46 protein-coding genes and 2 tRNA genes (2 of these 48 only partly in view) are annotated in these 57,671 nt (G+C 55.5%); 32 read left to right on the top strand and 16 right to left on the bottom strand.

Features of this window, described 5'->3' with window-relative positions; all coding sequences use genetic code 11:
- From WJU22_RS07645 to rlmN, 4 genes are all read right to left on the bottom strand, one after another.
- Positions 1-467 carry the beginning of a S41 family peptidase gene (locus tag WJU22_RS07645; RefSeq protein ID WP_341842649.1) on the bottom strand. 1,117 nt of this gene lie to the left of the window's left edge, so 467 of the gene's 1,584 nt are visible here — the first part of the coding sequence; the start codon lies at positions 465-467; the stop codon falls past the left edge of the window.
- Positions 468-559: 92 nt separating this feature from the next.
- Positions 560-1,294, bottom strand: a complete 735-nt coding sequence (locus WJU22_RS07650) for an RluA family pseudouridine synthase (RefSeq protein ID WP_341842650.1) — start codon at positions 1,292-1,294, stop codon at positions 560-562.
- 11 nt (positions 1,295-1,305) lie between these two features.
- Positions 1,306-2,853 carry a pseudouridine synthase gene (locus WJU22_RS07655; protein ID WP_341842651.1) on the bottom strand — a complete coding sequence of 516 codons (1,548 nt, stop codon included), beginning with the start codon at positions 2,851-2,853 and terminating at the stop codon, positions 1,306-1,308.
- A gap of 35 nt (positions 2,854-2,888) precedes the next feature.
- Positions 2,889-3,929 carry a 23S rRNA (adenine(2503)-C(2))-methyltransferase RlmN gene (gene rlmN / locus WJU22_RS07660; protein WP_341842652.1) on the bottom strand — a complete coding sequence of 347 codons (1,041 nt, stop codon included), beginning with the start codon at positions 3,927-3,929 and terminating at the stop codon, positions 2,889-2,891.
- 163 nt (positions 3,930-4,092) lie between these two features.
- On the opposite strand from rlmN, the gene WJU22_RS07665 reads away from it, so the two are divergent.
- Positions 4,093-5,292: an acetyl-CoA C-acyltransferase gene (locus tag WJU22_RS07665; RefSeq protein ID WP_341842653.1), complete on the top strand. Its 1,200-nt coding sequence runs from the start codon at positions 4,093-4,095 to the stop codon at positions 5,290-5,292.
- Between the two features lie 72 nt (positions 5,293-5,364).
- Positions 5,365-6,261, top strand: a complete 897-nt coding sequence (locus WJU22_RS07670) for a DMT family transporter (RefSeq protein WP_341842654.1) — start codon at positions 5,365-5,367, stop codon at positions 6,259-6,261.
- A gap of 59 nt (positions 6,262-6,320) precedes the next feature.
- On the opposite strand, the gene WJU22_RS07675 is transcribed toward WJU22_RS07670, so the two are convergent.
- Positions 6,321-6,902 carry an RNA polymerase sigma factor gene (locus tag WJU22_RS07675; RefSeq protein ID WP_341842655.1) on the bottom strand — a complete coding sequence of 194 codons (582 nt, stop codon included), beginning with the start codon at positions 6,900-6,902 and terminating at the stop codon, positions 6,321-6,323.
- A gap of 198 nt (positions 6,903-7,100) precedes the next feature.
- Between WJU22_RS07675 and uvrA (WJU22_RS07680) the strand changes: the two genes are divergently transcribed.
- Positions 7,101-9,926 carry an excinuclease ABC subunit UvrA gene (gene uvrA, locus WJU22_RS07680; RefSeq protein ID WP_341842656.1) on the top strand — a complete coding sequence of 942 codons (2,826 nt, stop codon included), beginning with the start codon at positions 7,101-7,103 and terminating at the stop codon, positions 9,924-9,926.
- Between the two features lie 262 nt (positions 9,927-10,188).
- Here uvrA (WJU22_RS07680) and WJU22_RS07685 read toward each other — a convergent pair whose 3' ends face one another.
- Positions 10,189-10,638 carry a DUF4293 domain-containing protein gene (locus WJU22_RS07685; protein ID WP_126244821.1) on the bottom strand — a complete coding sequence of 150 codons (450 nt, stop codon included), beginning with the start codon at positions 10,636-10,638 and terminating at the stop codon, positions 10,189-10,191.
- Positions 10,639-10,753: 115 nt separating this feature from the next.
- Between WJU22_RS07685 and WJU22_RS07690 the strand changes: the two genes are divergently transcribed.
- From WJU22_RS07690 to WJU22_RS07775, 18 genes are all read left to right on the top strand, one after another.
- Positions 10,754-13,057 (top strand): NADP-dependent malic enzyme, encoded by a 2,304-nt coding sequence (locus WJU22_RS07690; protein ID WP_341842657.1) that lies wholly within the window; start codon positions 10,754-10,756, stop codon positions 13,055-13,057.
- 145 nt (positions 13,058-13,202) lie between these two features.
- On the top strand, positions 13,203-13,712 hold the full coding sequence (locus tag WJU22_RS07695) for a DUF2059 domain-containing protein (protein WP_341842658.1): 510 nt from the start codon (positions 13,203-13,205) through the stop codon (positions 13,710-13,712).
- Positions 13,713-13,901: 189 nt separating this feature from the next.
- Positions 13,902-14,342: a hypothetical protein gene (locus WJU22_RS07700; protein ID WP_341842659.1), complete on the top strand. Its 441-nt coding sequence runs from the start codon at positions 13,902-13,904 to the stop codon at positions 14,340-14,342.
- A gap of 82 nt (positions 14,343-14,424) precedes the next feature.
- On the top strand, positions 14,425-14,856 hold the full coding sequence (locus WJU22_RS07705; RefSeq protein WP_341842660.1) for a DUF2059 domain-containing protein: 432 nt from the start codon (positions 14,425-14,427) through the stop codon (positions 14,854-14,856).
- Between the two features lie 597 nt (positions 14,857-15,453).
- Positions 15,454-15,921: a hypothetical protein gene (locus WJU22_RS07710; RefSeq protein ID WP_341842661.1), complete on the top strand. Its 468-nt coding sequence runs from the start codon at positions 15,454-15,456 to the stop codon at positions 15,919-15,921.
- Positions 15,922-15,963: 42 nt separating this feature from the next.
- Positions 15,964-16,707 (top strand): MlaE family ABC transporter permease, encoded by a 744-nt coding sequence (locus WJU22_RS07715; RefSeq protein WP_126244828.1) that lies wholly within the window; start codon positions 15,964-15,966, stop codon positions 16,705-16,707.
- Positions 16,708-16,731: 24 nt separating this feature from the next.
- The gene (locus WJU22_RS07720) at positions 16,732-17,256 is read left to right on the top strand and encodes an ABC transporter ATP-binding protein (RefSeq protein ID WP_341842662.1); all 525 of its coding nucleotides are present in this window, start codon (positions 16,732-16,734) and stop codon (positions 17,254-17,256) included.
- Positions 17,211-17,543, top strand: a complete 333-nt coding sequence (locus WJU22_RS07725) for a hypothetical protein (RefSeq protein WP_341842663.1) — start codon at positions 17,211-17,213, stop codon at positions 17,541-17,543. The genes WJU22_RS07720 and WJU22_RS07725 overlap by 46 nt, the downstream gene beginning before the upstream one ends.
- Positions 17,544-17,639: 96 nt before the next feature.
- On the top strand, positions 17,640-18,521 hold the full coding sequence (gene sucD / locus WJU22_RS07730; protein WP_126244831.1) for a succinate--CoA ligase subunit alpha: 882 nt from the start codon (positions 17,640-17,642) through the stop codon (positions 18,519-18,521).
- Between the two features lie 84 nt (positions 18,522-18,605).
- Positions 18,606-19,631 (top strand): FAD-dependent oxidoreductase, encoded by a 1,026-nt coding sequence (locus WJU22_RS07735; RefSeq protein WP_341842664.1) that lies wholly within the window; start codon positions 18,606-18,608, stop codon positions 19,629-19,631.
- Between the two features lie 55 nt (positions 19,632-19,686).
- Entirely contained in the window at positions 19,687-21,441 is a 1,755-nt protein-coding gene (gene aspS, locus WJU22_RS07740; protein ID WP_341842665.1) for an aspartate--tRNA ligase, read from the top strand.
- 75 nt (positions 21,442-21,516) lie between these two features.
- The gene (locus tag WJU22_RS07745; RefSeq protein ID WP_341842666.1) at positions 21,517-21,867 is read left to right on the top strand and encodes a hypothetical protein; all 351 of its coding nucleotides are present in this window, start codon (positions 21,517-21,519) and stop codon (positions 21,865-21,867) included.
- Between the two features lie 160 nt (positions 21,868-22,027).
- Positions 22,028-22,537, top strand: a complete 510-nt coding sequence (locus WJU22_RS07750) for a glucosaminidase domain-containing protein (protein WP_341842667.1) — start codon at positions 22,028-22,030, stop codon at positions 22,535-22,537.
- A 51-nt stretch (positions 22,538-22,588) separates the two neighbouring features.
- Complete coding sequence (locus WJU22_RS07755; protein ID WP_341842668.1) at positions 22,589-23,968, top strand: hypothetical protein; 1,380 nt, start codon at positions 22,589-22,591, stop codon at positions 23,966-23,968.
- Positions 23,943-25,118 (top strand): GDSL-type esterase/lipase family protein, encoded by a 1,176-nt coding sequence (locus WJU22_RS07760; RefSeq protein ID WP_341842669.1) that lies wholly within the window; start codon positions 23,943-23,945, stop codon positions 25,116-25,118. The genes WJU22_RS07755 and WJU22_RS07760 overlap by 26 nt, the downstream gene beginning before the upstream one ends.
- Positions 25,119-25,121: 3 nt before the next feature.
- Positions 25,122-26,606, top strand: a complete 1,485-nt coding sequence (locus tag WJU22_RS07765) for an MBOAT family O-acyltransferase (protein WP_341842670.1) — start codon at positions 25,122-25,124, stop codon at positions 26,604-26,606.
- A 125-nt stretch (positions 26,607-26,731) separates the two neighbouring features.
- Positions 26,732-27,994 carry a beta-ketoacyl-ACP synthase II gene (fabF, locus tag WJU22_RS07770; RefSeq protein ID WP_341842671.1) on the top strand — a complete coding sequence of 421 codons (1,263 nt, stop codon included), beginning with the start codon at positions 26,732-26,734 and terminating at the stop codon, positions 27,992-27,994.
- A 608-nt stretch (positions 27,995-28,602) separates the two neighbouring features.
- Positions 28,603-29,541 (top strand): hypothetical protein, encoded by a 939-nt coding sequence (locus WJU22_RS07775; protein WP_341842672.1) that lies wholly within the window; start codon positions 28,603-28,605, stop codon positions 29,539-29,541.
- Positions 29,542-29,794: 253 nt separating this feature from the next.
- On the opposite strand, the gene WJU22_RS07780 is transcribed toward WJU22_RS07775, so the two are convergent.
- From WJU22_RS07780 to WJU22_RS07790, 3 genes are all read right to left on the bottom strand, one after another.
- The gene (locus WJU22_RS07780; protein ID WP_341842673.1) at positions 29,795-30,553 is read right to left on the bottom strand and encodes a hypothetical protein; all 759 of its coding nucleotides are present in this window, start codon (positions 30,551-30,553) and stop codon (positions 29,795-29,797) included.
- A gap of 236 nt (positions 30,554-30,789) precedes the next feature.
- The gene (locus tag WJU22_RS07785; protein WP_341842674.1) at positions 30,790-31,653 is read right to left on the bottom strand and encodes a hypothetical protein; all 864 of its coding nucleotides are present in this window, start codon (positions 31,651-31,653) and stop codon (positions 30,790-30,792) included.
- A 146-nt stretch (positions 31,654-31,799) separates the two neighbouring features.
- On the bottom strand, positions 31,800-32,675 hold the full coding sequence (locus WJU22_RS07790; RefSeq protein ID WP_341842675.1) for a hypothetical protein: 876 nt from the start codon (positions 32,673-32,675) through the stop codon (positions 31,800-31,802).
- A gap of 457 nt (positions 32,676-33,132) precedes the next feature.
- Here WJU22_RS07790 and uvrA (WJU22_RS07795) point away from each other — a divergent pair, with 457 nt between their 5' ends.
- The 3 genes from uvrA (WJU22_RS07795) to WJU22_RS07805 are packed head-to-tail and all read left to right on the top strand — an operon-like array spanning position 33,133 to position 37,213.
- Positions 33,133-36,009, top strand: coding sequence for an excinuclease ABC subunit UvrA (uvrA, locus tag WJU22_RS07795; protein WP_341842676.1), 2,877 nt, complete (start codon positions 33,133-33,135; stop codon positions 36,007-36,009).
- A 24-nt stretch (positions 36,010-36,033) separates the two neighbouring features.
- Positions 36,034-36,504, top strand: a complete 471-nt coding sequence (locus WJU22_RS07800) for a DUF6452 family protein (protein WP_341842677.1) — start codon at positions 36,034-36,036, stop codon at positions 36,502-36,504.
- Entirely contained in the window at positions 36,476-37,213 is a 738-nt protein-coding gene (locus WJU22_RS07805) for a DUF6048 family protein (RefSeq protein WP_341842678.1), read from the top strand. Before WJU22_RS07800 ends, WJU22_RS07805 begins: the two co-directional genes overlap by 29 nt.
- A 111-nt stretch (positions 37,214-37,324) precedes the next feature.
- Here the strand turns inward: WJU22_RS07805 and WJU22_RS07810 are convergent, their stop codons facing one another.
- Both WJU22_RS07810 and WJU22_RS07815 read right to left on the bottom strand, forming a co-directional pair.
- Positions 37,325-38,491: an SMI1/KNR4 family protein gene (locus tag WJU22_RS07810; protein ID WP_341842679.1), complete on the bottom strand. Its 1,167-nt coding sequence runs from the start codon at positions 38,489-38,491 to the stop codon at positions 37,325-37,327.
- A gap of 19 nt (positions 38,492-38,510) precedes the next feature.
- Positions 38,511-38,957 carry a GNAT family N-acetyltransferase gene (locus WJU22_RS07815; protein ID WP_341842680.1) on the bottom strand — a complete coding sequence of 149 codons (447 nt, stop codon included), beginning with the start codon at positions 38,955-38,957 and terminating at the stop codon, positions 38,511-38,513.
- 97 nt (positions 38,958-39,054) lie between these two features.
- On the opposite strand from WJU22_RS07815, the gene WJU22_RS07820 reads away from it, so the two are divergent.
- The 3 genes from WJU22_RS07820 to pbpC are packed head-to-tail and all read left to right on the top strand — an operon-like array spanning position 39,055 to position 48,590.
- On the top strand, positions 39,055-40,542 hold the full coding sequence (locus WJU22_RS07820) for an ATP-binding cassette domain-containing protein (RefSeq protein WP_341842681.1): 1,488 nt from the start codon (positions 39,055-39,057) through the stop codon (positions 40,540-40,542).
- Between the two features lie 38 nt (positions 40,543-40,580).
- Positions 40,581-46,142 (top strand): alpha-2-macroglobulin family protein, encoded by a 5,562-nt coding sequence (locus WJU22_RS07825; RefSeq protein WP_341842682.1) that lies wholly within the window; start codon positions 40,581-40,583, stop codon positions 46,140-46,142.
- Positions 46,143-46,199: 57 nt separating this feature from the next.
- Positions 46,200-48,590, top strand: a complete 2,391-nt coding sequence (pbpC, locus tag WJU22_RS07830; protein ID WP_341842683.1) for a penicillin-binding protein 1C — start codon at positions 46,200-46,202, stop codon at positions 48,588-48,590.
- On the opposite strand, the gene WJU22_RS07835 is transcribed toward pbpC, so the two are convergent.
- Positions 48,584-49,843 (bottom strand): replication-associated recombination protein A, encoded by a 1,260-nt coding sequence (locus WJU22_RS07835; RefSeq protein WP_341842684.1) that lies wholly within the window; start codon positions 49,841-49,843, stop codon positions 48,584-48,586. The genes pbpC and WJU22_RS07835 overlap by 7 nt on opposite strands.
- Positions 49,844-49,855: 12 nt before the next feature.
- Positions 49,856-50,383, bottom strand: coding sequence for a hypothetical protein (locus tag WJU22_RS07840; RefSeq protein WP_341842685.1), 528 nt, complete (start codon positions 50,381-50,383; stop codon positions 49,856-49,858).
- A 112-nt stretch (positions 50,384-50,495) separates the two neighbouring features.
- Between WJU22_RS07840 and WJU22_RS07845 the strand changes: the two genes are divergently transcribed.
- Positions 50,496-52,532, top strand: a complete 2,037-nt coding sequence (locus WJU22_RS07845) for a M13 family metallopeptidase (RefSeq protein WP_341842686.1) — start codon at positions 50,496-50,498, stop codon at positions 52,530-52,532.
- Positions 52,533-53,034: 502 nt separating this feature from the next.
- Positions 53,035-54,840: an alpha-L-fucosidase gene (locus WJU22_RS07850; protein WP_341842687.1), complete on the top strand. Its 1,806-nt coding sequence runs from the start codon at positions 53,035-53,037 to the stop codon at positions 54,838-54,840.
- A gap of 126 nt (positions 54,841-54,966) precedes the next feature.
- Here the strand turns inward: WJU22_RS07850 and WJU22_RS07855 are convergent, their stop codons facing one another.
- Entirely contained in the window at positions 54,967-55,611 is a 645-nt protein-coding gene (locus tag WJU22_RS07855; protein ID WP_341842688.1) for a LysE family translocator, read from the bottom strand.
- A gap of 91 nt (positions 55,612-55,702) precedes the next feature.
- Between WJU22_RS07855 and WJU22_RS07860 the strand changes: the two genes are divergently transcribed.
- The 3 genes from WJU22_RS07860 to WJU22_RS07870 all read left to right on the top strand — a co-directional run bounded on the left by WJU22_RS07860 (position 55,703) and on the right by WJU22_RS07870 (position 56,601).
- A tRNA-Ser gene (locus tag WJU22_RS07860) sits at positions 55,703-55,791 on the top strand.
- Positions 55,792-55,830: 39 nt separating this feature from the next.
- Positions 55,831-55,905 (top strand) — tRNA-Pro (locus WJU22_RS07865).
- 135 nt (positions 55,906-56,040) lie between these two features.
- Positions 56,041-56,601 carry an NADAR family protein gene (locus WJU22_RS07870; RefSeq protein WP_341842689.1) on the top strand — a complete coding sequence of 187 codons (561 nt, stop codon included), beginning with the start codon at positions 56,041-56,043 and terminating at the stop codon, positions 56,599-56,601.
- A 63-nt stretch (positions 56,602-56,664) separates the two neighbouring features.
- Here WJU22_RS07870 and WJU22_RS07875 read toward each other — a convergent pair whose 3' ends face one another.
- Positions 56,665-57,078 (bottom strand): VOC family protein, encoded by a 414-nt coding sequence (locus WJU22_RS07875; RefSeq protein ID WP_341842690.1) that lies wholly within the window; start codon positions 57,076-57,078, stop codon positions 56,665-56,667.
- Between the two features lie 135 nt (positions 57,079-57,213).
- On the bottom strand, positions 57,214-57,671 hold the 3' portion of the coding sequence (locus tag WJU22_RS07880) for a hypothetical protein (RefSeq protein ID WP_341842691.1). Its footprint extends 151 nt past the window's final position; only the last 458 of its 609 coding nucleotides appear in the window; its start codon lies beyond the right edge, outside the window; it ends in the stop codon at positions 57,214-57,216.

A 57,671-nucleotide genomic window follows, 5' to 3' on the forward strand; every position in this document is an offset into this window, starting at 1 on the left:
GTGGGGTCGGAGCCAAACGTAACAACGGCAAGGATGAGGCCGAGGTCGTTCCCGTCACCTTCCAGATCTACCGATGCTTTGATCCCTCTTGCCAGGTTCCCTTTTTCCACATACGAAAACTTCGACCTGCTGGGGGCGGGCGTGTAGTATTCGAATGGTTTGCTGGTAGCCGGGTCGTTTTTCAGCTGGGTGATTTTGTACAGCTCTTCGGTGAGACTGTTGAAATCGTCGGACCCGGCGTACTGGCGCGGATTAAAGGATTCGTAAGTGGGGATGGCGTCGTACCACAGGTAAGTCTCTTTTGCGTAGAGGTACAGGGAATCGAGGCTAAGTTGCAAACGCGTGCCGGTTGTGGGGGTTGTGGGCGGGGGATTGCCACCGCCTGGACTGGGGTTTCCGCTTTTTTTACAGGAAGCCAAAGCCGCGATACCCACGAAGGCGGCTGCTGCGATCCGGAGCTTGATCATAAATGCAAAGCAGTTTGACGGTAATTTACGCGAAAACACCCAAATGTAGCTACATCCGGGTGTTAACGTATTGAAAACGGAAAATCGTTGAATTAGTTGTGCTGCGGCTTCTTGTGCTTGCGGAGCTGTTGCAGAACTGCTTGAATATCTTTGGGTAAGGGGGCTTCCAACTCGACGGTTTCCCCTTTTTCATCGACGAATTTCAGCTTCCAGGCATGCAGGGCGAGCCTTTGCAGGAGGGGGCGCTCTTCTTCGGTGAATTTCCCCAGCCTGAATTTCTTCTTGATGGCGGAAAGCAGCACCGGCGTGGCGGTGCCATACAGCTCGTCTACCGCGATGGGATGCCCCAAATGTTTCATATGGACGCGGATCTGGTGCGTACGGCCCGTATGGATCCGGAAGCGCACGAGGCTATACAGCCCGAAAGCCTCCTCCACCTTGTAATCCGTCAAAGACGGGCGGCCCTTGGCGTTGGTGACCATCTTGCCGCGCTGTACCGGATGTTCCATGATGCCCGCGTTCACACTGCCTTCCGGAAGGGCCAGTTCCCCGTTCACCAGTCCCAGGTAATACTTTTCCACTTCCCGCGATTCGAAGAGCTGGGACAGGAATTTATGCGTGGTTTCGTTTTTGGCGAAAAGCACCAGGCCGCTCGTATCCCGGTCGAGGCGGTGAACGATGAAAATTTGACCGTATTTCTTTTTCAGTAATCCCGAAAGCGAAGCCAGCTCGTTATCGTGCCGGTCGGGGATGGTCAGCAATCCCGAAGGTTTGCTGACCGCCACAAAATCGTCGTTCTCGAATATGATCAGGGAATCGATGTGCATATCCGCAGCCGTTATTTGAAATGTTTGAGGAGGATCACTTCTTTCTCGGAAAGGAAGCGCCATTTGCCGCGATTGAGGTTCTTTTTGGTGAGGCCCGCGTACATCACACGGTCGAGCTTCTCTACTTTATAGTCGAGATGTTCGAAAATGCGGCGTACGATGCGGTTTTTACCGCTGTGGATCTCGATCCCGATCTGGGCACGGTCTTTCGTGTCTACCCAGGCCAGGCTGTCTACCGAAGCCAGCCCGTCTTCCAGTTCCAGGCCGCCGAGGATGCGCTCGAAGTCGGCTTTGGTGAGGGGTTTGTCCAGCTCCACGTGATAGATTTTCTTCACGTTGTGCTTGGGATGCGCGAGTTTCTGCGCCAGCTCGCCGTCGTTGGTCAGCAGCAGCAGGCCGGAAGTGTTCCGGTCGAGGCGGCCAACGGGGTACAGGCGCTCTTCCGCCGCGTCTTCCACCAGTTCCATCACGGTCTGGCGGCCTTCGGGATCATCGGTGGTGGTGATGTATCCTTTGGGTTTGTTGAGCAGTACGTATACTAGGTTTTTCTGGAGGTGGATGCGCTTGTCGTTCAGTTTCACGGATTCTTTCCCCGTTACCTTGAACGCCGGTTCAACGATCACTTCGCCGTTCACCGTCACTTTCCCTTCCTTGATATAATCCACGGCCTTTCTGCGGCTGCAGATACCGCAATGCGCGATGAACTTATTGAGGGGCATATCACCGCCTTCCAATTCCACCGGCGTTTCCACCGCAATGCGTTTGCGGGTGCTCTTCGGTTTGTTGGATTTGGAACCGTGCACGGCGGCCTTGCGCTCGCTCTTGCGGGGGCGGGGCTTGTCGCCGCGGAGTTCTTTGTACGACTTCTCGTCGGCGATCTCGCCAAATGATTTGTCTTCTACGATATCTTTCGGGTCTTTCGGTTTGCCTTTGCGGGAACGGAGCTCCTTGAAGGGCGCGCCGTCTGCGAAGGCGTGCTGGAAAAGCTTGTCGCCCGGTTTCACTTCGCGCTCCTTTTTAGGTTTGCGCTCGCCGTCTGCCGGAGCTGTTTTATCGAAAGTGGTGCCGTCTTTTTTAGCGCGGAAAGGTTTGTCGCCGTTTTCTTCGCGGGAGCGGAAGGGTTTAGCGTCGCGGTCGCCGAAAGATTTACGGGGAGGTTTGTCGCCGAAGGATTTGCCTTCCTTGTCGGCTCCGAAGGTCCTGCGGGGTTTATCGCCGAAGGGTTTTCCTTCCTTGTCGCCGCCGAATGATCTGCGGGGCTTGTCGCCGAAGGGTTTTCCTTCTTTATCGCCGCCGAAAGTCCTGCGGGGTTTATCGCCGAAGGGTTTTCCTTCCTTGTCGCCGCCGAATGATCTGCGGGGCTTGTCGCCGAAGGGTTTTCCTTCTTTATCGCCGCCGAAGGTTCTTTTGGGTTTGTCGCCGAAGGGTTTTCCTTCTTTGTCATCCCTGTCGCGGAAGCTTTTGCCGGCGGGTTTTGCGTCGCCGGAGCGGGTAGATTTACCGCTTTTGTTTTCCTTGAACGGTGTGAAGCCTTTGCGGGGCGGTCTGCTTTGTTTCATGTGTTATGTGGTTTGCTGCATTCCTGCAGTATGTTTTATGCTTTGTTGGCGAGCTGTCCGCACGCTGCGTCGATGTCTTTGCCGCGGCTTCTCCGCAGGCGGGCGTTTACCCTGTTTTTGCCGAGATATTCCATGAATGCGGCGGTTTTTTCTTCCGAGGGTTTCTGGAAACGGGCGTTATCGATCGGGTTGTATTCGATGATGTTCACCAGGTCTACAGGCACCTGCCGGTAAATCTTGATCAGTTCGTCGGCATCTTTCAGGGAGTCGTTGAAGTCTTTGAAAAGGATGTATTCGAAGCTGATCTCGTTTTCGGTGGCCTTGTAGAAGTAATTAAGCGCTTCCACGAGGTTCTTCAGGTTGTTGGAATCGTTGATCGGCATGATCTCGCTGCGTTTCTGATCGTTGGCGGCGTGGAGGGAAAGGGCGAGGTTGAAGCGCACCTTGTCGTCTCCCAGCTGTTTGATCTGTTTGGCGACGCCGGCGGTGGAAACGGTGATACGTTTCGGGCTCATGGCCAGGCCGTCGGGCGAGGTGATCATTTCGATGGATTTCAACACGTTTTTATAGTTGAGCAGGGGTTCGCCCATGCCCATATAAACGATATTGGTCAGTTTTTTACCGGATGATTCGAGGGATTGCTTGTTGATGAGCGCCACTTCGTCGAAAATTTCGTCGAATTCGAGGTTGCGCTTGCGGTCCATGAAGCCGGTTGCGCAGAACTTGCAGCTGAGGCTGCAGCCCACCTGGGACGACACGCAGGCGGTTTGGCGGGTGGATGTGGGGATGAGGACCCCTTCCACCAGGTACCCGTCGTGCAGCTTGAACCGGCTTTTGATGGTGCCATCGGTCGACAGCTGCGTAGCGTCCACCGTCACGGCAGGGAATTCGAACCTTTCCTCCAGCGCGGCGCGCAGGGGCTTGCTCAGGTTGGTCATATCCCCGAACCCGGACGCCTGTTTGGTCCAGATCCACTCATACACCTGCTGGGCACGGAACGGTTTTTCCCCCATCTCTCCGAACACCTCCCGCAACTGGGGGAGTGTCAATTGCCGGATATTTTGCTTCCTCGTCATCGGGCAAAGGTACGTCCGATTTTCCGATTGCCGAAAAGCGGGGCGTTGAGATTTGCCGTCCCAGGGAGATTTCCGGGAGCCGCCCCCAGCCCCGCCGATTCGTTTGTGTGTGTGGTTATCCCGACCGGAAGCCATAAATTCGCAATCTTAACCTGAAGAAAAAATGCAAACTGCTTATATCGTGGACGCGGTCAGAAGTCCTATAGGCCGCTATGGTGGCGCACTTAGCACCATCCGGCCAGACGATCTCCTGGCCTTGATGCTCAAGTCGCTCCTCACCCGGAACCCCTCTGTAGACCCCGCTGCCGTGGAAGACGTGATCGCCGGGGCTACCAACCAGGCCGGGGAAGACAACCGCGACGTGGCCCGTATGGCCGTGCTCCTCGCCGGAATGCCCGTTTCCGTAGCCGGGAACACCGTCAACCGCCTCTGCGCCTCCGGCCTCCAGGCTATTATGGACGCCGCCCGGGCCATTATGGTCGGGGAAGGAGACGTTTACATGGCCGGCGGCGTCGAAAGCATGACCCGCGCGCCCCTCGTGATGCCGAAAGCCGACGGCGCCTTCAGCCGCAAAACCGAAATCTACGACTCCACCATCGGCTGGCGCTTCACCAACAAGAAGCTCGCCGACGTTTATTACCCCTTCTCCATGGGCGAAACCGCCGAAAACGTGGCCCGCGAATGGAAAATCTCCCGCGAAGACCAGGACCGCTTCGCCTTCGAAAGCCAGTCCAAATACAAACAGGCGCACCTGAACGGCATCTGGCAAGACGAGATCATTCCCGTGGAAATCACGCCCAATAAGGAAGACAAGGTGGTTTTCTCCAAAGACGAGCATCCCCGGGAAACGTCGCTCGACAAGCTGGCGGGCCTCCGCCCGGCTTTCGCCAAAGACGGGACGGTTACCGCGGGTAACTCTTCCGGGATCAACGACGGCGCTTCCGCGGTACTGATCGTGTCGGAAGCCGCGCTGAAACGCTTCAACCTCACGCCCATCGCCATGGTGCGGGGGATGGCCGTTGCCGGGGTAGACCCTGCCATTATGGGCGTGGGCCCGGTGCCTTCGACCGTTAAAGCGTTGAAACGCAGTGGTATCCGTGCTTCCGATCTGGACGTGATCGAGCTGAACGAAGCTTTCGCATCCCAGGCGCTGGCCTGCATCCGCGAGCTGAACCTCGATCCTTCGAAAATCAATTTCAACGGCGGCTCCATCGCCATCGGCCACCCGCTGGGCTGCAGCGGCGCGCGCATCACCACCACCCTCATGCACGAAATGAAGCGCCGTGCCGGCGTGAAATACGGCCTGGCCACGATGTGTGTGGGCGTTGGGCAGGGTGCCGCCATCGTTTACGAGAAAGTCTGATCCCGGAGGTCCCGGGGTTCCCCATACCCGGCCCTGCCGGCGCCTCCGCGCGGCAGGGCCCTTACAGCTGCCATGAAAAGATCCGATTACGCCCTTGGCTACGCCATGGCCCTTTTGGGCGCCATGATGTTCAGTGCCAAGGCTATTTACGTGAAGCTCATTTACCGTACGGAAGCCATCGATGCCATTTCCATGCTGGCGCTGCGGATGGCCTTCGCCCTGCCTTTCTACATCATCACCGCCATTGTCCTTTTCCGCCGTACCGGCAACGTTAAGCTGACGCCCAGACAATGGGTGTGGGTGGGCGTGCTGGGACTGTTGGGCTATTATGTGAGCAGTTTGCTCGATTTTATGGGCCTGGCCTACATTTCCGCGGGGCTTGAAAGGCTGATCCTCTTCCTTTACCCCACGTTTGCGCTGGTGATCGGGGCGGTGGCTTTCAAGCGGAAGATCACCAAAACGCAATATTGGGCGCTGGCGATCGCGTATGCGGGGATGCTGGTGGTGTTTGCGGGAGATATCCGGCAGGAGTGGAGCCCGGGCGTGATCACGGGATGCCTGCTGGTGCTGGGTTGCGCCGTGACGTACGCTTTTTACATCGTGGGCGGCGGGGAAGTGATCCCGAAAGTGGGGTCGATGAAGTTCACGGCCTATGCGCTGTGCTTTGCCTCGCTGGGGATTTTCGCGCAGTATTTCGTGACCCACGGCGCGGAGGTGCGCCATTTCAGCGGGGAAACCTACTGGCTGTGCTTCCAGATGGCGATCGTATCCACCGTTATCCCCACATTCCTCACCAGCGAAGGCATCCGGAAGATCGGGCCGGGGAACACGGCGATCGTAACGAGCATCGGGCCGGTGGCCACCATCGTTCAGGCGTATATCTTTTTGGGAGAACCGATCACCTGGGAACAACTGGCCGGAACGGCGCTTGTGCTGACGGGGGTGCTGATGATCGGGAAGGGGAAATAAAAAAACGAGCGGTTAGACTTACATCTTACCGCCCGTTCATGGCAAGCAAAAAAAGGGCATTACAAACAAATCTGTTTTTCCGTCATCATCTTCCGGAGATTGATCAGTCCGTACCGCATACGGCCGAGGGCGGTGTTGATGCTCACCTGGGTGAGGTCCGCGATCTCCTTGAAGCTGAGGTCCGCATAATGGCGGAGGATGATAACTTCCCGCTGTTCTTCGGGGAGCAGGTCGAGCATGCGGCGCACGTTGTTATGGCTTTGCCGCGTCATCATTTTCTCTTCCGCACTCGGCTCGCTGAAGTTCAGCACGTTGAAAATATCTTTATCGTCCCCGGTTTTGATCACCGGCGTTCGTTTTACTTTCCTGAAATGGTCTACACAAAGGTTGTGTGCTATGCGCATCGCCCAGGGCAGAAATTTTCCTTTCTCTGTATATCGCTCGGCACGAATGGTATCGATGATCTTGATGAAGGTGTCCTGAAAGATATCTTCGGCAAGAAAAGTGTCTTTTACGAGTAATACGATGGAAGTGAAAAGTTTGTCCTTATGGCGATAAACCAACTCTTCCAGAGCGGAAGCATGGCCCTTTTTGAACAGTGTGATGAGTTGCTCATCGTTCAGCTTGTACATTACTTGCATATACGTCTACCAATAGCGGTTAGTAAATAATACGGACGTTGCCGTCAGTAGGTTGTTTAGTAGCGTAAAAGTCGAGCGATAATGTACAATTTATTGTTATGAATTTTAACCGGGGTTGACTAGGTATAAGTAGCCGGTCAATGCAAATATAACGGAATAGTTGAATAAAACAACAAGCTTCCTGTAAAATACCCGTTAATGCGTACATTTGTAATCCTTATGTGCGCAAAAGTCAAATCCAAGGAAAAAACCATTGAACGTGAACCAGTTATAGCTCCTGACGAGATATTCATCAAGGGAGCGAGGGTGCATAATCTGAAGAATGTCAGCGTCTCCATCCCGAGGAACCAGATGGTGGTCGTAACGGGCGTCAGCGGTTCGGGAAAATCCAGCTTAACGATGGACACCCTCTATGCCGAAGGCCAGCGCCGGTACGCCGAAAGCCTCAGCGCCTACGCCCGCCAGTTCCTCATGCGGATGAACAAACCCGACGTGGATTATATCAAAGGCATCTGCCCCGCCATCGCCATCGAGCAAAAGGTCGTAACCCGCACCCCGCGCTCCACCGTTGGCTCCATGACCGAGATTTACGACTATTTGCGCCTGCTGTATTCCCGCGCCGGGCAAACCTTTTCCCCCGTCACCGGCCAGCTCGTCAAAAAACACGAAGTGGCCGATGTGGTGGATTACATCTCCAAACTCCCCCACGGCGCCAAAGTACAGATCCTCGTGCCCTTCCGCCAGCATGCCAACCGCAAACCGCTGGAAGAGCTCAATATCCTCATGCAGAAAGGCTTCTCCAGGCTCTACGCCGGCGGCTCGCTCGTCCGCATCGAAGAGCTCCTGGAAGAAAAAGCCCCGAAAATAGCGGCCGAAACCTTCGTGCTCATCGACCGTATCGTGGTCAAAGACTTCGAAGAAGACGATAAACACCGCATCGCCGACTCCGTGCAAACCGCCTTCTACGAATCCGAAGGATATTGCACCCTGGAAGTAGACGGTAAACTGGGGCCCGTGTTCTCCAACCGGTTCGAGCTCGACGGTATCCAGTTCGAAGAGCCCGTTCCCAACCTCTTCTCCTTCAACAACCCTTACGGCGCCTGCCCCACCTGCGAAGGGTTTGGCCAGGTGCTGGGGATCGACCGCGACCTCGTTATCCCCGACAAGCGCCTCAGCGTGTTCGAAGGGGCCATCGCCCCGTGGCGCGGCGAGAAAATGGGCGAATACAAGGAAGCCCTCATCAAAGCCGCCCGTAAGTTCAGTTTCCCCGTCCACAAACCGATCTCGGATCTGACCGACGAGCAGCTGGACCTCCTGTGGACCGGCAACGAGCACTTCTACGGCATCAACGAGTTCTTCAAAATGGTGGAGCAGAACCTCTACAAAGTGCAGTACCGTGTGATGCAGGCCCGCTACCGGGGCCGTACCACCTGTCCCACCTGCAACGGCGCCCGCCTCCGCAAAGAAGCGACGTACGTGAAAGTGAGCGGCAAAGGCATTTCCGAACTGGTGGACATGCCCGTGGAAAAACTCAAAGTATGGTTCGATAACCTCGAACTGAGCGAATATCAGCAGCAGGTGGCCAAAAGGATCCTCATTGAGATCAATCACCGGCTGAAAACTTTGCTGGACGTGGGACTGGGGTATCTTACCCTGAACCGCGTGGCCAACACGCTTTCCGGTGGTGAGAGCCAGCGCATCCAGCTGACGCGTACCCTCGGCAGCAACCTCACCAATTCCCTCTACATCCTCGACGAGCCGAGCATCGGCCTCCACGCGCGCGATACGCACCGGCTCATCCGTGTGCTGCATGAACTGCGGAACCTCGGCAATACCGTGGTGATCGTGGAACATGACGAGCAGATCATGGAAAAGGCGGACTACATCATCGACATGGGCCCGCTGGCGAGCCACCTCGGCGGCGAAGTCATTTTCGCGGGAACGTATCCCGAGATCCTGAAAGACGGGAAGAGCCTTACCGGCAAGTACCTCAGCGGCCATTACCGCCTGGAGCCGCCGGCACACGTCCGCAAATGGAAACGCTCCATCCAGCTGGAAGGCTGCCGGCAGAATAACCTGAAGAACGTGGACGTGGAGTTCCCGCTGGGGATCTTTACCGTGGTGAGCGGTGTGTCCGGATCAGGGAAAACCACGCTGGTGAAGCAAATCCTCTACCCGGCGCTCATGAAGCTGAAAGGGGAATTTACCGACCGGGTGGGCCAGTACCGTGTAATGAAGGGCGATATGGACTACATTACGCAGATCGAGATGGTAGACCAGAACCCCATCGGCAAATCGAGCCGCTCTAACCCTGTTACCTACATCAAGGCATACGACGAGATCCGCGACCTCTTTTCCCGGCAGCAGCTGAGCAAAATGCGCGGTTTCCAGCCGAAACATTTCTCGTTCAACGTAGATGGCGGGCGATGCGATACCTGCAAGGGCGAAGGCGAAGTGATCGTGGAAATGCAGTTTCTGGCGGATGTTCACCTCACCTGCGAAACCTGCGGCGGGAAGCGCTTCAAAGACGAAGTGCTCGAAGTGCAGTACAAAGGCAAAAATATTTATGACATCCTGGAACTGGGGGTAGACGAGGCCATCGAATTCTTTAAAGACGAAAAAGACGTGGTGTCGAGGATCAAACCTTTGAGCGACGTAGGTTTGGGATATGTGAAGCTGGGCCAGTCGAGCGATACGCTCTCCGGTGGCGAGGCGCAGCGTGTGAAGCTGGCGTCGTTCCTGGGCAAGGGCAAGGCGCAGGGGCATATCCTGTTCATTTTCGACGAGCCTACGACCGGTTTGCACTTCCACGACATCAAGAAGCTGCTGGATTCGTTCAACGCGCTGATCGAACAGGGGCACAGCGTGCTGGTGATCGAGCACAACCTCGACGTGATCCGCTCCGCAGACTGGGTGCTCGACCTGGGGCCGGAAGGGGGCGAAGGCGGTGGGAATCTGCTGTATGCCGGCGTTCCGGAAGGATTGAAGAAAGTGAAGGAAAGCTATACGGGGAAGTTCCTGTAAGCGGAAACATATTGAATTGGAAAAGCCGGTTGATCTATTCAGCCGGCTTTTTTTGTTAATTCAGCATCGGTTTGGGTGGAAAGTCAAATCCTGGTTACTACGGTTACAGTACTGTTCCGGTACCGTATCTGTACGGTATCTATACTGTATCACTACTGTATCGATACTGTAAACCTATTTCAGGACGTGAACTACTGATGGGATATTGTCAAAAAAAGCCCCGGCTTTCGGCCAGGGCTTTGCAATATGGGCGGATCGCGGATCAGCGGAGGCGGTCCAGCGATTTGATGAGCTTTTCGTCTTTGTAAATCCCCCTTGCCGCCAGGAACAGGCACACGATGATGACCACCGGGAGGAACGCAGGGATGAGATAGGAGCCGCGGATGCTCACGGCGCCGTCTGCCGCCAGTTTCTGCGCGCTTTCCCCGATCTTCAGGTAGATGAGCGCCAGGATGCCGACGGAAAGCAGCAGGTTCACCACGGTGAGGCGGAATTGCAGCTTGCGGTTTTTATACAGGAAGATACAAACCGCAGACAGGAGGATGCCGATGATCAACAAAATGAAAACCATGTAGTTGGACGTGGCATTGAAAATGTCTACCCCTGCAGTGGCTCCTTTGGTGTAGGTGGCTTTCCAGAGATCGAAGCGGGCTACGGCTACGCCCGCGATGGCGGCAAGGAGGAGCCAAAGGCTTTGTATGCGTTGTATCATATTAAAAGCGAATGTTTAACACCGTAAAAGTAAGTAAATTTAAGGAACAATGGGGTGGCCTTTCGGGCCCGTTCGCCGCGAAGTCCGTATATTGCAGCCCCAATTACAATCTTATATGGCCAAGAAACTGAACAAGCAGGACGCCCTCGACTACCATGCGAAAGGGCGCCCGGGCAAAATCGAAGTCATCCCGACCAAAGACACCAAGACACAGTGGGACCTTTCGCTCGCCTACTCCCCCGGCGTGGCGGAGCCCTGCAAGGAAATCGCCAGAGACGTGGAGAATGTGTACAAATACACCGCAAAAGGCAACCTCGTGGCCGTTATCAGTAACGGTACCGCAGTGCTCGGCCTGGGCGACATCGGCCCCGAAGCCGGCAAGCCCGTAATGGAAGGAAAAGGCGTACTGTTCAAAATTTTCGCTGATATCGACGTTTTCGACATAGAACTGAACACCAAGGACGTAGACGAATTCGTGCGCGTGGTAAAGGCCATGGAGCCCACTTTCGGCGGCATCAACCTGGAAGATATCAAAAGCCCCGAATGCTTCGCCATCGAAGACCGCCTGAAAAAGGAGCTCAAGATCCCGGTCATGCACGACGATCAGCATGGTACCGCCATCATCTCCAGCGCCGCCCTGCTCAACGCCCTCGAGCTCGTGAAAAAGAAGATCGAGAAAGTAAAGATCGTGGTGAACGGCGCCGGCGCTGCGGCCATGGCCTGCGTTCGCCTCTACGCCTCCCTCGGCGCAAAACCCGAGAATTTCATCATGTTCGATAAAGACGGCGTGCTCAATAAACAACGCACCGATCTCGACGACATGAAACAGGTGTTCGCCACCAGCTCCAAATTCACCACGCTCGCAGAAGCCATCAAAGGTGCCGACGTGTTCGTAGGCCTGAGCATCGGCAACGTAGTAACGCCCGAAATGGTGCAGAGCATGGCCAAGAACCCCATCGTGTTCGCCATGGCCAATCCCGATCCGGAAATTTCCTACGAAGCCGCCACCGGCGCCCGGAAAGACGTGATCATGGCCACCGGCCGTTCCGATTATCCCAACCAGGTGAACAACGTACTGGGCTTTCCCTACATCTTCCGCGGCGCCCTCGACGTGCGCGCCACGCAGATCAACGAAGCCATGAAACTAGCCGCGGTACGGGCTTTGGCGGAACTGGCCAAAACCCCCGTTCCCGATATCGTGAACCTCGCCTACAATGAGCGCAATATCGTTTTCGGCCCCACATATATCATTCCCAAACCCCTTGACCCCCGCCTCCTCAGCACGGTAGCGCCCGCAGTGGCCAAAGCGGCCATGGAAAGCGGCGTGGCAACGGCCCCCATCACCGACTGGGAAGCCTATGAAACCGAACTGAACAACCGCCTCGGCCTCGACAACCAGCTGTTCCGCGTGATCGGCTCCAAAGCCCGGAAAGACCCGCGCCGTGTGGTATTCTCCGAAGCGGACAATATCAAGATCCTCAAGGCCGCCCAGGTAGTGGCCGACGAAAATATCGCCATCCCCATCCTGCTGGGCAACGAGAAGAAAATCCGGTTTCTCATGGAAGAAAATTCCATCGAGATCGAAGACGTCATCATCATCGACCCGAAAAGCGACGAAATGGCCGACAAGCGCCATCATTTCGGGGAACTGTTCTTCAAGAAACGCCAGCGCAAAGGCCTCAACCTGTACGAAGCCAAAAAGATCATGCGCGAACGTAACTATTTTGGCTGCATGATGGTGGAAACGGGAGAAGCAGACGCCCTCATTTCCGGCCTCACCCGCAAATACCCAGACACCATCCGCCCGGCGTTGCAGGTGATCGGCATGGAGCCCGGCGCCAAACGCGTGGCGGGGATGTACATCATCCAGACCAAGCGTGGCCCGCTCTTCCTCGCGGATACGACCGTCAACCTCAATCCCACGGCCGAAGAGCTGGCCGAGATCACGCTCATGGTAGCCAAGGAAGTGAAGCAGTTCAACATGACGCCGCGCATCGCGATGGTATCTTATTCCAACTTCGGATCGAGCCAGACGGCGGAAGCGCAGCTCATGAGCCGCGCCCGCGAGATCGTGAAACAGAAAGACCCGACGCTTACCGTAGACGGCGAGATCCAGGCGGCGATGGCGTTCAACAAAGCCGTGCTGAAAGAGAACTACCCGTTCTCCGAACTGATCGACGGCGATGTGAACACGCTCATCTTCCCCAACCTCGCCGCCGGAAACGTGGCCTACAACCTCCTGCAGGGTGTGGCCGGGTTCGACGCCATCGGCCCCATCCTGCTCGGTATGAAGAAACCAGTGCACATCCTGCAGCTGGGCTCAACGGTAAGGCAGATCGTGAACATGGTACTGATCGCCGTGGTGGACGCACAAACGAAATGCTGCAAGGAAGTGGAAGCCACCGGCAAGAAGAAGTGATTATCAAATTGAGATATGAAAAGAAAGCGGGCTTAATGGCCCGCTTTTTTCTTGACGATCCTGCGTTGATGGCGAAAATCAACGAAATCCGGGATTATGATTAATTTTGTGCCTGCCGGCAATAGCCCGTAATTAATGTATACTTATGAAACGAACGATTTTTACGCTCCTGTTCGCCGCTATGGCTGTTGGAGCGAAAGCCCAGATCACGGATACCGCTAAAGTGCGGGAACTGGTGGATATGTTGCAGGGAGAGAAGCTAATGAGCAACATGGTGGCGATGATGGAATCCGAATTCCGTAAAAACCTGCCGCAGCTCGACAGTATTTTTTATGTAGAGCTGCATCAATTTGCGAAGCCATCCGATTTAACACAGATGTTGGTCCCTATTTACGCAAAGTATTATTCCGATGCTGAGATCAAGCAATTGATCGCGCTGTATAAAACGCCGTTGGGACAGAAGATGATCGCAATTCTTCCCGACATCACCATGGAATCTATGAAGGTGGGCGAAGCATGGGGGCGTAATTTCGCAGAAACTTTATTCGGCCGGTTTCAGGAGCGCCAGGAAAAGCTGAATGCTGCTTCAGGTGACGACGATGTTCCGCCGCCGCCTCCCGTTCCGCCACCACCGCCGGCGAAGCGCGGCAAGTAATTTTTGGTCCTGTGCTTCGCCGTCGTGTACGCACAAAAAAAGTACTGCTGCGAAAATCGAACAAAAGGCAAAAAAGTTATCAAGCTGAGATATGAAAGGAAAGCGGGCCGCAAAGCCCGCTTTTTTTATGAGTTATCGATAATCCGTAATATCTTTCATGACCGATCCTTAACCCTCGGCACCACGTCAATGAAACATGTAGCCCTTGCCCTTTGCCTGCTTGTTGCATCATTCACTTCTTTCGCCCAGGCGCCTAAACAAACCAAGAATTTCAAAGCATTCATCAGGGAAATGAAAATCGCGTCCACCGCCGATTCGCTCCATAGCCAAATGAAATCGGTTTTCATGGATGAGGAACCTGCGCCCGGTAAAGCCTTTTTCAAGGAATTGAAATCGCGGGTGTCGGAAAAGGAACTGACGAAAGCGATCGCTCCGGTGATCACCAAACACTTCAGCGACGCGGAATTGGGCGACATCGCCGCTAAAATGGCTGCGAAGACGATCAAGTCCGATGATTTCGACAGAAAACCCGGGTTCATGACGGAGCTGGCGACGGCGATCGCAAGCTGGGCGGCAACAGCGGTTGATCAAATGGAAGAAAAGCTGGAAAAGGAACAGGAGGAAGAATAGCCCCCGCGAAACGGGAAGTAAGTCGTCCGTTTGCGATAACCTTCCTATCTTACGGCCAGACAATTCACGCAATCGCCGGGATATGAAAAAACTACTGTTCACAGGGATGTTCGCGGCCGCCGCGTTGGGCGCCTCCGCACAGGAATCCGCCAAATCGATCAAGATCCGTGTGCTGCTGAGCCTCAACGGCACTTCGCGCGTGAGCATGAACGCAGTGCAACAGATCATGGCGCAGTACCGGAAAGCTTATCCCACGCTGGATACGGCCATCTGGAAGCGGATCGAAGGATATTACAACGAAAAAGACCTCACCAACCTGATGGTGCCCATTTACGAGCGGAATTTCTCGGAAACCGAAGTGGATGAAATGATCTATTTCTATAAAACCGACGTGGGCAAAAAGATGGTGGAGAAAATGCCGCTCATCACCCGGCAGTCGCAGGAAGCCGGCAAAATCTGGGGGGAGCATATCGCCGCCAAAATCCAGAAAGACATCGAAGCCGCATCGAAATAGCCGCCAAAACGGGATAATTCGTAATTTCCGGCATGCAATCCATCTCCCGCAAAAAGATTTTCTTCCCGCTCAACCCGGCGTTCAGGAACTACCTGAAGCTGTATGAGCGGGAAATCAAACTGCCGGTGTCTTACGAAGAGCTGAAGTATTACGAATACGGCATCCCGGTGTACGACAAGGAAGGCAAAGATACGCTCTGGGAATCCGTCATGTACCCCCAGAGCATGATGCAGCCCATCCACGCGGGCCTCAAGCGCATTTATTCCATCCTCAAGGCCGGGGGCGACCAAACCGCCGAAGAGCACCTCCACATCGAGCGGATCGACTATTGCACCTTCGGGAATTCCCACCCTTTCCGCATCAAGATCGTCAACAATTACAACGAGGTGTACGACTATTTTTATATCAAGATAGCCGATGCATCGCGCATATATGGCCTCGAGCTGGAGCACATCCTTTCCCCGTACTGGATGAACTTTCTCGTAGACGGGAACACGCTGGTGGAAGAGCACATCGCCGGCGTTCCGGGGGATCAGTTCGCCAAAGACTGGCTCCACCGGCCGGAGTTCAACCCCAAGCGTATCGCCAAGGAGTTCAGTGAAGTTCAACGAGCGCTGCTTCGTGCGGTTGCTGGGCGATATGCGGTCGTACAATTTCATTTTCGACATCACCCCCGATTTCGACGACGTCCAGTTCCGCATCCGGGCCATCGATTTCGATCAGCAGTTTTACGAAGGGAAGAAAACCCTTTACATGCCGCAGTTCTTCAAGGAGAACCGGGTGTTCGTGGAGCTGGCGATGAAACACCTGAACGCGGAAGTGGTGAAGCAGTACCAGCAGGAGGAGCGGTCGCTCATTGCCCGGCGGATGAAGGTGCAGCGGCACCGCATCAAGGATTTGCGGGACGTGATCATGACAGACCGTGTGTCCTTCCCCGGTAAGATCAAGCAGTTGGGCGAGGAGCTGGCGGAGCATTACCGCGACCAGGTTTTTGCCCGTTGTACCACCATGGGTGAAATTATCGAGCGGAGTTTGAAGCGGCTTCTTGTGGGGAGTTTGCGGTAAGGGGGGCGAAGCAATGTATTTTCCCAGTATCTTTGACAAGTTATGGAGTTCAGGTTTTTTTATCATTTCGGCAGGTTTTTGCTGATGTTGAAAGGGATGTTCTCCCGCCCGGAGAACATGCGGATGTACTGGAAGGAGTTTATGAAACAGTGTGTGGACATCGGGATCGGGTCCCTGGGTATCGTCGTGATCATCTCCACATTCCTCGGCGCCGTAACTACGGTGCAAACGGCTTATCAGCTGGTGAGCGGGTTCATCCCGAAGTCGACCATTGCGATGGTGGTGCGGGATACGATGATCATCGAGCTGGCGCCTACCATGATCTGTATCGTGCTGGGGGGCGTTGTGGGGTCGAAGATCGCGTCGGAACTGGGGAACATGCGCATTTCGGAACAGATAGACGCGCAGGAGATCATGGGGATCAATACCAAGGCTTATCTCATCGGGCCCAAGATCCTCGCCGCGCTGCTCACGATCCCCGCGCTGGTGGTGATCGCCGCCTTCCTGGGGATTTTCGGGGGGCTGGAAGCCGGCAAGCTGAGCGGCATCCTTTCGCATGAACAGTTCATGGAAGGGCTCCGCAGCTCGTTCGACGGCTACAACGTATTCTTCGCCCTGAGCAAATCCTATACTTACGCCTTCATCATTTCCAGCATTCCGGCCTATTACGGATACCATGTGCAGGGTGGCGCCCTCGAGATCGGGAAAGCCAGCACCACCGCGGTGGTGATCAGCTGCGTGATGATCCTTTTCGCCGACTATGCCCTCGCAGCCATGCTGCTGTAACCCTCTAACCGAGAAGAACGATCTATGATAGAACTGAAAAATATCCGCAAAAGCTTTGGAGAAAAGGAGATACTGAAGGATGTGTCCGCCACGATGGAGGCCGGGAAAACCAACCTCATCATCGGCGCCAGCGGCAGCGGCAAAACAGTGCTCATGAAATGCATGGTGGGCCTGATCCCGGTCGATAGCGGCCAGGTGCTCTATAACGGGGAAGACTTCACCGCCATGGACGATAACGCCAAAAAGCCCATCCGCCAGGCCATCGGCATGCTATTCCAGGGCTCCGCGCTCTTCGATTCCATGACCGTGGAGCAGAACGTCATGTTCCCACTCGATATGTTCTCCAGCATGAGCTATAAGGAAAAACGCAAGCGGATGCAGGAATGCCTGGACAGGGTAGAGCTCAAAGACGCGAACAAAAAATTCCCGGCCGAAATCAGCGGCGGGATGAAAAAAGGGTCGGCATCGCCCGGGCGATCGTCCTCAACCCGAAATATCTGTTCGTGGACGAGCCCAATTCCGGCCTCGATCCGCAAACTTCCCTCGTGATCGACAAACTCATCAAGGATATTACGATCGATTATGATATTACAACCGTGGTGAACACCCACGACATGAATACCGTGATGGAAAGCGGGGACCATATTGTTTACATGCACCAGGGGAAGAAGCAGTGGGAAGGCAGCAATGAAGACATTATTTTCAGCGAAGACAAGCTGCTGAACGATTTTATCTTCGCGTCCGAATTCTTCCAGGACATCAAGGAAATGCGGAAAACGGAAGCTTTCCGCGACAAAAAATGGCGGCATAAAGGGGGAGAAGCGGGTAACAAATAGTTAATATTCCTCAACTAAAGCGGCTTTCCTTTTCTTTTTAGCCGCAATCCGTTATTTTTGCCCCACCTTATCTAAAAAATAATTAAATCAGACGCGATGAGTGTTTTAGTTAATAAGAACAGCAAAGTGATCGTGCAGGGATTTACCGGGACCGAAGGTACCTTCCATGCCACACAAATGATCGAGTACGGCACCAACGTGGTAGGTGGCGTAACGCCGGGTAAAGGCGGCAGCTCCCACCTGGAGCGCCCTGTGTTCAATACCGTGGCAGACGCGGTGAACGCTACGGGAGCGGATGTTTCCATCATCTTCGTACCGCCGGCATTCGCTGCTGATGCGATCATGGAAGCGGCTGACGCGGGTATCGCGCTGGTGGTATGCATCACCGAAGGTATTCCCGTGCAGGACATGGTGAAAGCCAAAAACTACCTCAAAGCACACAATACCCGCCTGATCGGCCCCAACTGCCCGGGCGTTATCTCCGCTGAAGAAGCCAAAGTAGGCATCATGCCCGGTTTCATCTTCAAAAAAGGCAAAGTTGGCATCGTGTCCAAATCCGGTACGCTGACTTACGAAGCGGCAGACCAGGTTGTTAAAGCCGGTCTGGGCGTTTCCACCGCTATCGGTATCGGCGGCGACCCGATCATCGGCACCACCACCCGCGAAGCGGTGGAACTGCTGATGAACGACCCCCAAACCGAAGCCATCATCATGATCGGCGAAATCGGCGGTTCCATGGAAGCGGAAGCTGCAGAATGGATCAAAGCCAATCCGCACAAACCCGTTGTAGGCTTCATCGCCGGCCAAACCGCGCCTCCGGGCCGCCGTATGGGCCACGCGGGTGCCATCATCGGTGGTGCAGACGATACCGCTGCTGCTAAAATGAAGATCATGCGCGCCTGCGGCGTTCATGTGGTAGACAGCCCCGCAGACATCGGCAAACGCATGGCAGAAGTGCTCAAAGGCGTTCCTGCTTAATCTCCCGGTAATTCTTACCTTACATATATCCCCGTTGCGGCACCGTGACGGGGATTTTTTTGCCCTTACCTTTGCAGCGGATTTATGGAAACAGTTGATTACATACTCGTAGGCCAGGGCGTAGCCGGCACCCTGCTGGGCTGGGAAATGCGGCAGGCAGGGCTGAAGATCGCGCAGTTCGACGACGGGCGGGGCGATGCCGCGTCGCGCCTGGCGGCGGGGATCATCAATCCTGTTTCCGGCCGGAAGTTCGAAGTGGCGTGGCAGTACGACGTCGTGTACCCCCGGGCGAAAGCCACCTACAGGGCCATGGAGGCGGCTTTGGGCATATCGGTGTTTACGGAGCGCGATATCTGGAACGTGTGGACCTCCGCCCAGATGCGCGACGCCTTCGCCCAGCATCCCACGCCCTACAGCATCGTTTCCCCGGCCCCGCGGTACGCCGGCCTCCTGGAAGCACCCTTCGGCGCGGGGATCGTCTCGGGTGCGAACGTAGACCTGGGAACGCTGCTGCCCGCCTGGGCCGCCCATGCCGGGGTGCGCCGCGAAACACTCGATATCCCTTTGCTTCAGTTGACGGATAAAGGCGTGGAATACAAGGGGTTGCAAGCCAAAGCGGTGATCTTCTGCGAGGGCGTGGCCTCACCGCAAAACCCCTGGTTCGGCAAGCTCAAATTCCTTCCCAACAAAGGCGAAGCCCTCATCGTCCGCCTCCCGTTCGATACTACGGATATCATTAAGAAAGGCGTCACCCTCGTGCCCCTCGGCCATCAAACCTTCTGGGCCGGCGCCACCTTCTCCTGGGATTACCCGGACACTTCGCCCACCCCGGAAGCCCGCGCCCACATCGAATCCCAGCTCCGGCAACTGCTGAAAACAGACTTCGAGGTCATCGATCATAAAGCCGCCGTTCGCCCCTCGGGGCCAGACCGTAGGCCCATGGCGGGCTTACACCCGAAGTTCCCACAAGTGGGGATTTTCAACGGCATGGGCTCCAAAGGCTGTTCCCTCGCGCCCTGGGCCGCCGCCAAATTCGTGGGGAACCTGGTGAAAGGGGAAGAAATGCCGCCGGAAATAGACATTACACGGTTTTTTAATGCCTTGCGGTAGCATTTCCCGCGGGCTTTCTTATCTTTGACCTCCTTTATTTAAAAGACAGCAAACAATGTATAGATCGCATACATGTGGAGAATTGCGCATGGAACATGTGGGCCAGCCGGTAACACTGGCCGGATGGGTGCAGACCGTCCGTAAGTTACACGCGAACATGACTTTCGTTGACCTGCGCGACCGCTACGGCATCACGCAAATCTTGCTGGGCGAATCGCTCAGCGCCCAACTCGAGGCCCAGCCGCTCGGACGCGAATTCGTGATCCAGGTGAAAGGCACCGTGTCGGAAAGAACGGCCAAAAATCCCAACATCCCCACCGGTGATATCGAAATCATCGTGTCGGAATTCAAAATACTCAACAGTTCCAAAACACCGCCCTTCACCATCCAGGATGATACCGACGGCGGCGATGAACTGCGCATGAAATATCGTTACCTCGATCTTCGCCGCAACATCGTTAAACAAAACCTCACGCTCCGCTACCGCGTAAACCGCGCTGCCAGGAACTTCCTCGACAGCCGCGGGTTCATGGAAGTGGAAACGCCATACCTCATCAAATCCACTCCGGAAGGCGCACGCGACTTCGTGGTACCCAGCCGTATGAACCCCAACCAGTTCTACGCCCTGCCACAGTCGCCCCAAACCTTCAAACAACTGCTCATGGTGAGCGGGTACGACCGGTACTACCAGATCGTGAAGTGCTTCCGCGACGAAGACCTCCGCGCCGACCGTCAACCCGAATTCACTCAGATCGACTGCGAAATGAGCTTCGTGGACCAGGAAGACGTGTTGGGCAATTTCGAGGAGATGACCAAACACATCTTCCGCGAAATCAAAGGCATCGAGTTTAACGAGCCCTTCCCCCGCATGACCTGGGACGATGCCATGAAGTATTACGGCAACGACAAACCCGATATCCGTTTCGAAATGAAATTGGTTGATCTCGGCGAAGTGGGCCGTGGCAACGGTTTTAAAGTGTTCGACGATGCGGAACTGGTTGTCGGTATCAACGTGAGCGGTTGCAGCGAATACACCCGCAAGCAGCTCGATGAGCTGACCGAATGGGTGAAACGCCCGCAGATCGGCATGAACGGCCTCGTGTACATCAAGCACAATACCGACGGTTCCCTGAAATCGTCTGTCGATAAATTCTTCAACGAGCAAGCCCTGAAACTGTTCGCAGACCAGTGCCAGAGCCAGCCGGGCGATCTCATCCTCATCCTCGCCGGTAAGGAAGAGCGCACCCGCAAAGCCATGAGCGAGCTCCGCCTCGAAATGGGCGAGCGCCTCGGCCTCCGTAACAAAGACGTGTACAAGCCGCTGTGGGTGATCGACTTCCCGCTGTTCGAATACGCGGAAGAAGAAAACCGCTGGGTAGCCCGCCACCACCCGTTCACGGCGCCCAAGCCCGAGCATATCCACCTGATGGACGACCTGTCGCAATACGCGAAGATCAAGGCGAACGCTTACGACATCGTGCTGAACGGTACCGAAATCGGCGGTGGCTCCATCCGGATCTTCCAGCGCGACCTGCAGGAGAAAATGTTCTCCGCGCTCGGAATGAGCAAGGAAGAGGCAGACCACAAGTTCGGGTTCCTGCTGGGCGCATTCGAGTACGGCGCGCCTCCGCACGGGGGGATCGCTTTCGGGTTCGACCGCTTCTGCTCCCTGCTGGGCGGCAGCGAAACGATCCGCGACTTCATCGCTTTCCCGAAAAACAACTCGGGCCGCGATGTAATGCTCGACGCACCGTCTTCTATCGACCAGGTACAGCTCGACGAACTGGCCCTGTCGCTCGTGAAAAAGTAATTGTAAACTGACAGTTATTACCTTATGAAAGCCATATCCACAACGGGTATGGCTTCTCTTTTCAGCATACAGAATATGGAAACGACCATTCAAACCATTGCCGCCATACAGCAACTCAGCCTCGCAGACCAGGGCATTTACCAGTTGCGTTTCAATTTCGAAGACGAGTCTATCGCCCTCACTTTCGCCGTGTACGACGAAAAGTCGGACGAAGACCGCCTGTATCCTTTTGTTTTCGATCAAACGGCTGATTTACAGCTGGATATGGACCTTCGATCCTTCTACAACCTCCAGATCGAAACCTGTGAACTGATCCATCTCGACGATGGCCGTTACTGGCTGAAAATGGTGGTGTACCAGGGGCACGGGCTCCGTACCGGGCATCTGAACTTCACTTTCGCCGACTGCGCGCAGGACGAAGCCTGACGTTATTTTCTCCATTCATGAAGAAATCATGTTAATATGATATAATAATTCCCATGAATTATAACATATTAACATATCACTTACATTTAATCTTTCAGAATGGCGTAATATTGCGGGGTGATCCGGGAATAGTGTGGATGGGTTCATCTAAATATTTCGCATGTTTTTAACCAAAAGAAAGCTGCTGTTGGGCGGGATGCTGATTTCCAGTTTGACCGTTTCGGCGCAGAAGACCCCCAAAAAGTATATTGAGCAATTTCGCCCCGTTGCAGTTACCCTCTCCCAGGAAACCGGTGTACCGGCCAGTGTCATTCTCGGCATCGCAATGCTGGAATCAGGCATGGGCACGAGTAAAAACGCCCGTTTGCTGAAAAATCATTTCGGAATCGTCGGAAAAAACAATCTCGCCAGGCGCGGTTTCACCTATCGCAGCATGTACCGCGAGTACACCAGCGACTCCGCTTCCTATCGTCATTTTACGAAAGTGGTGATGAAAAAGAAGTGGTTCGTGGCCATGAAAGGAAACGACGATTATAATCAATGGCTCGACAAGCTGATCCGTTCCGGCTACTCTTCCGCAGGGCAGGTTTGGGTGAGCAGGGTACGGTCCATGATTAAAAAATACAAATTATATGAACTGGATGATGCAATGAAGCTCGCCAAACTGTAGATTTGCGACTGATTGCAGCGGGAAGACCGCTTATTTCGAATATGCCGACTTATGTCTTCCGGAAATAAACATCCCTATCCGCTTCTTATAACCATGGGCGCCATCGTGGGCCTGGCAGCGGTTTCGTTCCTGAAACCGGTGGTTTCAGCGGGTAATTACACCCTTCGTCCACTCGATATTTTCGCCGATCTGCGTACACCCGCTCCCGTTACGGAAACGGTCACCGACACGGCTTTGCTGGCCGCGGCAGACACGGCCCGGAAAGCGGATTCCCTGCACAGGGCGCCCCTTCCGCCGCGGGACTATCTCACTTACCCGGGTATTCTCGACTACGGCTATACGACGGGCCCCTCCGGCGCCGGGATGCACCACTTCGTGGAAGCCCTCCGTCAACTCCGGACCGGGTCCCGCAAAAAAGTGCGCATTGCCTATTTCGGAGATTCCATGATCGAGGGAGACCTCATCACCCAGGACCTCCGCGATAGCCTCCAGGCATACTTCGGCGGCGAAGGCGTCGGGTTCGTGCCCGCCACTTCCGTCGTTTCCGGATTCAGGACCACCATCACGCACAGCTTTTCTCCCAACTGGACCGACTATCATTTCAAAAATTCCCCGCCTGCCGGCGTGGAGCTCGGCATTTCAGGGCACGCCTTCATGCCCGCTCCCGAAAGCTGGGTGCGCTTCCAGCCCGTCAAACGGCAACGCCTCGACGAATTCGGCGAAGTGAGCCTGCTGTACGGGAAAGGCGCCGGACAGGTGAAGATCAACGACCAGCCCGCAGAACTGCACGGAAATGGTAACCTCAACGCCTACTCGTTCCTCGCCGATTCGGCCACCCGCTCCCTTACCTTCAAATTTGCCGGCGAACAGAAAGTGCCGCTCTACGGCGTTTGCTTCGAAAGCGGAAACGGGATTTTCCTCGATAATTTTTCTTTCCGCGGGATCAGCGGCATCGAGCTGGGGAAACTCAGCAGCGACATGTGGAAACAGGTACAGTCGGTACGCCCGTACGACCTGATCGTGCTGCATTACGGCGCCAATGTGCTGTTCATGCCCGAAAACACGCGGTTCGACTGGTACGAGCGGCCCATGGAAAAGGTGGTGGATTCTTTGCGGAGGTACTTCCCGCAATCCAGCTTCCTCATCGTGGGCACGGCAGACAAATCGTACCGCAAGAACGGGAAATACGTGACGGCTCCCGGTGTGAAGGCGCTGCTGAAAGTGCAGCACCAGTTCGCCGAAGAGAACGGCATGGCGTACTGGAACCTCTATTCCGCCATGGGTGGAGACGGGGCGATGGCGCGCTGGGTGGAAGGCGAGCAGGCGCTGGCGAATAAAGATTATACACACTTCAACTTCCGCGGGGCTTCCAAAGTGGGCGCCCTGCTGTATAAAGCGATCATGGATGAATTCAGGCAGGAAGCTATGTAGACGGGCGGTTGCCATGATGTTGCTGGCCGGCGGCTGGCTGGGCGCGCATGCCCAGAAGCTGATGAACGATACGAACCTGTACCCCGTGTACCAGGCCCTCGATACCAGCACAAATGCCATATCCATGCTGCATCTGGGCGACTCCCACGTTCAGGCCGGCACTTACCCCGATGCCGTGCGGAAAGTGCTGCAAGACCAGTTCGGTTACGCCGGACGGGGCTTCGTGTTCCCCTACAACCTGGCTGGCACCAACGGGCCGGACGGGTACAAATGGAGCAGCAATGTCCGCTGGAACGGTGAGCGGATGGTAGACCGTAACCAGGCCGAATGGCCCGGGCCCGGTGGCATTATGCTTTCCCGGGAGTTAGCACCGGCTACGGTCCAGTTTACGTCAGACAGCGCGATCGATTGGCTGCGGGTTTGGTATAAAGGGAATGATGTACCGGAAGTTGCCGGCGGATCGGTGTTTGAAGGCAGTAAAGATGCGCCGGAGCGCGAAGTTCGCATCAAAGCGGATAGCGGGATGACGGCCATGGCGATACGATTCCCCGGGATCAGCCGGTTTTACGGAGCTGTTGACGAGCGCAACGCTAAAGGCATTACTTACAGCGCCATCGGTATCAACGGCGCCCAGTTTCAACAATACAATCTTTTCGACGGTGGAGTAGCGGGTGCGGCGGGGATGCTGACGAAGCCCTTGCTCGTCATTTTTTCTTTAGGGACGAATGAAGCCTTCGGCGCAATAACAGCCGTTCAATTGAAAACGGAAATGGAAAAGACAGTGACCGCAGTTCGGGAATACGCGCCGGATGCAAAGTTTCTGTTCACCACACCGCCCTCCGGCATGATGAAGAAGCGGTCCGTGCCTTACCGCCCGAAAGGCTCCAAACGCACGAAATACCGCACCAAATTCATCGCCGTACCCCAGGCCGCAACGGTCCGCCAGGCCATCATCGAATTCTGCCGCGAAGAAGGTCACGCCTATTGGGACCTCTTCGGCGAAATGCGGGCCGATAGCCGGTATACCCGCGCCTGGAGCCACGATCATGTCCACTTTAACGCATACGGTTACCGCCTGCAGGGCGAACAGCTCGGAAAAGCCATCCTGCAAGGGTATCGTAACTGGCAACAAACCATACGGAAAAACTGACGCATGTCCCTCGACAACCTGACCTCCCTGCTCCTGTACAACGATAAGTCGCCGATACTTTTCAACAGCGGCTTCTTCCTGTTCTTCCTCGCGGCATTCCTGCTTTGCTACCAACTCGTACGCAACAGCGAACGCGGACGGGTAGCCGTTTTCAGCTTCTTCAGCCTGTATTTTTTCTACCTCGCCTGCGGCAGCTACGTCATGCTCGTCATCATCGCCGCCATCGTGGATTTTTACCTCAGCAACCGCATCCACCGCGAAACGAAAGACAGCGTCAGGAAAGGATTGCTTTGGTTCAGCGTCATCATCAACATCGGGCTGCTGTTCTATTTCAAATACACGAATTTCTTCATCAACTGCATCAACGACCTCGCCGGCGGGAACATCCATCCCATCCAGGTTTTGCTGCCGATCGGGATTTCGTTTTACACGTTCGAGAACCTGAGTTACACGATAGATGTGTATCGCAGGGAGATCAAGCCGGTAGACAAGTTCATGGATTACTTGTTCTTCCTGTCGTTTTTCCCGAAACTGATGATGGGCCCCATTGTGCGGGCGGCAGACTTCATCCCGCAGATCCGCCGGCCGTACGTGCTGTCGAAGGAAGACGTGGGGAAAGGGATGTTCCTTATCATGAACGGGCTTTTCAAGAAGGTGGTCATTTCAGATTTCATTTACCAGCATTTCGTACAATATATTTTCGACGATCCCGCGCGCCACACCGGAATCGAGTGCCTGTTGGGCGTTTACGGCTACGCGATGGTGATCTATTGCGACTTTTCCGGCTATTCCGACATGGCGATCGGGATTGCCCGGTGGACGGGATTCGTCATCCCCCCGAACTTCGACAAGCCGTATCAAAGCAGTTCCATCACGGAATTCTGGCGGAGATGGCATATTAGTTTGTCGAGCTGGCTGCGCGATTACGTCTACATTCCCCTGGGCGGCAACCGCAAAGGCAAGTTCCGGCAGTACGTGAACCTGATGCTGACGATGCTCGTGGGCGGTTTCTGGCATGGTGCCAGTTGGAATTTCATATTCTGGGGAGGCGTACATGGCGGGGCTTTGGCGGTCGATAAATTATGGGCCGGCTGGCAGAAAAAGCGGGAATGGTTGCGGGCCACGCCTTTGCGGGCGGGTTTGTGGAAAATCGGCGGCGTGCTGTTCACGTTCCACCTGGTTTGTTTCTGCTGGATATTTTTCAAGTCGGAAACTTTCGCCGGGGCCTGGGAATTGCTGGGGCAGGTGACGGGGAATTTCCAGGGGCATTTGCTGAGCGAAGTGCTGGCCGGATATCCGGAGGTTTTTATGTTGATGGGTTTGGGCTATTTGCTGCATTTTTTACCGTCGAAATGGGATGAAAAACTGTCGCTGGGCTTTTCCAACCTGCATTGGGCGGGAGCGGCGGCGGTGATGGTGCTGTTTATCTGGATGTTGAACGAGGTGAAGACGCAGGAGCCCATGATGCCGATATATTTACAGTTTTAACGGGTTTTGGGGTTGCAGGGATTTAAAAATCAAAGTATATGCGTCTTTTTTCTCATGCGTATGCACAAACGTGATAATATTCGAGTAACTTTGCGACCTAACTTTTGTCATTCAAAGTAAATTTTATGCGTACTGTTACACTGAGGAGAGTCGTAGTAACCGGGATGGGAGCCATCACGCCGATCGGTCTGGATGTAAACTCCTTCTGGGAAAACATGAAAGCCGGTAAGAGCGGCGCAGGCCCTATTACCCGGTTCGACACCACAGCATTCAAGACTAAATTCGCCTGTGAACTGAAAGGATTGGACATTGAAGCATATATAGAGAAGAAGGAAGCGCGGAAGATGGATATGTTTACGCAGTATGCCATGATTGCCGCACAGCAGGCGATCGAGAACAGCGGCGTGAACCTGGAGACGGTGGACCGTAGCCGGTTTGGAGTGATCTGGGCGTCGGGGAACGGCGGTATGCAGACCTTCGAAGACCAGATCGTAGAATTCGCGCAGATGAATTTCGTTCCGAAGTTCAATCCGTTCTTCATCCCCCGTTTGATTTCCGACATCGCGGCCGGCCAGATCGCGATCAAGTACGGGCTGATGGGTATCAACTATTGCACCGTTTCTGCCTGCGCATCTTCCAACAGTGCGCTGGTAGACGCTTTCAACTATATCCGTCTCGGCAAGGCCAACATGATCGTGGCCGGTGGTTCCGAGAGCCCGGTAACACGCGCGGGCATCGCGGGTTTCAACGCTTTGAAGGCATTGAGCACCCGTAACGACGATCCGCAGCATGCTTCCCGTCCGTTCGACAAAGACCGCGATGGTTTTGTAATGGGCGAAGGCGCGGGAGCGATCATTCTCGAAGATTACGACCACGCGATCGCGCGCGGAGCTACGATCTACGGTGAAATGGTGGGCGGTGCCATGAGTTGCGACGCTTACCACCTCACGGCTACGCATCCTGAAGGGCTTGGCGCGCAGCTGGGCATGAAGGAAGCGCTGGACGATGCGGGGCTTACGCTGACTGATGTGGATTACATCAACGCGCATGCTACTTCGACGCCGCTGGGCGACGTGAGCGAGCTGAAGGCGATCAAGACGCTGTTCGGCGATCATGCCAGCAAGCTGAACATCAGTGCTACGAAATCGATGACGGGGCACCTGTTGGGCGCAGCCGGCGCGATTGAGGCGATCGCCTGTATCATGGCGGTGAAGGAAGACATTGTTCCTCCGACGATCAATACGACCGAGTTGGGAGAAGACATTCCTGCGGGCCTGAACCTGACGCTGGGCCAGGCGCAGCAGCGTACGGTGAATGTGGCGCTGAGCAATACTTTTGGATTTGGCGGGCACAATGCCATTGCGGCTTTCGCGAAGTTCAAGGGCTAAACTGACAAACATAATTGACGATAAAAAAGGGCGGAAATACAACTTCCGCCCTTTTAGTTTTTTACGCATTATCAAATCAAATATCCCAAATTCTCCTTCTTTTTGCTAAAATTTTTAGTATTTTTGCCTTCGTTAACCTTCAATCCGAATGCGATGTAGGCTGTTTTATCACAACTTGATTGATTTCCGATTTTTGCCATTGCCTGAGGGGCGGCTATGCTGTAATGCAGTATGGGCGGTTGTTCCGGGTAATTCCTGCGACGGGCTGTAAGTAGCCGTTGGCGCGCTGCGAGATGCGGGCGCCGAAGAAAATCAGCGCAGGTGCCGGAGTGATGGCTGATGTTTGTTCGCGGCGAGTTTCGCTGCGGGCGGGCAGTGTATTGCACACGAAGTATAAGACAAACCCGGTACAGATGCGCCGGGTGCGCGAGGTGTTTCCCGGCGCGATGGTCCTGCGGCGGAAGCCGGGGGCCGGAGCGGGGGGCGAAGCGCGGCTTTGTGGGCGGTTGTTCCGGTGTGGCGGACTTCTCCAATAATCGGTAAAGTAAATGGAGCTGGATAAGACATCCGGGCAAAGCGGCCGGATAAAAGCAAAACAAAAACAAGTAATGAAACATTGTAAAACCCTGTTCGTGCTGGTAGCAGCCACCATTGTTATGTTGACATCGGGATGTGCCCGGCAGACAGTTCACCCGGTACCGATCCGTTATAATTTCCTGGATCATATTCCGGACTACGATCCCATGTTGATGGACACTGAATCTTTGTCCACACCCCATTCCGTTGTGCCCGATACCGCCCGTGCGGCGGCTTTCGGGGCAACGAAAAAATCCCCTGTTCCCGTTTCGTACCGGTTCAGGGTAGAAGCCGGCCCGGACCGCGAGCCACAATTGCCCGGCAACGCGCCCGGTGGTGAATTGACGGAACCCGCTGCGAAAGCTGGTTCCATGGCAACGGTGCATCGGATCCAACCGATCGCGTTCCAATTCAAAACGGATGCAACGCTGGACCACGATCCCATGTTGCTGGGAAGTGAAGCATGGGTGAAAAGTGCGATCGAACCGACAGAACCCGCTGCGAAAGCTGGTTCCATGGCAACGAAGCATTACATCCAACCGATCGCGTTCCAATTCAAACCGGATGCAACGCCAGACCACGATCCCATGTTGCTGGAAAGTGAAGCATTTGTGGAAAGTGCGATCGAACTGACGGAACCCGCTGCGGAAGCTGGTTCCATGGTAACGAAGCATTACATCCAACCGATCGCGTTCCAATTCAAACCGGATGCAACGCCGGACCACGATCCCATGTTACTGGGAACGATCATTGATCCGATCACCGGAGGGTATCTGGCTAAAACAAAGCCTGAGCCGGGTTACAGGATGATTCAAAGACATCCCGCCCCGGTATTTTACCGCTTCCGATTGGAGCACATCCCGGATTACGACCCCATGTTACAAATCACGGATTCCGTTGCCAACACGGGTATCCCCCGGCGAATCTCCACGCTGGCGGCTACTTCCACCTCAGTGAAAAGTTATCGCTGAGCGGAAATTCCGACCGGCCGGAGGCGGCGCAGGGAAGTGGTCTCCCCGCCGGAAAGCCTCCGGTCATTTTTTAACGGCCTTTCAAAGTGTTATCAGTGCGAAGCGCCGATTTAGTAAGCGCCGGACAAATTCCGGCAGGAAAGTAAGCAAGCGGGCGCATCATCTGATGCGCCCGTTGTTGTTGAGTGGGTTATCTGGGATTGGTCAAGTGCTGATTTGTTTTTGAGCTACCCGTCACGACGGCCGGGCAGCTTTATTTGCCATGAGGCCAGGTATTGCTGCAAGTCCATGCAGCGGTAATGGTATATTGAAATGCGCCGTGGTCGGGCGATCCCGGAGCATTCCTTCGTACATCATACGAGGATACCTTACCGCCGTTGATCACAAAATTTTCGAAGTAAATGTCTTCGAACTTATAGTCTCCCTGCCATTCCTGCAGTGTTTTGGGCAGGTGGGAAGTTTTGAAATTTATCATCCCCATCTGATCGAGAATGGTCACTGCGGCCCATTCCGGGAAAGACGCCGTGATCCGCGACCATCGCAGGTCCGGATTCGGCTTCGTGTAGTCGTATGTAATGTAGGTTCCGTGTGCGCCGCCATCGTCGATCCCGGTCACATTGCCGTATCCATCGCGAAGGATGTTGGTTTCAAATGGAATGATGCCGTGCGACACAGGCACGTAGGCAATAAAGCCCGTCAGCTCGCGACCGGAGTTGTAGCGGAACTTGAGGTTCGCCGCATATTCCCAGGTCCCGTCCATCGGTTGGAACCAGGATGTGGAATCGGGTTGGCCACAGGCATTGAACAAGACTTCCAGTCGCTTGAACCCGTCCGCGCTGTCGGTAAAGGTCATGCGGTTGCCGGTGTAAGTGATGTAATTGGTCCTCAGCTTGCTGAAATTCGTCGCATAGCCGCAGTACTTGGAAGGCCTGCCCAACCCGTCTTTTTCAATAACGGCCGTAACAGCGGGCTCGCCGGAATTGTGGGTCGCCTGCGCATTGCTGGTAAACATATAAGCCAGGCTGCATTTTGCCGGATCAGGACAATTGGGGTGGGGATGGTGGGGATTTTTTTGCAGGCAAACAGACTGATGGTAATGAACGAGGATAATAACAGGGTTTGTTTCATGGCGATATATTTTGATTGGAGAACAAGATGAAGGGGAAAGATGGTCTCACGCAATGGTGCCGGGTTTCAGGATATCCGCCGCCCGGTGTGTTTCACCCGGCCGGCGGATAAAGATCTATGCTAGAATTTGCCGGGATGACCGGAGCGGCATTGGTAAGACAGTGTTACGGTGCGGAGGTGTTCACCGGACGCCGGGTCGCTGCCGGTACGGTGATCATATGAAATTACTTTGCCGTTGTTGATCACCACATTGGCGATCGATTCGGTCGCAAATTGGTAGCCGCCCATATTCGAGGCAATGGTTTTGGGAAGATGGCGGGGTCTGAGATCAATGGACCCGAATTGTTCCAGCAGGAACGTAGCAGACCATGTAGGCTGGGATGGAGTGAGGTAATAAATCTGTGCCGGCTTAATGGGGGCGTTGTAATTGTACGTCCATTCCGTGATGCTGGAGCCGTCTGTCAGTTTGAGCACATTGCCATGCGCGTCGCGGATGACTTGCGCTTCTTTGACTACGCCGCCGGGGATCGATTCGTTGTAAGTCACAACGAAGCTGGTCAGTTTTTTGGAGGAATTGTACTTGTAGCGGGTACGCGCCGGAATCTCGTTGGGGAGCCCGGTATCGTACCAGGTGGCCGAATCGGGTTGGCTGCAGGCGTTGAACCAGACATCCATGCGCTTGATGCCCGTGGCGCTGTCGGTCAGCGTCATCCGGTTGCCGGAATAAGTGATGTTGCTCACGTACGGCACGCCCCAGGCGGTCAGGTAGCCGCGGTGTTTAACCGGGCGGCCATCGGAGCCGCGGAAGATTTCAGAGCTGTATTCCGGTCCTTCGGAAACGCGGCTCAGGCCCACCGTGGTATGCAATGCCGTTAGCTGGCAGTCTGCAGTCTCGGGGCAATTTTGTTGCGGAAAATGCGGGTTCTTTTTGCAGGCGAGCAGGGAAAGGCAGGCCAGGAAGAGAATAACAGGGATTTGTTTCATGATGGAGGGATTGTTTGTATGAAAAATGATATAGGGAATTGTGTTGGGTTTGCTGGACCGAAAATGCTGCAAGTTTTTGTTGATATCGAAAGCCCGGCGGCTACGGCATTTTACCCGCTGCCGTAACCACCGGGAAGATGATTCCGTTAAAATTTAGGGCCGCCGCTGTAACCACGGCAGTTCCAGGTGAGCGTGATGGTATTGCCGTAAAGCCATTCGGTAGATTCTTCGGGTTTGGCCCACACTTCGTAAGACAACAGTTTTTCGCCGCTGATGACGAAGTTGGTAAACATCGTGGGGGTGAAAACGTAGCCGTTCATGCAATCCTGCTTCGTTTTGGGCAGATGCCGCGGACGGAAATCGATAAGGCCGAATTGCTCGAGAATGATGGTGCTGGACCAGTAAGCCGTTACGCTGGACTGGTACCCAAACTGCAATGGCGGTGTGGGTTTGGAATAATCGTACGTCCATTTGACGAAGGTCATGCCGTCGGTCATTTCAAGTACGTTGCCATGGGCATCGCGTTTGATATCGATGTTGTGAACGGTTTGATAAGGCGTGAACGCGTTGTAGACAGACCTGAACCCGGTGAGTTTTTTGTCGGCGTTGTAATGGTAGTATACCTGGTGCGGATGGTCGTAGGTGGTGCCGAGGGCGTACCAGGCCAGGGAGTCTGGCTGGCCGCAGGCGTTCAGCCATACTTCCATTTGTTTTTGGCCGGATGCGCTGTCTGTCAGCACCATCCGGTTGCCCGGGTAGCTGATGTTGTTGACGGTAGGTGCCTCCCAGGCGGTGGCATATCCGCGGTATTTGATGGGGCGGTTGGCGGCATCGCGGGTGATTTCTGCAGAGTTTTCGGGGAGGCCTCCAGACCGGGGGCCGTTGCCCTGGGTGGTGTGCATTACAGTGAGCTGGCAGTTGGCGGGCTCGGGGCATTTTCCGGTATGCGGGGGATAATGGGGCTTCTTGCAAGCCGCGGAAGAGATCGCGACGAGCAACAGTGCGTAATGGATTGTTTTCATTTCATGCTATGTTTTAACGTGATGTGGGTAAACAGCCTGGGGCAAACAGATCAGTTTGGGTGACATTCAATCTCGGCACGGTTCCACAGCAAGGGCAAGGAAAACAGTTTTTTATGGTGAATGAACGGGCGTAAACCAGGAAAAATCCCGCCAACGCGCCAACGGCGGACAGTTCGGGAAATATTGGGAGCATGGGCCGTTTATCCGGCAGGGGATAACAATGTGCATTTCGTTCTGGATTTTTGCAGGGTATTAGATCAGCAGGGATTCGGGCTAACAGCACTCCCCCGAAAGGGATGCACAAAATTAACCGGAAAGCCGACATGTAGTTTGCCGGTCTTCACATATTTGATTTATTGATATTTATTTTTTCATTATATAATTGGGGAAACTCGGATTTTTCCATCCCTTGGTAAATGCGTAGTTTTATACCCTCAATTTGCGTTCGGGATCTAATATGGCAAAAAAGCAAAAAACAACGGAACAACCGGCTCCTATCGTGCACAGCGATGAAATGATCGAAGTTTACGGCGCCAGGGAACATAACCTGAAAAACCTGGATATCCGTATTCCGAAAAACAGTCTGGTCGTAATTACAGGCATCAGCGGCAGCGGCAAATCGTCGCTGGCGTTCGACACCATTTACGCCGAAGGTCAGCGCCGGTACATGGAAAGTTTCGGGGCCTACGCCCGCCAGTTTATCGGCGATATGGAACGCCCGGATGTAGACAAGATCACTGGCCTGTCTCCCGTTATTTCCATCGAGCAGAAAACGACCAACAAGAATCCCCGTTCCACCGTTGGCACCATCACCGAGATTTACGACTTCCTCCGCCTGCTATACGCCCGCGCCAGCGAAGCCTTCTCCTATAACACCGGCAAGCGCATGACCCGCTTCTCCGAAGAAGAGATCATGGCGCACATCTTTTCCCATTTCCCGAAAAAGAAACTGGTCATCCTCGCCCCCCTCGTCCGCGGCCGTAAAGGCCACTACCGCGAACTTTTCGAACAAGTCCGCAAACAGGGGTTCGTTAAGGTGCGGGTAGACGGGGAAGTGATGGACCTCAAGGAAAGAATGCAGGTAGACCGGTACAAGATCCACGACATCGAACTGGTGATAGACCGCATCCAGGTGCAGGACGATGCCCGCGTGCGCATCAGCCAGAGCGTCCAGAAAGCGCTCCAGCTGGGCAAAGGGCTCATGTTCGTCATGGACCACGATTCCGGAAAGCTCTCCCAGTACAGCCGGCAGCTGATGTGTGAAGACACGGGCATTTCCTACGAAGAGCCGTCGCCCAACACCTTCTCCTTCAACTCGCCCTACGGCGCCTGCCCCCGCTGCAAAGGCCTCGGCACCATTTACCAGATCAATATGGACGATGTGCTGCCCGACCGCAGCAAATCCATCAACGAAGGCGGCCTCGTGCCCCTCGGCGAAGCGCGCGACACCTTCACTTTCAAGCAGGTACAGCAACTCGCCAAAAAATATAAATTCTCCCTTTCCGCGCCCATCGATAAAATCCCCGAAAACGCCCTCAATGTGCTCCTTTTCGGCGACGAGAACGGCAAACTGGAAGTGGACATGGGATTCGAGGAGAATGGTACCCCCGAGCCCTACGCCACCGAATACGAAGGCGTAGTAAATATGGTACGCCGGTATTTCAACGACACTTCTTCCGACTACGTGCGCAACTGGGCCGAAGGCTTCATGCAGCTTTCGGCTTGCCCGGAATGCAACGGCACCCGCCTCAAGAAGGAAAGCCTCATGTTTAAGGTAGACGGGAAAAATATTTCCGAGCTCGGAGAACTGAACCTCGCCAGCCTGGCCGTTTGGTTCAGCGATATCGAGAAACGCCTGAGCAACAAGCAGAACGTGATCGCCAAAGACGTGCTGAAGGAAATCCGCGAACGCCTCGGGTTCCTGCTGGACGTGGGCCTCACTTACCTCACGCTCAACCGCCCTACCCGCACGCTTTCCGGCGGCGAAAGCCAGCGTATTCGCCTGGCCACGCAGATCGGTTCCCAGCTCATGGGCATCACCTATATCCTCGATGAGCCTTCCATCGGGCTACATCAGCGCGATAACATGCGCCTCATCGACGCACTGCGCAACCTCAAGGAAATGGGGAACTCGGTGCTGGTGGTGGAACACGATAAAGATATCATGCTGCACGCAGACCACCTGATCGATATCGGTCCGGGCGCGGGCCTGCACGGCGGCCAGGTGGTAGCCCAGGGCACCCCGGCCGAAATGCTGAAGCTGAAAACCGCCACGGCGGGATATCTGAACGGGATACACGAAATCACCGTGCCCAAAGAGCGCCGCAAAGGCAACGGGAAGTTCCTGGAACTGAAAGGCGCATCCGGCAACAACCTCAAAAATGTCGGCATCAAACTGCCGCTCGGAACGTTCATCTGCGTGACCGGCGTATCCGGCAGCGGCAAATCTACGCTCATCAACGAAACTTTATACCCGATCCTTTCCCGCCACGCCTACAACTCCAAACTGACGCCCATGCCATATAAAAGCGTGAAAGGGCTGGAGGAGCTGGATAAGGTGATCGAGATCGACCAGTCGCCCATCGGGCGCACCCCGCGCAGCAATCCCGCTACCTATTGCGGATTCTTCACGGAGATCAGGCAGCTTTTTGCCGCGGTGCCCGAAGCCAAAATCCGCGGGTACAACGCCGGCCGTTTCTCCTTCAACGTGAAAGGCGGCCGCTGCGACGTTTGCGAAGGTGCGGGCGTTCGGGTGATCGAAATGAACTTTCTGCCGGATGTGTACGTGCATTGCGAAAAATGTAACGGCCGCCGCTATAACCGCGAAACCCTCGAAATCCGCTATAAAGGCAAATCCATCAGCGATGTGCTGGATATGACCGTCGAAGAAGCCGTGGAATTCTTCCAGGCGGTGCCGTACCTTCACCGCAAAGTGAAGACGTTGCAAGACGTTGGCCTGGGATACATCACCCTGGGGCAATCGGCCGTAACCCTTTCGGGTGGCGAGGCACAGCGGGTGAAAGTAGCGACGGAACTGTCGAAAAAGGATACCGGTAAAACCATCTATATCCTCGACGAGCCCACAACAGGCCTCCATTTCCAGGATATCCAGCTGCTGCTCAACGTGTTGAACAAACTGGTAGACCGGGGGAACACGGTACTCGTGATCGAACATAACCTCGATGTGGTGAAAGTGGCGGATTATGTGGTAGACCTCGGCCCCGAAGGCGGCGAAGGCGGCGGGCGCATCCTCGCCACCGGGACCCCGGAAGAAGTCAGCCAGTGCAAGGAAAGCCATACCGCCCTATTTTTGAAGAAAGAACTCAAGCAATAGGCGAACATGCCAACAGCCCGTTATATGAAATATCTGTTCCTGTTTCTTTGTTGCATAGCGGCACTTTCCGCGTGCGACGACGATACCAAGGTGTGCGACCAGGATACGCGTACCTCTGCCAACATCCGTTTCCGCTATCCCGTTCCCGGCAATCCCACGCAGAATAAAGATACCGTGCTGCCCAAGGTGACGGTGTTTGCCCTGAACAAAGACAGCCTGATCCGGAAGCGCACCGGCCTCAGCGGCATGCAACTGCCGCTCGATCTGCATAACGATACGAGCCGGTTCTATTTCCAGACAGACAGTACGGCGAAGGCCGATACGCTTACCTTTGCGTATAAACGCCAGCCGCATTTCGTGTCGGCCGGGTGCGGCGTAGTGATGTATTTCAACATCGACTCCGCCTGGTCTACCAAAAATGTCGTTAAATCCGTGCAGCTCAATGCCAAAAACATAACAACGATTAATGAAATTCACATTATCCTCCATTTTTAGCGCCTGCTTCCTGCTGATCGCCTGCTGTGCTGTTGCGCAGGAAAAAGGTGCTGCCGCCCCGCAGGACAAAAAGAAGGATTCCGCGAAGGCCCTGGTGGTGGAAGTGCCGGCAGGGCTGCGTATCGGTACGGACCTGTCGCGCATTGCGATGCACTTTTTCCAACCGTATCGTACAGACGCTACCATAACACTCGACGCCCGTTACCGCGACCGTATTTTCTTTGCTTCGGATATTTCCTGGAACCGCACTTCGCATTCGGATACCCTGTACAATTACAAGGGCAACGGCATCGCGATTTCGCTGGGCGTGAATTACAACCTGTTGAAAAAGCAGGTGCCGAAAGAGAATTTCATGCTGTTCGCCGGGATGAAATACGGATTCGCGTTGTTCAACTACGAATTGCCGAAGTACGAGGTGCCCGGCAGTTACTGGGGAGATTTTGAGGGCAGCCTGGCATCGTCCACCAAAACGGCCCACTGGGTGGAGCTGTCGGTGGGGATGAAAGTGGAAGTATTGAAGAATTTTTACCTCGGCTGGAGCATCCAGGACCGGTTGCTGCTGACGAAGAAGATATCGAAAGGCGATTATCCGCCGATGGTGATCCCGGGTTTCGGCAAAGGTAACAAGGGGAATGTGTTCGATATGCAGTACACGATCTCTTATTTGCTGCCGATGTGGAAAGTGAAGCAGAAAATGAGCCTTCCCTGATGGGTTGGAACGAAAGATATGCGTCCCCGGTTGCTGGTCAGCCGGGGATTTTTTTGAATAAAAAATCCCCGGTCCGTCGGACCGGGGATTTGCATATATACCTTAGCGATATTATCTGTTAAAGTCGCGTTCTTCGCCGCTGTTACCTTTATCACGGTCGTACCCGCCGCGGTCGCCGCCTCTGTCGAAGCCGCCACGGTCGCCACCGCGATCATAACCGCCACGGTCGCCGCCGCCGGAGTATCCCCCGCGATCACCGCCGCGATCGTATCCGCCGCCGCGGTCATATCCGCCACGGTCGCCACCGCCGCTATAACCGCCACGATCTCCGCCGCCGCCGTAACCACCGCGGTCTCCGCCGCGATCGTATCCGCCGCCGCCACCGCCGCGATCATAACCGCCGCCGCCACGGTTGCCGCCGTAACCGCCGCCACCGCCACGGTTTCCACCGCCGCCATAGCCGCCGCCACCACGATTACCGCCGCCGTAGCCACCGCCGCCACGGTTACCGCCGCCGCCGAAACGACCGCCGCCACCGCCGCCGAAGCGACCACCGCCTCCGCCGAAGCCACCGGGCCGGGGAGTTTTCTTCTCGATACCCCAGAGATATCCCTCCTTGAAACGGATGATACCGCGGGGGTCGGTGCTGAACTTGCCCCATGCGAAACCGGAGCCCACTTCGCTGAAGCGCAGATCGCCCAGCATATAGTAATGGGGCAGGCGGCGCGCGAAGTCAGACAGTTCGGCGTCTTCAGAATAACTGGCATCGTCGCGGCCGATCAGCCCGTCTTCCCGGTTCCAGATGTCGTTCACGACGATCTCGTGTACCAGGCCGATGTTCGATTTGCGCGGGTCTTTACCGTATTCGTGCAGCTGTTCGAGGAAACCCGTGAGGGAATCCGCCTGCTTCACGATCACAGCGGGAGAATGGCCAACGTAGAACACGCTGCCCCAGTCGCCCTCGGCATCCACGTCCACCACCCAGCTGTTGCCGTAGCCGTCGCCGGCGATACGGATAGAACGGGGGATCAGGTTCGGGATCTCGAATTCATTTACCGCATCGAAAGTAATGGCGTCCAGGCCGTAAAAGAGGAAACCGCTGGAAAAGGCCAGGAGTTCCCTGATCTCGTCCGGGATATAATTGGTGCGCAATTGATTGCCGATGTCGTCAATTTCGTCTTCGGAAAGCCCGGGGAACAATTCTACCGAGTATTCCTCTTTCTGTTGCGTATAATACTGCTCGTCCAGCATTTTACGCAGCTGTTCAAGTGGCGTCATTTTTTGAATTTATATATAATTATGCTCTAATCATTTCAATGTGGGGGATATTATCCTCCATATACGTATCACTTCGCTGTACGAACCCCAAAGATTCATAAAATTTCTGTAAATATTGCTGTGCACTGATCTTAATAGCGATATTTCCCCATTTCTCCTGCACCGCAGCGATCGAAACGTTCATCAGCTCCCGCCCGAAACCATGATTTCTCGCAAACGAAGCTGTGACCACCCGGCCTATGGAAGCCATGTCAAACTTGATGCCGGGCGCAAATATCCGGGTATAGGCTGCCAATCCGGCATCCGTGCTGCCCATTACGTGGAAAGCCCGCTGGTCGTAGTTGTCGGCATCCTGGTAGGCACAATTCTGCTCCACCACGAACACCTCGTTCCGCAGCCGCAGCACCTGGTACAATTCTTCGTTGCTAAGCTCCCCGAACGACTTGATTTCCCACCTTATATCCATTATTATACCCTTTTTTGATAATTTTTCACGTTTGGGGGTTTGATTTCAGGGATAGAGTGCCGAAATTGGCCCCGGAAACCATACAGCCTTTTTGAACATGAGCAGCCATTCTCTCCCATTCCTGTCGATGGACCATATCACGGTCCGTAACCAGCAGTTCACCCTTCTGAAGGAATTCACCTGGCATGTCAACACCGGTGAGCACTGGGCGATAGTTGGCAGGAGCGGGGCCGGTAAGACCAGCCTCCTTCACACAATTATCGGCAAAAATAATGTGATCGGCGGGAGTATCCGACATTATTTTTATGAACGTTACCGCGAGGCCCACCCCGTAGATGACCCCTACTTCAATTATCGCCGCCTCGTGGCCATGGTAGGGCATCACAACGATTTCAGGAACAAATCCAACATGCCGGATTTTTATTACCAGCAGCGTTTCAACTCGATGGACTCCTCAGATGCGCCTACGGTCGACGAATACCTCGAAAACCGCTCGGAAGACCCGCTGCTGGCGCCCCTCAACATCGGGCCCCTCCGCCACAAGGAGCTCATCAAGCTTTCCAACGGCGAAACCCGCCGGGTCATGATCGCCCGGGCGCTCCTGCGCCGGCCGGAGCTCCTCCTCCTCGATAATCCCTTCATCGGCCTCGACGTGGCCGCCCGCCAGGCATTCCACGGCATCGTAGACCACCTGGCCGCATCGGGAGTGGCCGTGGTGCTCGTCACCACCCCGCAGGAAATCCCCGCCGCCATCACCCACGTCCTCGAACTGGACGGCGGCCGCATCGCCGGCTCCTGGACGCGCGCCGGATTCCTGGCGCAATACCGCCCGGAAGCGCCGGAAGCTGCCGCCACCGCCATGGACGCGGGGCTCGTGGCATCCCTCACCGAAAGCGCCCCGAAATACGATTTCACATCCATCGTGCAAATGGAAAACATCCATGTGAAATACGGCGAAAACGTTATCCTCGACGGCATCGACTGGCACGTCCGCTCCGGCGAGAAATGGGCGCTCCTGGGGCCGAACGGCTCCGGGAAAAGCACCCTCCTCAGCCTCATCACGGCCGATAACCCACAGTCGTACGCCAACCGCATCGTACTGTTCGACCGTAAAAGAGGCAGCGGCGAAAGCATCTGGGACATCAAGCGGAAGATCGGTTTCGTATCCCCCGAGCTGCACCAGTATTTCAAATCCGACGCCACCTGCCTCCAGGTAGCCGCTTCCGGGTTCTACGACACCATCGGCTACATGCGCCCCGCCACGCCGGAGCAACTGGAAGCCGCCGGGAAATGGTTGCAGGTGCTGGAATGCGGGAATTATACCGGGGAGCTGTTCAAGAACGTGCCCGCCGGCATCCAGCGGCTCGTGCTGCTGGCGCGCGCCCTCGTGAAAAATCCGCCGCTGCTTATTTTCGACGAGCCTACCCAGGGCCTGGACGATCACCAGCGAAATCACTTCAAAAAAATCATTGAAATGCTCTGCGAACATATGGATGTGACCATGATTTACGTTACGCATTATGAAGAAGAGCTGCCCGCGCCCGTGAACCGCTTTTTGCGCATCCGCAGCGGGAAAATGATATAAATCCGATACCTTTAGTCCGTCCAAAAACCTCCTACACTATGCATCCGACCAAACGGCTACTGCCCCTGGCCTGTCTGTTAACCGTATTTGCCGCAGCGTTATTCCTGGCAGGATGCGGAACGAAAGCAAAAGAAGTGGACCCCGCTTTCGCCCGCTACATCGACGCCTACACGTCCGGCATCATTTCCAAACAAAGCGCCATCCGCATCCAGCTGGCCGGAGACGTGAATGTGACCCACGCCGTCAACGAACCGGTTGAGGAAGACGTATTCTCGTTCTCCCCCTCCATCTCCGGAAAGGCTTTCTGGGTAGACGCTACCACGCTGGAATTCAGGCCAGACAAGAACCTCGAGCCCGGAAAACGCTACACCGGCAAGTTCAAGCTCGGTAAAGTGATGACCGTTCCCTCGCAGTTCAAAGTCTTCGAATTCGGTTTCGAAGTTATCAAGCCTTCTTTCGAAGTGGAGCTCCTGGGCCTTAAAACCGCCGGCAACAGCCGAGAGAAAATGCAGTACACCGGCGTGGTGCGGACTTCCGACGCGGAAGACGTGCAGGCCGTGGAAAAACTCGTGACCGTGCAATACGAAGGCGAAAAAACCACCATGAGCTGGCAGCACGACGTCGCCAACCGCACCTATCGCTTCACCATCGGCAACATCACCCGGAAATCCGTAGCGGCCAAACTCCACATCCTGTGGGACGGAACGCCCATCAAATCCGACGTGAAAGACAGTCGCGAAGTGGAAGTGCCGGCCATCGGGGATTTTAAAGTGCTCGACATTCAGCCCCGCTACGAGCCCGAAGAACATGTGCTCGTCCAGTTCTCCTGCCCGCTCCTGCCCACACAGGCGCTGGAAGGCCTCATCACCATCAGCGGCCAATCCGACCTGAAATATACCGTCGAAGGCAGTGAAGTGAAAGTTTTCGCGCCGGGGCGCCTGGAAGGGAATTACACCGTGATCGTGAACGAAGGCGTGCTGAGCGCGTTCGAAGACCGCCTCAATAAAGCCTTTACCGGCAGCGTGAATTTCGAGAACAGAATGCCTTCCGTTTCCATCCCCGGAAAAGGTGTGATCATGCCGCAAAGCGGGAAACTGGTCATGCCGTTCGAAGCCGTGGGATTGAACGCCGTAGACGTGACGGTACTGAAAATATACGAAAGCAACATCCCCCAATACCTCCAGCGCAATACCCTCAACGGGGATAACGAACTGCGCCGCGTGGCGGCCCCCGTGGTGGAAAAAACCATCCGCCTCGACGCCGACAAATCCCTCAACCTCCGCCACCGCAACCGTTTTAACCTCGACCTCGAACAGATCATCAAAGCCGAACCGGGCGCTATTTACCGCGTGCGGATCGGGTTCCGGAAAGCATATGCGTTGTATTCCTGCAAAGGGGATGACGAAGCGGCAGATGAAGACGGCGAGGAAAGCGAACGGGAATATTACGGGGAAGACGGGATCGACGAAGACGACGCGTTCTGGCGCCGGTACGACGATTATTATCCCTACGGTTACAGCTGGGACGACCGCGACAATCCCTGCCGCAACAGTTACTACCATTACGAACGCTGGGCTTCGCGCAATATCATCGCTTCCAACATAGGGATCATCGCCAAACGCGGGAACGATAACAGCATGGTGGTGGCCGTAACGGATATCCGTGATGCGAAACCCATGTCTGGCGTGGATATCAGCCTGCTCGACTATCAAAACCAGGTAGTGTTCACCACGAAAAGCGACGGCGACGGCTTCGCGAAGTTCGAACTGAAGAAAAAGCCCTACCTCCTCGTCGCCAAACGCGAAAACGAGCGTGGCTATCTGAAGCTGGACGACGGTTCCTCGCTGCCGCTGAGCCGCTTCGACGTAAAAGGCGAACAGGTGCAGCACGGGATGAAAGGGTTTCTGTATGGGGAAAGAGGGGTTTGGCGACCGGGGGATTCCCTGTTCCTGACCTTCCTCCTGGAAGACAAAGACAACAAGCTTCCCGAAAACCACCCGGTAACACTGGAGCTGTACAACCCGAAAGGACAACTGTACAAGCGCATCAATCAACATATTTCCCTCAATGGGTTCTATAATTTCAACACCCTCACCGATGCCGACGCCCCCACGGGCAGCTGGCTCGCCAAGGTGAAAGTTGGCGGCGCAGAATTCAGGCGCAACATCCGCATCGAAACCGTGAAGCCCAACCGCCTCAAGGTAAAACTCGACTTCGGGGGCCAGGAATCGCTGGTGAAAGACCATCAGCCCAAAGGCACCCTCACCGCGGCATGGCTCTTCGGCGCGCCGGCGCAAAGCCTCAAAGCCAAGGTGGACGTGTCGCTCACCTCATCGCGCACCACCTTCCCGAAGCTCGACGGTTATCATTTCGATGACCCCACCGAATCTTTCTCCACCGAGAACAAAACCATTTTCGAATCGAGCCTCAACGAAGACGGCTCCGCGCCGGTATCGGCCAGCATTCCCGTCGGGGAACGCGCGCCCGGCGTGCTGAAAGCCAATTTCGAAGTGAAAGTGTTCGAGCCCGGCGGCGATTTCAGCATCGACCATTTCTCCATGCCTTATCATGTGTTCGACTCGTACGTGGGCGTTAACGCGCCAACGGGGAACAGCCTGACCGGCATGCTCGTCACCGATAAAACTCATTCCGTCAGCATCGTGAACGTAGACGCCAGCGGCCGGTTCATCGGCGGCAGCAGGAAAGTGGAAGTGCAACTCTATAAAATCCGCTGGCGCTGGTGGTGGGATGAAAGCGACGACGATATCAGCAATTTCACCAACGACAACTATAACCAACTCATTTCCACCGACCAGGTTACGCTCCAGAACGGCAAAGGCAGCTGGAACCTCCTGGTGCGGCAGCCCAGCTGGGGCCGGTACCTCATCCGCGTGAAAGACCTCGAAAGCGGGCACATCACCGGTCAATCGGTGTACATCGACTGGCCGAATTTCGAAGAACGGATGCAGAAGGAGAACCCCACGGAAGCTTCCATGCTCGTATTCACCGCCAGCAAAACTAAATACAGCGTGGGTGAAGATGTGACGATCACCATCCCCAGCAGCGAAGGCGGCCGCGGGCTGATCAGCATCGAATCGGGCAGTAAAGTGCTCAAGACCGACTGGATCAGTACCGAAAAAGGGCAGACCGTCTATAAATTCAAGGCCGAGCCGAACATGGCGCCCAATATTTATGTGAACGTAAGCCTGTTGCAGCCGCATGCGCAAACCGTGAACGATCTGCCCATCCGCATGTACGGAACGATTCCCGTGCTGGTGGAAGATCCGAACACGATCCTCAAACCGCAGATTTCCCTGCCGGCTACATTGCGCCCTGAGTCTGCCGCGTCGATTTCCGTGTCCGAAGCCGGCGGCAAGCCGATGACGTACACGGTAGCCATCGTGGACGAAGGTCTGCTCGACCTCACCCGCTTCAAAACCCCCGACGCGCACGGCGTATTCTATTCCCGCGAAGCCCTCGGCGTAAAAACCTGGGATTTGTTCGATTACGTGATCGGCGCATGGGGCGGCGACCTGGAAAGGATCCTGAGCATCGGTGGCGACGAAGGCCTCAACCGTGGCGCCAGCCAGGCCAAGGCCAACCGGTTCAAACCCGTCGTGAAATTCATGGGGCCGTTTTATCTGAAGAAAGGGGAGAAGCAGACGCATAATTTCCAGTTGCCGCCGTACATCGGCTCCGTAAAAGCCATGGTGGTAGCAGGGCAGGATGGTGCGTACGGCAGCGCCGATAAAGTGGCCGCTGTGAAGAAGCCCCTCATGCTGCTGGCCACCGCGCCGCGCGTGTTGGGCCCCGGCGAAACGATCCAGCTGCCGGTGACCGTCTTCGGACTGGAACCGCATGTGAAGCAGGCCAGCGTATCCCTCACTTCCAACCCGTATTTCGAAGTGGTGGGCGAAGCCACCAAAACCGTCAGTTTCCCGAAACCCGGTGAGCAACTGGTATATTTCGACGTGAAGATCCGCAACCTCGTGGGCATCGGTAAGTTCAAGGTAGTAGCCACCAGCGGCAAGGAAAGGGCGGAAGAAAATGTGGAGCTGGATGTGCGCAATCCCAATCCGTTCATGACCAACGTGATCGAGAAAACGCTGGAGCCCGGCGGCAGCTGGAACGCGCCGTTCTCGCCGGTGGGCATGGCCGGCACCAATACCGGTGTGCTGGAAGTGTCTACCATCCCCGCGCTCAACCTCGAAAAACGATTGAAATTCCTCATCCAGTATCCGCACGGCTGTGTGGAGCAAACCACTTCCGGTGTGTTCCCGCAATTATCGCTCGGCACCATCATGGATTTGAGCGACAAGCAGAAAGCGGATGTGGACCATAATATCAAAGCCGGCATCAACCGGTTGAAAGGTTTCCAGACAACAGACGGCGGATTGTCGTACTGGCCGGGTTTGAGCAATGCAGACGAGTGGGGCACCAACTACGCCGGCCACTTCATGCTCGAAGCGCAGGAGAAAGGGTACACCCTGCCCCCGGGATTCCTGGACGCATGGCGGAAATACCAACGCAACAAAGCCATCAGCTGGGCGCCGAGCTCTTACAACTTCGCCGGTGGCGACCTCGTGCAGGCGTACCGTCTCTACCTGCTGGCGCTTTCCCGCACGCCGGAAATGGGCGCTATGAACCGTCTCCGCGAATTCCAATACCTCTCGGCCCCCGCCAAATGGCGGCTCGCCGCGGCGTATAAACTCGCCGGCCAGGCGGAAGTCGCCAATTCGCTGGTACGCGGCCTGCCCGTAACGGTGCAGCCCTACACGCAACTGGGCGGAACTTTCGGTTCCGATCTGCGCGATAAAGCCATGATCCTCGAAACATTGACCATCCTCGGCCAGCGCAATACCGCACTGGGCCTGCTGAAAGAAGTAGCCGCCGAACTGGGGAAAGAACAATGGTACAGCACGCAAACCACTGCATACTCCCTCATCGCCGTGGCGAAATTCTGCGGAACGAATAAAGGCAGCAAGATGAGTTTCTCCTATAACCTCAGCGGTACGGGCGGGAACATTAATTCGGAATCCTATCTGTCGCAATTGCCGGTGGCGTTTAAGGGAACCAACAGCGTAACGGTGCAGAACAAAGGCCAGAACGTGCTCTACGCGCGCCTCATCCTTCGCGGACAGCCGGAAGCCGGGCAGAACCCTTACGCCGAAAACCAGCCAGACGTGATGTCGATGAGCGTGGATTATAACACCCGCACCGGCAAACCGGTGAACGTAGACCAAATGAAACAGGGAACGGATTTTGTGGCCACCGTCACCATCCGCAACCCCGGCAAGCGCGGTTTCTACGAGCAACTGGCGCTGACGCAGGTGTTCCCCTCGGGTTGGGAAATCATCAATACCCGTTTGATGGGCAACGACAGCACGCTGCGCATGTCGCCCTACACTTACCGCGATATCCGCGACGACCGGGTGTATACCTATTTCAACCTGGAAGAAGGTAAGACCGTTACTTACCAGGTGCTGCTGAACGCGGCGTACCTCGGGCGGTACTATCTGCCGGCCACGGGCGCAGAAGCGATGTACGACAATACGATACACGCATTCGTGCCGGGCAAGTGGGTAGAAGTAGTGAAATAATTTTCTAAACGATATAACAAGGCCGGCGCGGGAAACAGCGCCGGCCTTTCTTTCCTTATGTGGACGCGACTGAAGGCCTGGGCATACCGGAGAAGATGGCGGTTATCGATAGCGGCGCTGCTGCTGGTGGGATATTATTTCCTGCTGCCGCGGCAATTGTTTACTGCGCCTACTTCTTTCGTGATCGAAGACGAAAAGGGCGACCTGATGAGCGCTGCCATCGCCAAAGACGGGCAGTGGCGGTTTCCGGCGGATAAATCCGTGCCGGAGAAGTTCGCCAAATGCATTGTGGCGTATGAAGACAAAAGGTTTTACTGGCATTGGGGGATCGATCCCGGCGCTACGTTCCGTGCGTTGAAACAGAACGTGGGCGGCGGGAAAGTGGTGAGCGGGGCGAGCACCATCACCATGCAGGTGATCCGCCTGTACCGCAACAAGCCGCGCACCATCTGGCAGAAGCTGGTGGAAATGGCGATGGCCACGCGGCTGGAGTTCCGGTATTCGAAAAAAGCCATCTTGGGATTGTATGCCGGCAATGCGCCTTTCGGCGGAAACGTGGTGGGATTGGAAGCGGCGTCGTGGCGATATTACGGGCGCAAGCCAGACCAGTTGTCGTGGGCGGAAACGGCCACCCTTGCGGTGTTGCCGAATAGTCCGGCGTTGATCCACCCGGGCAGGAACCGACAGCGGCTGATGGAGAAGCGGAACGCGCTGCTGCAAAGGCTTTGGCGCAACGGTGCCATCGACAGTACGACCTGTGCGCTGGCCTGTGTGGAGCCCCTTCCCGACAAGCCCCATCCATTGCCCGAGCTTACGCCGCACCTGCTGAGCCGCTTCCGCCAGGAGTACCGCCTGAAAGGCGAATCCGGCAGCACGCGGCTGAAAACCACCATCACCGGCGACCTCCAGCAAAACGTCATAGACATCGTGAACCGGCATCACCTCCAGCTGAAAGCCAACGGTATCAACAACGCCGCCGCCCTCGTGCTCGACGTCGAAACCGGCCATGCCCTCGCATATGTCGGCAATGTCTATCATCCCGAAGACCCCGAGCTGGAAGCGTACGTAGATATCATCCAGGCGCCGCGCAGCCCCGGCAGCACCCTCAAGCCGCTGCTCTACGCCGGCATGCTGAACGATGGCCTCATGCTGCCCAATACGCTGCTGCCCGACGTGCCCACGCACATCGCCGGATATACGCCTCAAAACTTCGACCAGCATTTCGACGGCGGCGTTCCCGCATCCCGCGCCCTGGCGCGCTCGCTTAACATTCCCGCCGTCAAAACCTTACAGCAATACCGCAGCGACCGCTTCCTCAACCTCATGCGGCAACTCGGCATCACCACCATGCGCAAGCCCGCCACGCACTACGGTTTGTCGATGATCCTCGGCGGCGGGGAAACCACACTTTGGGAACTGGCCGGCGTGTACGCCAGCATGGCCCGCACGCTGCTGCACCAGGACCATTACAGCGGTAAATACGATCAGGACGACTATCATCCGCCCATGTACCGCGCCAGCGACGGAAAGCCGGGCCGCTTCGGCCTTACGCGCTTCGGGCTGCTCGACGCGGGCGCCATCTGGTATACGTTCAATGCGATGGAAGAAGTGATGCGCCCGGGCGAAGAAATGCTCTGGCAGGCGTTCGCATCGTCGAAGCGGATTGCGTGGAAAACGGGCACCAGCTTCGGTTTCAGGGATGGATGGGCGATCGGTGTTACGCCACAGTTCGTGGTGGCGGTGTGGACGGGCAATGCCGATGGTGAAGGCCGCCCGGGATTGACGGGCGTTTCCGCCGCGGCGCCATTGATGTTCGATATTTTCAGGTTATTGCCGAATACCGCGCCGTTCCCCGTGCCGGCAGACCATCTCAAAACCATCGCCGTGTGCCGGCAAAGCGGGTACCGGGCCGGAGAATATTGCACCGAGCGCGATTCGCTGCCCGTGCCGCAGGCGGGGCTTCGATCGGCCGTATGCCCCTACCATCAACTCATCCACCTCGACGCAACGGGCAAATACCGCGTTACGGCCGATTGTGAGCAGCCAGACCGGATGCAGCACAAACCCTGGTTCGTGCTACCGCCCGCCATGGAATATTTCTATCGCGCCACGCACGCCTACGAGCCCCTTCCGCCGTATCTCCCCGGCTGCGCCGTCGAAGACCAGGCCCGCGCGATGGAGCTCATCTATCCCCGGCCCCACGCCCGCATTTACGTGCCCGTGGAGATCGACGGCTCGCTGGGCGAAACCGTGTTCAAAGCCACGCACCGCAATCCCAACGCCAGGATCTTCTGGCACCTCGACCAGGAATTCGTCGGAGAAACAAAGGATTTTCACCAGCTGTCGTTCCGCCCGAAAGCGGGCAAGCACATGCTGACGATCGTTGATGAAGAAGGGGAGCAGATCCGGTTAGACTTCGAGATTCTCGACAAGTCGAAGGATCAGTAATTGTATTTTTCTTTCCACAAAGCTTTCAGGTAGCGGCGGAGCTCGTCTTCCCGGGCGTTTCTGCCCGGGTCGTAGAACCGCGTGCCGGCGATGGCGTCGGGCAGGTATTCCTGTTCGGAAAAGTTATTGTCGAAGTCGTGGGAATAACGGTAGCCTTTGCCGTAGCCGTGCTGCTTCATGAGTTTGGTGGGCGCGTTGCGGATGTGCAGGGGAACGGGGAGGTCGCCCGTTTGGCCCACCACGCTTTGCGCCGCGCCAATGGCCATGTAGGAGGCGTTGCTTTTGGGAGAGGAGGCCAGGTAAGTGGCGCATTGCGACAGGATGATCCGGGATTCCGGGTTGCCGATCATGGCCACGGCCTGAAAGCAGCTGGTGGCCAGCAAAAGCGCGTTGGGATTGGCGTTGCCGATGTCTTCCGAAGCTAGAATTACCAGTCTGCGGGCGATGAACTTGATGTCTTCGCCGCCAGCGAGCATCCGCGCGAGCCAGTACACGGCGCCGTTGGGATCGCTGCCGCGGATGGATTTGATGAAGGCGGAAATGATGTCGTAATGCTGTTCGCCCGACTTATCGTAAATGGCCACGCGCTGCTGCGCGATGTCCATCACTTTTTCGTTGTTGATGACGATGGGCGATTCTTCCTGCAAGGTGTCTACCACCAGTTCGAAGAGGTTGAGCAGCTTGCGGGCATCGCCTCCGGAGATATTGAAGAGGGCTTCGGTTTCCTGCAGTTCGATCGTTTTGGACGCGAGCCAGGCGTCTTTTTCCATGGCGATGCGGAGGAGTTTACTGAGCTCTTCCGGGCCGAGGGGTTTGAGCACATACACCTGGCTGCGCGAGAGCAAGGCCGCATTTACTTCGAACGACGGGTTTTCGGTAGTAGCGCCGATGAGGGTGATGATCCCCTTTTCCACGGCGCCCAGCAAGGCATCCTGCTGCGATTTATTGAACCGGTGGATTTCATCGATAAACAATACCGCATGGCGGCTTTTGGCGAGGTCGATCACCTCGCGGATGTCTTTGACGCCCGACGAAATGGCGCTCAGCGTATAAAACGGGACCTGCAGCGTATGCGCGATGATATTGGCGATGGTGGTTTTGCCCACGCCCGGAGGCCCCCACAGGATCATGGAGGGGATCTTGCCGGCGGCGATCGCTTTCCGGAGAATGCTGCCTTCGCCGGTCAGATGGTCCTGGCCTACGAGGTCGTCCAGCGTTTCAGGACGGAGTCTTTCTGCCAATGGTGCGCGCATGGTTCTTTTTGATTATACGTCGAAGAAATGTTCGTTGTTCTCGGCCTGCTCGCGGTCTTTCTTCCATTTATTGAGGAAAAAGCTGGACAGTACGCAGTTGACGGCGATGGCGGCGGCGTGGATGCCGAACAGGAAGTTGATGATCCGCATCATGGCGTTGAGGACGTCTTGCCGCGTGTAGCCGGTGTCTTTGGGGATTTCGCCCAGGGGGAACAGCTTGTCCAGTTCCGACGGTTCCAGGCGGTTCAGCTGGATGAGCATGGTCACGAAATACATGGCGTAAATGAACGCCAGCACGCTCAGGATGATGATCTGCTTGGGGAAACCCTCCGCCAGCGGAGCCCCCGGCTGCCGCAACGTGCGCTGCAGCCGCAGACAATAGTAGTTATGCATGAACGTAGTGGCATACATCAATATCATCATCAACGCCGGTATCGACGGGCTGAACAATGCCGAAATCAACACGAAAACCGCCAGCAGGCTCACTGAGATCAGGTTGCCCCAGGTCAAAAACCGAAATAGTCCGAACAGAAGATTCATCCCTTTGCACTTTTTTTAGTCTATGCAAACCTACGAATTTACCTTTTAACACAAACGGCGTGCTGTAAGTGCCGAATCTTCGATAAATTTATCCATCTAAATCTGCAAGCATATGCTATTTATCAACACCTCCGCCAGGCGGATGACGGCCGGGATCCTCCTGGCCCTGTCGGCCGCGGGGCCCGTTGCCGCCCAGAAAGTGCCGGCATTCGATAATTCTTCCATCGACCGAAATATCAAACCCTGCCACGATTTCGACGGATTCGTCAACAACGGCTGGAAGAAAAACAATCCCATCCCCGGCACCGAGAGCCGCTGGGGCGCCGGTGGCATCCTCGATAAGGAAAACAAGGAAGTCCGCCTCAAAGGCATCATCCAGTCCATCGCCGGCCGAACCGGCCTGGCCAAAGGAACGGAAGAACAACAGATCGCCGATTACTACGCCTCCTTCCTCGACACCGTCACCATCGAAAAACGCGGCATCACACCCCTCGCCAAATGGATCGGCAAGATCAACAACATCAAAACGCTGGCCGACTGGGCCACCGTTGTGGGAGAGCTCCAGAACATGGGCGTGAGCACCTGGGCCGGGTTCAGCGTGGACGCCGATATGAAAGACAGTAAAGTGAATGCGGTATACGGCGGGCAAGACGGCCTCAGCCTCGGCGAACGCTCCTACTACGAACGTACCGACGAAAGCACCCAGAACGTCCGGAAGGAATTCGTGGGCCACGTCAACAAAATGTTCGCCCTCGCGGGTTTCCCGGAAAAAGACCCCGGGCAGACGATCCTCGCTTTCGAAACGAAGCTCGCCCTGCTGCAGCTCACCAACGTGCAGCTCCGCGACCCGGTGAAAACCTATAACAAAATAGCTTTCAACGAACTGCGGACCCTCGCGCCGGAATTCGACTGGGGCGGGTTTACGAACGTGCAGATGATCAGGACGGATACCCTCGTGCTGCAGAACAAGGAATACATCACCAACGGCGCCAAACTCCTAAAATCCACGCCGCTGGCCACCCTCAAAACCTGGACGAAGTTCCAGCTGCTGAGCACTTTCGCCGGATATCTGCCGAAGAAATTCGATGACGAGAATTTCCGCTTCTTCGCCACGGTGATGACCGGCCGTAAAATGCAGCGCCCTCGTATCGACCGCGCCATCCGCTCTACCGACGGCGTGCTGGGAATGCCGCTGGGCAAGCTTTTCGCGAAACAGTATTTCCCCGAATCCAGCAAACAGAAAGTGTCGGAAATGATCGAAAACGTGCGCACCGTGTATGGCGAACGCATCGACCAGCTCACCTGGATGAGCCCCGAAACCAAGCTGATGGCCCACAAAAAACTGAAAGCCTTCACCTATAAGATCGGCTATCCCGACAACTGGAAAGATTATTCTTCGATCGATATCCAACGCGGCAAACTGGTGGAAAACATCATCAATGCCACCCAGTTCAAGCACGACGAAACGATCAAAAAGATCGGCAAGCCGGTGGATAAATCCGAATGGCTCATGACGCCGCAGACCGTAAACGCTTACTACAACCCGCTGAACAACGAAGTGGTGTTCCCCGCGGGCATCCTGCAGCCGCCATTCTTCAATCCCGATGCAGACGATGCCATCAACTACGGCGGCATCATCGCCGTGATCGGCCACGAGTTCACGCATGGTTTCGACGACCAGGGCTCGCAGTTCGATGCAGACGGGAATTTGCAGAACTGGTGGACGGAAGCCGACCGTAAGAATTTCGACGGACTGGCAAAACGTTACATCGAATACTTCGGCAAGCTGGAAGCTTTGCCTGGCTTCAAGATCAATGGTGAGCTGACGATCGGCGAAAACATCGCAGACCTCGGCGGGCTCACGCTGGCCTATTATGCATTGAAAAAATCTTTCGAAGGAAAGGCGGAACCCGCGCCCATCGATGGTTTTAGCTGGCAGCAACGATTCTTCCTCGGCTGGGGGCAGGTTTGGCACATGAACATCACAGATGCCGCACTGCGCAACCAGATACAGACCGATCCGCATAGCCCGGCGAAGTTCCGTGTGAACGGGCCGATGCCGCACCTGGCAGAATTCCAGAGCGCCTGGAAATGCAGCGAAGGCGATGCCATGACATTGCCTCCCGCACAGCGCGTCGTGATTTGGTAATCAAGATAAACGTACAGCGTACATCAACGGCCAGGATCGATTCCTGGCCGTTTTTTTATGGTATTTTGACGATGATGACGCATCTGAAGAATAATTATGTCAAAATATTGATAGATATCCCATAAGTGAGGTCAAATTGTTACCCCCGCGTGCGTAGTTCTACGTTCCGGATTTTCGGTATTAATACGCTTTCCTGACTATCTGGAATTCGTGACATTTGTGATGGAATTCATTGGTCTGTAGCCCATTTGCCAAGACCATCGGCCTGTCCACCGTTGTAACCCCAATCCCCCTGGAGGCCGGTGCAGGTTACCGTACTACCTGTGCCGGCGCCAACGGTCTTAACCCCTTTCCCATTTTTATTTATTGTTAATCGCTTTCGAGAGTATGTTCCCGACCGAGGGGAACGTTTTTCCGGGCGCGCAAATACTATCAGTAACCGGCAATTAACTGTTAACGCGGGGTCGCGGGCTTTGCTATACTTGTAATAAATTCTGAGGTTATGAAAACGGATATGAAAAAAGCAGTGATGCTGGCCGCGATGGCGATGGGGACGATGAGCGCCGCCGCGCAGCAGCCCGGCGAATTGTGGGGGAAGAATGCCGATGCGGGGAAAAGCGCCAAAACGAAGTGGTTCACCGAAGCTAAATTCGGGCTCTTCCTGCATTGGGGGCCTTATTCGCACTTCGGCGGAGAAATCCGCGGGAAGCGGTATTACGGCATCACGGAATGGATCATGCAGCGCGATAAAACGCCCGCCAACGAATATACACAACTGGCGAAGGGCTTCAATCCCTCTGAATTCAACGCGGAAGAATGGGTGAACATCGCCAAAGCGGCCGGTGTGAAGTACATCGTTATCACGTCCAAGCACCACGACGGCTTCGCCATGTTCGATTCCAAATATTCGGATTTCGATATCGTGGAAGCCACGCCCTTCAAGCGCGATCCTCTCAAAGAACTGGCGGCCGCCTGCAAAAAGGCCGGTATCAAGCTCGGGTTTTACTATTCGCAGTTCCAGGACTGGCACGAACCTAACGGCGGCGGCAATGGGTGGGACTTCGATAACAAAACCAAAGACTACGCATCTTATTACCGCAATAAATCACTGCCCCAGATCACCGAGTTGCTGAGCAATTACGGCGAACTGGGCATCATCTGGTTCGATACGCCGGGGAATATGAGCAAAGAAGAATCCGCGGAGTTCATGGAAAAAGTGCATCGCCTGCAACCCAATTGCCTGGTGAGTAGTCGCGTAGGGAACGGCCTGGGCGATTTCAAGGATTTCGGCGACGGCGAAGTGCCGCCCGGTGTGGTGAAAGGCGCGTGGGAAGCGATTTTCACGCACAACGACAGTTGGGGATATTCCAGCTTCGACCAGAATTTCAAATCGCCCCGCGAGATCATCCGCCTGCTGGCGGAAGTGGCGTCGAAAGGCGGGAACCTCATGATGAACATCGGGCCAGACGGGAAGGGGAAGATTCCCGGCCCTTCCGAACAATATTTCCGCGAAACGGGCCGCTGGCTGCAGAAGAACGGCGAAGCGATCTATGGCACCACGTTCTCGCCCATCGCGGAGCAGCCCTGGGGCGTGATGACGAGCCGCCCGGGGAAACTGTACCTCCATGTGCTCGACCGGCCGCATAACGGGAAAATCCTCGTGCCCGCGTTCACCGGTAAAGCCCTCAAAGCCCGGCTGCTCGACGGTGGCAAGCCCATTGGCTTCAAACAATCCGGCGAAGATGTGTGGCTCACATTGCCCGCTTCGCTGCCCGATGCGCGAAATTCCGTGATCGTGCTGGATTATAGCGGAGCGCTGGAGGAAAGGCACGCCATTCCGCTGGTAGCCGGCGCGCAATACGAAAGCATCGCTTTGCCGGCGGAACGCGCGGCTGTGCATGGTTCCGCGGTAGTGACCCGGTTTACGCACAGTTATTATTTCGGCGACTGGAAGCACGCGGTTTGCGCGGCCGGTATGCGCCGTCCGGAAGACAGCATCAGCTACCGTTTGCGTTTTACGGAACCGGGCGATTACAAGATCACCTTGCAATATGCCGCGGATACATCGCACGAAAAGAGGGAAGGTGTCGTGGAAATGCAGCCTGATGGCGGCGCGCAGCAGGATTTTCGGTTCCAGGTGTTGTTGACGGGGAAATACGATTCCCACAAGCCGCTGCTATTCATCGACCAGACGATCGCGGTGGTAAGCGTGAAATCTCCCGGCGAGTGGAGCCTCCGCATCCGGCCGGATGCAGCAGGGAACGAGCTGTTCCGGTTGAAACAGGTGAAAGTGGAGCCGTTACGATAATCTTTTTGCCGGCCGGTCGCAGTACCGGCCGGTTTCATTTTGTGCCGGTCAGTCAACCGCCAGACCGATCTTTCCATATGCGTCCAGGCGGAGTTTCATAAAGAACGGTACGGAGCATGCGGAAGCTTACTTCTTCGTCGCCTGCGGCTGGAACACGACGGTGAGGAGGCCGAGGGAAATGTAGATGATCCCGGAGATGTAGGCTTCCAGGCGGCGGTACCAGGTGTTTTGCTTCATGTATTTACCGAGGCGGCCAGCGGCGAGGGCATAGGAGCCGTCTGTCAGAAACGCCAGTAAAGTGAACAGCAGCCCGAAGAACAACACCTGCAGCGCCACGTTGCCATTTTCCGGGCGAACGAATTGCGGGAGGAAAGCGAAGAAGAACAGGGCGCATTTGGGATTGAGGACGTTCACGATCATGCCTTGCCAGAAAATAGCGGACAGCGGCTGCGGCGGAGGCGCTTCCGGCCGGGCGGTCTGCTTCCGCGCATCGGCGATCTTTTTAACGCCGAGGTATACGAGATAGGCGGCGCCGAGATATTTCAGCAGGGAGAAAGCCATGGCGGAAGCCATCAGCAAGGCAGAAACCCCGAGAGACGCGGCGGCCGCATGCACGAGGGTGCCGGCCTGGATGCCGCAAACGGACACAAGCCCGGCTTTGGTACCTTGTTCCGTACTCCGCGTGATAACATACAGCACGGCGGGGCCGGGAATGATGAGCAAAATAACGGCGGCGGTGATGAATGCCAGGAGGGTAGTTACGTCGGGCATGGTAGTCAGGTTTACAATAAATTTACGCTTAATTCATTCTCAGTTTGGAAAATTCTAAATTATTCCTATTTTTGCAACCCCGCAAGGGAACGGTGAGGTGCCTGAGAGGCCGAAAGGACCGGTTTGCTAAACCGGCGTACGGGTCAAACTGTACCGAGGGTTCGAATCCCTCCCTCACCGCAAACTCAACCAGATTTGACTGGAGAGTGTTTGAAGGCTCGGGATGTAGCGTAGCCCGGTTATCGCGCCTGCTTTGGGAGCAGGAGGTCGCAAGTTCGAATCTTGCCATCCCGACAAGTTTGAATTTGCCTTCGCAGTCAAATTCAACGATTTTAAAAACCTGTCAATCGGCAGGTTTTTTTGTTTTAATATAACCCGATCTCTTTTTACCGATATTTAACTTCCAATTAAATCCATCCCTTACCAATCATGCTTTTCACAACCCGATACGATCTGGCCTGGCTCATCGCCCAAACCCAATCCGGCGCCGCTTTGAAATACATTTATTTCTGGGGCAACACTGAAAAAAGCGGCGAACTTTCGAAAGCCTGCTTTAGCCAATGGTACAACGCTCCCTTTACCGTAGACGGCATCGGGTACAAAACCGCCGAACACTGGATGATGGCCAAAAAAGCACTGCTTTTCGGAGACACTGAAGTGTTTGATCAGATCATTCAAAGCGTAAAACCCGCAGAAGCAAAAGCCCTCGGCCGGAAAGTGCGGAATTATTCCGAAGCCACCTGGCTGCAACACCGGTACGCCATCGTGGTGGAAGGGAATATCCACAAGTTCGGCCAGCACCCCGCGCTGCGGGAATTCCTGCTCAACTCGGGAGACCGTGTGATCGTGGAAGCCAGTCCGGTAGACGCGATCTGGGGCATTGGGATGGCGCAAGACCATCAGCACATCGCCGACCCGGAACAATGGCGTGGACTGAACCTGTTGGGATTTGCGCTCATGGAAGCGAGGGATTTTCTCAAACAACTTTAACCTCACTCCCCATCCGGCACAAACGCTACTCCATCGATCTCCACGAGATAATCCGGATGCGCCTTAATGTTCCGCATGCAGTCCGATCCGATTGCCTTCCGTGTCCCTGATCACTGCGATGTAACCCGCCTTGATGAGGTGCCTTGGTGTAACGATCGTTCCGCCGGCAGGCACTACCCGGTTCAGTACGGATTGTATCTCCGGATAGGCGTTGAGGTAAATGAGCGTGCCGGTTTCGCCGGGTTTGGCCTGTGGCGATTTGGTGAGCACGCCCGTTACGCGGCCTGATGTGGCTTGTACTACGTTCGGGTCTGAAGGGAAGAAGGTCAGCTCTTCATTGTCGCCCGCCTGTACCGTCCGCATTTCGATGTCGAGGATGGTTTCGTAGAATTTTTTGGCCCGTGGGGTATCGGAAACGGGGATTTCGAACCAGGTGATGACGTTGGTTTCCGCGTCGATTTTTCTCGGTTTTTGCATAAAGACTGGTTTTGGAGGATGTGATGCAAATATGTTGCCAGCCGTTTCGCGCATATGCAATTTTACCTTGCATGAAATATTGTTGTTCAATTGCGCGATCCATCAAATAACGGGCATGACAGGTTTGCCTTTTCGTTAATCCCGGATGGGCCACTTCGTATAGAATCCCGTCAGCTTGTATTCCTGGCCAACTTTCCCGAAAATGAACGCGAAATAAGTATCCGAGCTGCCGTCTTTTTCGGGGAATTGATGATAGACTTCGTAAAGCGGAGCAGAGCTGTCGAGCCCTGCGCGGAGGCGGCTGTAGTAATCGTCCTCGCTACCCACGGCGATCTCGCGGACTTCTTCCCCATTTACATTTTCGAGCGCGGATTTGATCTCGGGGCTGAAGATGTTGTCTTTGTATTTCGGGAACCGTTTTTCGGTCAGTTTTCCGGAAATCGTGTCTGGCATGGCGTTGCGGAGATCTTCATCGCTCCATTTGGGGGCCGTTTGCAGCGGGAACCGGATCATCTTTTCCAGCGTGGCGTGGTCGCCGGCGGTGGCGGCGGTGCGGAAAGCCGCGAGGGTGGTACGGAACAGCTGTTCGTTGG

The organism is Chitinophaga caseinilytica, from assembly GCF_038396765.1.
GTDB classification, from domain to species: Bacteria; Bacteroidota; Bacteroidia; order Chitinophagales; family Chitinophagaceae; genus Chitinophaga; species Chitinophaga caseinilytica.

Bases quoted from the DNA above. Each gene is read 5' to 3' on its own strand.
- WJU22_RS07650 (WP_341842650.1), bottom strand. From the start codon at position 1,294: ATGCACATCGATTCCCTGATCATATTCGAGAACGACGATTTTGTGGCG.
- WJU22_RS07655 (WP_341842651.1), bottom strand. From the start codon at position 2,853: ATGAAACAAAGCAGACCGCCCCGCAAAGGCTTCACACCGTTCAAGGAA.
- rlmN (WP_341842652.1), bottom strand. From the start codon at position 3,929: ATGACGAGGAAGCAAAATATCCGGCAATTGACACTCCCCCAGTTGCGG.
- WJU22_RS07665 (WP_341842653.1), top strand. From the start codon at position 4,093: ATGCAAACTGCTTATATCGTGGACGCGGTCAGAAGTCCTATAGGCCGC.
- WJU22_RS07670 (WP_341842654.1), top strand. From the start codon at position 5,365: ATGAAAAGATCCGATTACGCCCTTGGCTACGCCATGGCCCTTTTGGGC.
- WJU22_RS07675 (WP_341842655.1), bottom strand. From the start codon at position 6,902: ATGCAAGTAATGTACAAGCTGAACGATGAGCAACTCATCACACTGTTC.
- uvrA (WP_341842656.1), top strand. From the start codon at position 7,101: ATGCGTACATTTGTAATCCTTATGTGCGCAAAAGTCAAATCCAAGGAA.
- WJU22_RS07685 (WP_126244821.1), bottom strand. From the start codon at position 10,638: ATGATACAACGCATACAAAGCCTTTGGCTCCTCCTTGCCGCCATCGCG.
- WJU22_RS07690 (WP_341842657.1), top strand. From the start codon at position 10,754: ATGGCCAAGAAACTGAACAAGCAGGACGCCCTCGACTACCATGCGAAA.
- WJU22_RS07695 (WP_341842658.1), top strand. From the start codon at position 13,203: ATGAAACGAACGATTTTTACGCTCCTGTTCGCCGCTATGGCTGTTGGA.
- WJU22_RS07700 (WP_341842659.1), top strand. From the start codon at position 13,902: ATGAAACATGTAGCCCTTGCCCTTTGCCTGCTTGTTGCATCATTCACT.
- WJU22_RS07705 (WP_341842660.1), top strand. From the start codon at position 14,425: ATGAAAAAACTACTGTTCACAGGGATGTTCGCGGCCGCCGCGTTGGGC.
- WJU22_RS07715 (WP_126244828.1), top strand. From the start codon at position 15,964: ATGGAGTTCAGGTTTTTTTATCATTTCGGCAGGTTTTTGCTGATGTTG.
- WJU22_RS07720 (WP_341842662.1), top strand. From the start codon at position 16,732: ATGATAGAACTGAAAAATATCCGCAAAAGCTTTGGAGAAAAGGAGATA.
- sucD (WP_126244831.1), top strand. From the start codon at position 17,640: ATGAGTGTTTTAGTTAATAAGAACAGCAAAGTGATCGTGCAGGGATTT.
- WJU22_RS07735 (WP_341842664.1), top strand. From the start codon at position 18,606: ATGGAAACAGTTGATTACATACTCGTAGGCCAGGGCGTAGCCGGCACC.
- aspS (WP_341842665.1), top strand. From the start codon at position 19,687: ATGTATAGATCGCATACATGTGGAGAATTGCGCATGGAACATGTGGGC.
- WJU22_RS07745 (WP_341842666.1), top strand. From the start codon at position 21,517: ATGGAAACGACCATTCAAACCATTGCCGCCATACAGCAACTCAGCCTC.
- WJU22_RS07750 (WP_341842667.1), top strand. From the start codon at position 22,028: ATGTTTTTAACCAAAAGAAAGCTGCTGTTGGGCGGGATGCTGATTTCC.
- WJU22_RS07755 (WP_341842668.1), top strand. From the start codon at position 22,589: ATGTCTTCCGGAAATAAACATCCCTATCCGCTTCTTATAACCATGGGC.
- WJU22_RS07760 (WP_341842669.1), top strand. From the start codon at position 23,943: ATGAATTCAGGCAGGAAGCTATGTAGACGGGCGGTTGCCATGATGTTG.
- WJU22_RS07765 (WP_341842670.1), top strand. From the start codon at position 25,122: ATGTCCCTCGACAACCTGACCTCCCTGCTCCTGTACAACGATAAGTCG.
- fabF (WP_341842671.1), top strand. From the start codon at position 26,732: ATGCGTACTGTTACACTGAGGAGAGTCGTAGTAACCGGGATGGGAGCC.
- WJU22_RS07775 (WP_341842672.1), top strand. From the start codon at position 28,603: ATGAAACATTGTAAAACCCTGTTCGTGCTGGTAGCAGCCACCATTGTT.
- WJU22_RS07780 (WP_341842673.1), bottom strand. From the start codon at position 30,553: ATGTTTACCAGCAATGCGCAGGCGACCCACAATTCCGGCGAGCCCGCT.
- WJU22_RS07785 (WP_341842674.1), bottom strand. From the start codon at position 31,653: ATGAAACAAATCCCTGTTATTCTCTTCCTGGCCTGCCTTTCCCTGCTC.
- WJU22_RS07790 (WP_341842675.1), bottom strand. From the start codon at position 32,675: ATGAAAACAATCCATTACGCACTGTTGCTCGTCGCGATCTCTTCCGCG.
- uvrA (WP_341842676.1), top strand. From the start codon at position 33,133: ATGGCAAAAAAGCAAAAAACAACGGAACAACCGGCTCCTATCGTGCAC.
- WJU22_RS07800 (WP_341842677.1), top strand. From the start codon at position 36,034: ATGAAATATCTGTTCCTGTTTCTTTGTTGCATAGCGGCACTTTCCGCG.
- WJU22_RS07805 (WP_341842678.1), top strand. From the start codon at position 36,476: ATGAAATTCACATTATCCTCCATTTTTAGCGCCTGCTTCCTGCTGATC.
- WJU22_RS07810 (WP_341842679.1), bottom strand. From the start codon at position 38,491: ATGACGCCACTTGAACAGCTGCGTAAAATGCTGGACGAGCAGTATTAT.
- WJU22_RS07815 (WP_341842680.1), bottom strand. From the start codon at position 38,957: ATGGATATAAGGTGGGAAATCAAGTCGTTCGGGGAGCTTAGCAACGAA.
- WJU22_RS07820 (WP_341842681.1), top strand. From the start codon at position 39,055: ATGAGCAGCCATTCTCTCCCATTCCTGTCGATGGACCATATCACGGTC.
- WJU22_RS07825 (WP_341842682.1), top strand. From the start codon at position 40,581: ATGCATCCGACCAAACGGCTACTGCCCCTGGCCTGTCTGTTAACCGTA.
- pbpC (WP_341842683.1), top strand. From the start codon at position 46,200: ATGTGGACGCGACTGAAGGCCTGGGCATACCGGAGAAGATGGCGGTTA.
- WJU22_RS07835 (WP_341842684.1), bottom strand. From the start codon at position 49,843: ATGCGCGCACCATTGGCAGAAAGACTCCGTCCTGAAACGCTGGACGAC.
- WJU22_RS07840 (WP_341842685.1), bottom strand. From the start codon at position 50,383: ATGAATCTTCTGTTCGGACTATTTCGGTTTTTGACCTGGGGCAACCTG.
- WJU22_RS07845 (WP_341842686.1), top strand. From the start codon at position 50,496: ATGCTATTTATCAACACCTCCGCCAGGCGGATGACGGCCGGGATCCTC.
- WJU22_RS07850 (WP_341842687.1), top strand. From the start codon at position 53,035: ATGAAAACGGATATGAAAAAAGCAGTGATGCTGGCCGCGATGGCGATG.
- WJU22_RS07855 (WP_341842688.1), bottom strand. From the start codon at position 55,611: ATGCCCGACGTAACTACCCTCCTGGCATTCATCACCGCCGCCGTTATT.
- WJU22_RS07870 (WP_341842689.1), top strand. From the start codon at position 56,041: ATGCTTTTCACAACCCGATACGATCTGGCCTGGCTCATCGCCCAAACC.
- WJU22_RS07875 (WP_341842690.1), bottom strand. From the start codon at position 57,078: ATGCAAAAACCGAGAAAAATCGACGCGGAAACCAACGTCATCACCTGG.